This window comes from Psychroserpens burtonensis DSM 12212 (assembly GCF_000425305.1).
Classification (GTDB): domain Bacteria; phylum Bacteroidota; class Bacteroidia; order Flavobacteriales; family Flavobacteriaceae; genus Psychroserpens; species Psychroserpens burtonensis.
In genome coordinates, this window is sequence record NZ_AUDE01000009.1 from 1 (window position 1) to 57,671 (window position 57,671).

Below are 57,671 nucleotides of genomic sequence, written 5' to 3' on the forward strand. Positions count from 1 at the left end.
TCCAAGACTATGGATTATGTAAAAGTATAATCCGTCGGCTTGGAAAACATAACCAGTCCGGTTTGTTTTTGGTTTAAATTCCAGAAAAACTTGACTTTGTCAAAATTTTTCCCGTAATTCATACCAGTATTTTAAACGTGCTAACGTTCTGAAAGTGAACTTTCAACGCTTCCAAGCTAAAATACTGAGTGAAACACCTCTTAAAAAAGATCGGTATTTACACTAAACCAAAAACAAACCGTCCTTTCTATTTTTCCGTACACCTTGTAGAGATTGACCGCGTCAAATCGGCAATTGCTTCACAACGTTGTTGTGTATGATTAGTTGCGTGTTTTAAGCACTAAAGTTAGCAAATAAATCACAGATAGAAAGTCCGCGAGGACTTTCGTAAATTGGCTAAAACCAGCAATTAATTATACACGGTGTTGCCAGTAGTTTTTATTCCGATTTCGTCAGTTTTATTTCATTTGGACTTTCTGGTAATCCAATCAATTTATTATTATAAAAGTACATATCATAAAATTCTCCTGCATTCCAACCTTTTAATAAAATACTATCTCCAATTTTTTCATTCATTCCCATTTCTATTATTTTGAGAGAATCAGTCGGATTTGGGTCTAATTCATAAATCCCATAATGGTTAGGATTTTTAGCAATACTCAATCTAAAGTTTCTATTCTCAATTTTAAAAGTATATTCAGAATTCGAGTATGGATGATTCTCTATCCAAGAACTCCAGAAAAATGAGAATATCCAATAACAAACTATTGTATTAACGAAAAATAAAATCGAAAGTCTTTTTTTTATAAAGAAAGCAATAATTCCAATCAGAATGTTCACTCCGAATATTTCAAGTCTGTGAGATTCAACTCCAACAGACATAAATGGGTCAGGTTTAATATTACTAATCCAATATTTCATAAGTAAAATATCGATTAGCAAAATCAGAACTGTAATTCCGACTAATAATTTTGTTTCTGATTTCGTCATTCTCAAATTACTGGCAACAATTGGATATACGCTATTGTCTATATCCTTATTATGTGTATTCATGCAAATCTAATTGATTTGCAGGACATTAATTAAAGAAAAATTTTTATTCAATTATTTGAAGTTTTAAATAATTCTAAGTGTCATTAAATTTGTTGACCTGTTGAATGTTTTTTTAAAGTCAATAATAGTGTTGGGTTCTTTAAAAACTTAAGTGCAACATTTGATCAACAAACGAAATGAAAACTGCGTGATGGTGAGTTGAACACTTGTTGAGTTGATGTAGTTTCCACTGATCCATTTAAACCTTATCAATGGAAACTATAGATCAACAATTCAACACTGTTTTACTCTTGAAACTTTTCTTTTTTAAAAGTAAAGTATCTGCCCTTATTATTTAGCTTACTTATACTATGGTTACTGTCATTTGGACTTTGGGTTAGGTAGTACCTGTAATAAGAGCCATTTGTACTTTCCAATCCAAAATGATTCTTCAAAACATCGCTAATTTGAAAGGCTGAAGCTCGAGTATTATTTGCTATTAATTTCTCGAGCAGATCACCCGCAGTATATTTGAGAACATCTAATTCATACTTTATAAAATCATCAATTAATATCTGGGCAATTTCTTTATGTAAATATGTTCTATTACCGTTTACCAATCGAGAAAGTGCTTCAGTGAAAATTTCGTTCTTCGTAAACCACATTCTACTCTTTCTCTTAGACTGAATTTTTCTGTTGTTTAAATGATGTGTAAAGTAGGGTATCTCCTTTTTTAAATCATCAAGCAGATTAGGGTTTTCATCATTATCATTTATAGAGTCTACCTTTCTCACCCAATAGCGAATTTCATCTTTATCTACCTGAATGAAATTTGTTTCATTATTAGAACAAAGAATGAATTTCCCAAAAAAATATGATTCTGATTTATCAACTCCTTTTGATTCCGTTTTGTAAGATGAAGCTGTTGATAGATTTTTAATACGTTCACTATCTTCTTTTTTATCTAATAATACTTCATCAACAGCTACTATTAGTTTGGATGACCAATCAGAATTGAATCGACTTCTAAAGTCTTCATTAGCATTTATGGTCATATTACCTTGGAATATTAACTTAAGCCAATTTAGAAAGGTGGTTTTTCCTGTCTTTCTGTCTGCACTAACCAAACATAATATGGGTAAGATTTGTGTCGGCTTTTGCCATAATATGGTTATAAAATCTAAACCGATATCATATTGCTCACCAAAAATATGTTTCAAAAACTTTATGGTTTTAGGAAATTCACCTTGTTTTAATTCCATTTGAATTCTTTCATATTTATTATAGAAACCATCTATGGTTTGTTGGTATTTGGAATTTGATGGTATTAAACAAAAACCATCATATCGCTCAACATCGTCAAGAGCATCTTTTCCTAAATCTGTTATAATTTCACCTTTTTTCCATTTCAATAGTACATTCATTTTGTCTCCACTATGTAAGGGTTGTTGAGCCATTTTATAATAGTCAGTACCTATTCTTATATAATCATTCATGTTATTTTAAGTTTATGGTTAAAAATCCCTCCTTTACAGGTCTTGTATTATCTAATACAACCTTAATTAATACGACGGTCATTTCTGAATCATCTTTTACCATTGCCTTCAACTCATTCAATGTTCTATTCATTAAAAGCATTCTGTTTGCATGTTTTGCAGCTTTCTCCATAGATTTATTTCAAAGGTGTTAAACATTCGAGTAGCTCAGTACGCTTGTAATAGCGTCTGTTAGAAATACCATAGGCTTTAATTTTACCTTTTTTGCTCCATGCCCATAATGTGCTTGAATCTATTTTTAATAGTTCACAAGCTTCGGTTCTGGTAAGTAATTCGGTTTGGTCTTCTTTGTTATTCAGCTTTCTGAATAATTCTAATACTTGAGATTTGTTAGATTCAGCGAGTAACTCCACCAATTCGTTCAGAGTTGTACCCTGAAATAAAATTTGTTTTTTCATTTGACTTATTTTTAAATTCAAGCCAAAAGTCGATAGTGGATCGCGCTAATTATGAAGCAATGTTGCGCTTAAATAAGCGCATTTTAGTTTTATTTGTTAGATGATTTATGGAGATTATATAAATCATATTTGTTGTTAGTTCCCGACTGCCTTGAGTCTATTCGATCAATATAAATGTAAATACTACTCAGGAATTCAATGAATTCCTTGTTTCCGCAAATAATAAAGTTGTCATTTTGCATAGCGTAAAATAGAAAACTATAATTAGCAACATCATTTTTATTACTTGAATAGTATTCATTCATTTTTAAAAATAAATTATATGAATATGAATCTTCGAAAATCCTTGGGTGAGGATTTTGGTTGTCATCGGCAGTAGGTTCGATAGTAATCAAATCTAATATTTCCTGACATTTATCAGCTATGTAGTGAGTAGTAATTATTTCAAAAGAATGAATCAGTCTTAATTTTTCCACTAAGCATCTACAAAAGTTTTCTTCTTTGTAAAATAACGGAGAAAGAGGTACGGGATAATCACATGACTTACAACATTGACGAAATGACTGGAAGCCGAGGGGTAGTCCAAATTCATGTAAATCTGGATAATTGGTGACGTCATCATTAACGATATGTAGAAGCATAGCATTCCCTCGAGGTTTAGGATAGTTTATGTCGAAGCCCCAATTGTAAACTGAGTACACTGATTTTTTTACAGGTATATTAACCAAATTATTTCTGAATAAAGTAATAATACTAATGCATTTAGTTTCTATTAATTTGAGGAATTTAAAATCGAATTTAGTTGTTTCTGTAGATAAAATAAGAAACTCTAATTCACGAATATCTAAAAACTTATATGCAGCAATATCTAAAAAATAGGCAGAATGGTGACGATTTGTTTCTATGTCACTTTCAAATGAGATCTCAATAGAATTCAATTGATGTAATAAATTTCTATAAAAATTATCCTTTTCTCTGTTAGTCATAATTTAACCGTACATAAATCGTACAAAAATATAATTAAAAAACCTGTAAATATCTTAAATTAAGATACTTACAGGAATTTAGTAGTGGAGTCGGAGAGAATCGAACTCTCGTCCAAACAAGCTATTAAAAAGCCTTCTACACGTTTAGTCTTTCATCAGGTTTTCGATTATAAGCTGGCAAAAGACAGCCCACTTATAACTTATCTTCTTAATCTCGAAAGTGCATCAAAGCGTCACACGATCTAAGTTAATATTTTCGATGCCTCTAATAAGAACGCCATTAACCAAGGCTTTCTGGAGACATTTAGCACTCCTACCTAGTAGGACGAGGCTTAATCTTACTGTGATTCAGATTATGCAGCTAAAGCGTAGTTATTCTCGCCGATTAAAAAGTTGACCTAGCCTTTTACGTGTATCAATGTCATTACACGACGTGCTTACCATTCAATGAGTCTCGCTGTCAAAACCAGTCGACCCCTTTATTAGTAATTTTTATTTTGGCGTTCCCTTTCAGGTCAGGCTTTCGGTAGTCGCTCTCTGCGAGGAGCTCCAACAATACCTCAATCCTTAACGCATTTTCCTAGTGAACTGTAATAACAGCTAAAAGGTCTGCGAAATTACTAAAAATACTTGTGCAAATTGCATACCAAACCCGTTTTGTAACTCCTTTAAGAAAAATTGTCAGTCTTAATTCTTAGTTTAGTTAACATGAAAAATTATAATAACATAAGGAACAGAAGCAAAAGGGAACAGTGGTAAGGAAAATGCCCTAGGTAAAGTACATGAAAGTTGCATAACAAAAATCACTAAAACCATAAAAGTAACTGAAGAAACTCACAATGGATGAGAAGATAATAAAGCACTTTGTATCGAACAAAACGAAGGAGATTACTTATTAAAGATTTTAAAGCGCTGCAGAACCTAAAAATTAATTTCTTAAAGCAAAAATTGACTTGCTAAAACGGTAAAATCAACTTATTTTCGTTTAAAATTGTTACACATGAAATTCGTCATTATTAAAGAACGAAAAAACCCGCCAGACAGACGTGTGGTTTTTTCTCCTGAAAAATTAGCAGAGGCTAGAACACAATTTCCAGACGCAGAATTTGTTGTTGAGTCTTCAGATATTCGTGTATTTTCAGACGATGCATATCGTCAAAAAGGATTTGCAGTTTTAGATGATGTGTCAGACTGTGATGTAATGATTGGCGTTAAAGAAGTACCACTAGAGGCTCTTCTTCCGAATAAAAAATATTTTTACTTCTCACATACTATAAAAAAACAACCCTATAATCGCAAATTGCTTCAGGTCATGTTGGACAAGCATATCGAAATGTATGATCACGAAACTATTGTCAAACAAAATGGAGCAAGACTCATAGGTTTTGGGCGTTATGCTGGATTAGTTGGCGCATACAATGGGTTTCGTGTCTTGGGTTTAAGAGATAAACTGTTCAACCTTCCAAAAGTAGAGATGCTTGCAGACTTGAACGAAGTCAAAGCAGAACTAGATAAAATCACATTACCAAACATCAAAATACTACTTACCGGAACAGGGAAAGTGGCACTTGGAGCAAAAGAAATTTTAGACCATTTAAAAATTAAACAAGTCAGTGATGCTTTATACTTAACCTCGCAATTTACAGAGTCTGTTTATGTCATGGCAGACGTCATGGAATACGCAAAACGAAAAGATGGCAAAGTCGGTAGTAAACAAGAATTTTATAAGGACCCAACTTACTTCGAAAGTAACTTTATGCCATACGCTAGAGAAACTGATTATTTTATAGCTGGACATTTCTATGGGAATAATGCGCCATATTTATTTACAAGACAAGATGCTAAACAGCCTGATTTTAAAATCAATTTAGTGGCAGATGTATCTTGTGATATTGATGGTCCTGTCGCTAGTACAATAAAACCATCAACTATTGCAGATCCTTTTTATGGATATGATCCTCAAACTGAAAAAGAGGTCGCTTTTGATGCTAAGGGTGCCATAACAGTTATGGCAGTAGATAATTTACCATGTGAATTGCCAAAAGATGCAAGTGAAGGTTTTGGAGAGCTATTTTTAGAACATGTTATTCCTGCATTTTTTAATAATGATGAACGTGGTATTTTAAAACGTGCAAAAATTACAACTCCCGATGGGACGTTGACAGAACGTTTTAAATATTTACAGGAGTATGTGGATGGGAATAAGTAATTACTAGAATTAGGTTCCTAATTTTAATAATAGCTGTATCTTTTTTAATCGTTTAGTTTTTAAAGTTTGAGAACCCCTTTAGTATCCAATAAGAAGCTGCTAGAAAGCTACCGAAAGTCACTGTAAATATCCAGGCCTCTATTTGAGGATGGACTAGGACATTGAATATATCTCTAAAGATATGCAATGGCTTATTAATGATGTCCCAAGAGTTATAACGCAAGAAAACCAAGATAAATACCAAATGCAGTCCGTCCTAAGATAGACAGCAATATTGGAGTCAACAGTTTAGGCTTTAAATACTGTTGTAATAGTTTTTCTATGTCTAATAGGGACAAGAAAAATAGAATCAAACCGTTAAATAATGGTAACAAAATTTTATTTTACTCTTATGAAGCCAGCCGAAGCATATATAATCAAACAACCTGAGCCATTCAAGTCAATGTTGCTCCATTTGCAACTATTAATTGAGCATACGCTTCCTGAGTCACATTTAGAATATAAATGGAAATTGCCTTGTTACTATATAGAAAAACGTCCTATTTGTTATCTAAATCAAAGTAAAGATTATGTAGATGTAGGTTTTTGGCACTCTGCTCATTTAACAAAATACACAGAGCATATGGTTTCTGAGAATAGAAAGGTTGTCAAATCCTTGCGCTATAAATCTACAGCTGAAATTGATGATGCTCTATTTATGAATATTCTAAAGGAAGTTGAAAAGCATAAGAATAAGTTGTTCTTAACATAAGAGTTATAATTCTTTGGAAAAAATAGAATAAGCAAATCCTTTACCTTTATATGATTTCTTTTGTTTTTTGATTTGTTCAAAGTAATGAGAATCAAAAAAATCAACTGAGGTGATACTAGAATCTGCATTTATGACTTCATAACCTTCGGCCATGATATGGGATTCTGCAATGCGTAATAATTTTGAGCCAATGGTTCGTCTTTGGTAATTTTTGTGAACATACAGTCCATCTAGGTTACAGCCTTTAGTGATATGAGCAAAACCAACAATTTCATTTTTAAATTCAGCTACAATAAAATAAAGATCATTAATACGATTCTCCCAAATTTCTGTATCGTCGGCACCAGACGACCACACTTCTATTTGTTTTTCAGAGTAATCTCTACTGTTTATTGCACGAACAGTATCTCTAAAAATTGAGGTAATTTCTGTAAGGTCTTCTAATGTTGCTTCTCTAATTTCGAGGTCTTTTATCATGGGTTGTATTTGAATCCCGATAGCTATCGGGAGAAATTGAATTTGACTTCGAATTCGAAATTGAAAGCGAAGTCAGAACTAATGCTGTTATATTTTACTAAATACTAAACTACTGTAAACTATTCACCGTCTTTCTTATCGCGACCAAATTAGTCAATAAGTTTTCAAGATTATCTAAATGTAGCATATTAGCACCATCACTTTTAGCATTTGCAGGGTTAAAATGTGTTTCTATAAATAAACCATCCACGTTATTTACAATACCTGCTCTCGCAATCGTTTCTATCATATCGGGACGACCACCTGTAACTCCTGCGCTTTGATTAGGTTGCTGTAGTGAATGTGTCACATCTAATACAACTGGTGCGTACTCGCGCATGGTTGGAATACCTCTAAAGTCTACAATCATATCTTGGTAGCCAAACATTGTGCCTCGATCTGTAATCCACGCCTTGTCGCTTCCAGAATCCTTAACTTTTTGTACAGCATGTTTCATCGCTTCCGGACTCATAAATTGTCCTTTTTTCAAATTAACTACTTTCCCTGTTTTTGCAGCAGCGACTACTAAATCGGTTTGGCGCACTAAAAATGCAGGAATTTGTAGAACATCAACATATTCTGCAGCCATTTCGGCATCAGAGATTTCATGAATATCAGTAACTGTTGGGATGTCAAATGTTCGCGAGACTTTTTGAAGAATTTTAAGTGCTTTTTCGTCTCCAATCCCAGTAAAACTATCAATTCTACTTCTATTAGCTTTTTTGAAACTGCCTTTAAAAATATAAGGAATTTCAAGCGTATTGGTAATATTGAGAACTTTTTCAGCAATACGTAAAGCCATATCTTCACTCTCAATGGCACAGGGTCCACAAAGCAGAAAGAAGTTATTTGAATTGGTGTGTTTTAGTTTAGGTACGTCTGATAATTGCATGTGCTTAAAATTTCAAATTTCAGCAACAAAGTTAACAAAATATAATACCATTAACTTGCTTGAACACTAATTGTCATAGAAAAAAACTAGTCTTGCAGCTTATGTCTGGAAGCAAAGGAGTCTTTTGTCTTTTATTAGAAACTTCTCTTGAAACTATTTCTAATCATCCACAAGGCCATTACAAAATTGACAATGACAAAAACACCACCGTAAACCATAAATTGTTTTGTTTGCTGAGACAAGTTCACGATATTAAAAACATCAGATAAATAGGCGACAATCATGTAAGATGATAGGCATACAAAAGTAATTCCTAGAGTGAAATTAAGCTGCTTATTTGGTTTAATTATTTGCCACAAAAATGGAACTCCAAATAAGAGAATTGGGTAGGCAGTTATTCCTTTACTTTGGTTGACATCTGTGAACCAGTAAGCAATTACCGCTAAGAAGTAGAGGTAAGGCACAAATTTTGAATATTTACTAATTGTTTCCATTCGATTGCTATTAACTGTGATCAATTAAGTTAACGAAAGATACGACTAGAAATTATCCTGTTTAATCAGTATAACATTTTATTAACTTAAGCTTCGGAAACTTTAACACTTCAAGACTTCAACTTTAAAAGGATTATATATCAATTGATTAGCTATAAAAGGTCTTGTTCCTTAATCTTCCGAAGAATTAATAAAAAGACCATTTTTATTAATTTATTAAGATGTATTATTTATACAGAAATTAACGTACCTTTGCACGCTTAAAACAAGGCGTCTATTATGGCTAATATTAAAAACATTGCAATTATTGCACACGTTGATCACGGGAAAACTACGTTGGTTGATAAAATCATGTATCACTGTCAATTATTTAGAGATAACCAGAATACGGGTGATTTAATTCTTGATAATAACGATTTAGAACGTGAAAGAGGAATTACAATTACCTCAAAAAACGTATCTGTAATTTACAAGGATACTAAAATCAATATTATTGATACACCTGGTCACGCCGATTTTGGAGGTGAAGTAGAACGTGTATTAAATATGGCTGATGGTGTTTTATTATTGGTTGATGCTTTTGAAGGCCCTATGCCTCAAACGCGTTTTGTTTTGCAAAAAGCTATTGATTTAGGTTTAAAACCTTGCGTAGTGATCAACAAAGTTGATAAAGAAAACTGTACTCCTGATGAAGTTCATGAGAAAGTATTTGACTTGATGTTTGAGCTTGGAGCAGAGGAGTGGCAATTAGATTTTCCAACGGTGTATGGTTCTGCAAAGAACAATTGGATGAGTGATGATTGGAAAGACGAAACAGATAATATCGAACCACTTTTAGATATGGTAATCGAGCATATTCCTGCACCAAAAATTCCAGAAGGTAATACTCAAATGTTGATTACATCTTTAGATTTCTCTTCATTTACGGGTCGTATCGCTATTGGACGTTTAACTCGTGGAGAGCTTAAAACAGGACAAAACATCTCTTTAGTTAAACGCGATAAAAGTATTGTAAAATCAAAAATCAAAGAAGTTCATATCTTTGAAGGTCTTGGTCGTTTGAAAGTTGACAGTGTACAAACTGGAGATATTTGCGCGATAGTTGGATTAGAAGGTTTCGAAATTGGTGATACTGTTGCCGATTGGGAAGCACCAGAAGGTCTTAAAACTATTAATATTGACGAACCAACAATGAGTATGTTGTTTACGATTAATGATTCTCCTTTCTTCGGGAAAGATGGAAAATTCGTAACATCTCGTCATATTAAGGATCGTTTAGCTAAGGAATTAGAAAAGAACTTAGCACTTAAAGTAGAGCCTACTGATAGTGCAGATAAATTTATGGTGTTTGGTCGTGGTGTATTACACTTGTCAGTATTAATCGAAACGATGCGTCGTGAGGGTTATGAAATGCAAATTGGACAACCTCAAGTAATCATAAAAGAAATTGATGGTGTAAAATGCGAGCCTATTGAAGAAATGACCATTGATTTACCTGAAACAGTTTCTGGTAAAGCTATTGAAATGGTTACGATGCGTAAAGGTGAAATGTTGAGCATGGTTGCTAAAGGTGATCGTATGGTTTGTGAATTTATGGTGCCTTCTAGAGGTATTATTGGTTTGCGTAACCAACTATTAACAGCTACTCAAGGTGAAGCTATAATGGCTCACAGGTTTAAAGAATATCAGCCACTTAGAGGTGGAATTCCTGAACGTCAAAATGGATCTTTAGTTTCTATGGAGAAAGGTCAAGCAATCCCTTACTCAATTGATAAATTACAAGATAGAGGTAAGTTTTTCGTTGATCCAGGTGAAGATATCTACGAAGGTCAGGTTATTGGAGAAAATTCTCGTGGTGATGATATGGCTGTGAATATCACAAAAACCAAAAAGATGAGTAATGTTCGTTCTTCTGGTGCAGATGATAAAGCTAAAATCGTACCTGCAATTAAGTTCTCTTTGGAGGAAGCTTTAGAATACATACAGAAAGATGAGTATGTTGAAGTCACACCTAAATTCTTAAGACTACGTAAAATACACCTTTCGGAAAATGATCGTAAGCGTAATAAGAATAATTAAGCTTAATTTTATATAATTTAAATTAAAGGAATCCAATTTGGGTTCCTTTTTTATTTTTCTATATTTACTAAAAATTCATAAATGATACATTTTCTATATTTTGATCCAGGTTTAGGAGCAATGGTTATTCAAGCTATTGTTGCCGCTGTTGCGGGAGTGTTGCTCTTTTCTAAAAATCTTATGTATAAAATAAAGGTATTTTTAAGAGTCTCTAAGCCAGAAGATGATGTCTTTGATGACATTGATGTAAAAGAGTCTGATATAGAAAGTAAATCAAATAGTGACAAGCAATAATAGACATTCTTCATCTTTTAGAGATCCCTCTGGTTTTATATTTATAGATCAAGGTCTTGTAAAACGTTCCATTTCACCGCTCTACTTTGAGCAGTATAACGCACTTAAATCAACAGGTTTTTTCAAGAAATTGCATAATGCTGGTTTGTTGATTTCGCATGAGGAGCTATTGGCTTCAAATGATGAAGTTATTATACAGCCGGAGCAAATTTCATTTATAAACTATCCTTATGAATGGAGTTTTGGTCAATATAAAGAAGCCGCTTTATTGACCTTAAAAATTCAAAAATTCGCCTTAGAAAATGGCTTTTCATTAAAAGATGCATCTGCATTTAATGTGACTTTTCACAAAGGTAAAATGGTTTTTATAGATACCTTGTCTTTTGATTTCTATCAAGAAAATTCTCCATGGCGAGCGTACAAACAATTTATAACTCATTTCTTGGGGCCATTATTGCTAGCAAAATACAACGGTCTAGATTCTTTAAAATTAATGAACAGTTTCATTGATGGTGTTCCTATTAAAATGTTGTCGTCAATGTTGCCATTTAAGACAAAACTGAATCCTTTCCTATATTCAAACATTCATTTACTTACTAAATTTGAAGACAAGCATAATGAAGATTATAAAGGAGAATCTAAAGCAAGCCACTTATCAAAGAAGGCACAGCTCAACATTATTAAAGGCCTTTACGATTTTATAAAAAAGATGTCATTGAAATCTACTAGTGAATGGGGAAATTACTATGATAAAACTAATTATGCAAACGGTGCTTTTGACCAAAAGGCAGAGATTATTGATGGATGGATCAAACAATTAGGAGCTAAAACGGTAATTGATATTGGAGGTAATGATGGCACTTTTGTAAGGAAAATAAATCAAGAATTACAGGAAGCTTTGGTATGTGATATTGATTATAATGCCGTAAATGCTAATCATATCCTGGTAAAGAAAAATAAAGAAACGTTTATGTTGCCTTTTGTTTTTGATGTTTTAAATCCGTCAGCGAATATTGGTTTTAATAATAAAGAAAGAGATTCCTTTTTAAAGAGGATAAAAGCATATGCGCCCGATGTCACAATGGCATTGGCATTTATTCATCATATGACGTTGAGTGGTAATATTCCTTTTGAAATGTCTGCAGAATTTTTCTCATCCTTTTCGAAACATTTAGTTATTGAGTTTCCGCAGAGAACAGATTCTTGGGTACAACGCTTGTTAAATACAAAAGGAGAATTCAAAGGGCATTTTGATTTTTATAACATCAATAATTTTGAGTCGTGTTATGCTAAATACTTCATCTTAGTAGAAAAAGTAGCGATTGATAATTCTGAACGTGTGATGTACGTTTATAAAGCTCTATAATTTGAGGCAGGCTATAAGTAAGTTCATAAACAGTAGTAAAGATTATGCACTTATAGCAGGATTTATATCAGGTGTTTATGCGCTGTTTTATCTATATGATAGAAACTTCACATTGGTTAATTCTTGGCAGCAATTCCTGTTTTTTATATCATGTTTTTGTATTATACCTGCAATTATAACCCGTTTTACGCATCGTTTATTACTAAGTATCCCATCATTAAAAATATTTAGCAAATTTAGTATTTCGGTATTAAATTGTGCCTTTTTTGGAGTTTTTATAATAGCTGTCTCAAAAGGTTTTGAAGCTTATTTTTTACTTGTTTCTGGCTGGTTTAGTTGGGGGTGTAGTTGGCATTATTTTATATAGGCATATCAATAAAATAATGGTTTTTCAATTATTTTTATCAACTTTTATGCTTGCTAAGTTAGTTCCTAATGTATACAGAGCATTTACGTATTCTTATGATTGGCAAATTCAAAAAGATGATATTTTGAATGCTAAATTTGTTAAAAAACCTAATATCTACTATTTGCAACCCGATGGTTATGTTGATTTTGATTATATTAAAAAAGGGTACTATAAATATAATAATGATAACTTCAAATCATTTTTAGACTATAATAAGTTTGTAACTTACAGTAATTTTAGATCAACACTATCTTCTAATACGTCTTTGTTTTCTATGGCGCATCATTATTATAATCATAAAAATAGTTTTCAAGAATTTACAGGAGCTAGAGAAATAATTATCGATAAAAACCCTGTTCTTGATATTTTTAACTCTAATGGTTATAATACTAATCTCATATTAGATAATGCTTATTTAGTGGTTAATAGACCTCGCCTGGGTTATGATTATTGCAATATTGATTATGGTGAAGTTCCGTTTCTTTCAAGAGGAAATAGTTTTAAAACAGACAATAAATCAGATTTGTTAAATAGCATTGATATAAATAAATCGTTCAATAATTTTTACTTTGTAAGATATCCAATTCCTGGTCATATTCACTCAAACAAGTCATCATCAAATGGTGAAATTAAGGAAAGAGCGCAGTATCTTAAGGATTAAGAGTTATCCAATGTTTGGTTAAGAGATGTCGTTTCGTCAATTATTAATAAGGACACAAACGCTCTTATTATTATCTCATCAGATCATGGTGGTTATGTTGGCTATGATTATACGGGGCAACATCGAAAAAAAACAGGTGATCCTGATTTAACTCGTTCAATATTTTCTTCTGTGTTAGCCATTAAATGGCCAGAAAATCAAGTGCCAGATTATAAGGACGAGTTAATAACCGCTGTGAATTTGTTTAGAGTATTATTTTCTTATTTAAGTGAGAATGAAGATTATTTAAAGGCTTTGGCAGATAATAAAAGTTTTGATGTAGTCTCTGAAGATGCTTCCTTTGGAGTTTATGAAGTTATCAATGAAAATGAAGAGATAGTTTTTATAAAGGTTGAGAAATAGAGTGTTACTTTTTTGTAAATTGACCACATGAAATTAATACAAAGACTAAAAAAAAAAGTAAGTAGATTTAGTCCTAAAAGTAGATCGTTCCCCATAGTCGCTGCTCTTGCCGCAGGATTGTATCCTTTACTATATGTCTATTATTCAAATTTCACCTTAGTTTGCTCTTGGAGCCAGTTTGCGTTTTACGTTATTACATTCTTGTTGCTGCCTGTTTTTGTGTTTTATATCGCAAGAATAGCTAGTGATCGTCTACATTTAATAGGTAGATATAAACCATATATAATTCCGGTTTTAAATATCACATTCTTTGTGTTTTTTATGGTTTTGGTGACCTATGGTTTTAAAAAGAAAATATTAGTAGTCGTATTATTACTTGCATTTATTTTATCAATTGTTGTTTTTAAACACATTAAGAAAGTTGTTATTATGCAGTTAATTATGTCAGTTATTGCTTTTTTTATGTTAATTCCTGTTTTGTTTGTACCGTTTAAAACGTCTTCAGAATGGATGCAACAACCAGATGATATTGAACAAGCAAAATTTAAAAAGAAACCCAATATTTATATTATTCAGCCCGATGGTTATGCGAATTTTTCAGAATTAAGAAATGAGCTATATAATTATGACAATTCGGATTTTGAGGCATTTTTACTTGATCATAATTTTAAGATGTATGAGAATTTTAGAAGTAACTATTTTTCAACCTTAAGTTCTAACAGTTCAATGTTCGCAATGAAACACCATTATTATAATAATGTTAAGGGTTCTGCTCATGAGCTTTATAATTCTAGAAAAATTGTTATTGGAGATAATCCAGTCATTTCAATTTTTAAGAATAATGAGTATAAGACCTTCTTAATGTTACAGAAATCTTATTTATTAGTTAATCGTTCTAAAGTTCTTTATGATTATTGCAATATAGATTACAGTGAAGTACCTTATTTTACTAGAGGTTTTGGTGTAACTAAAGATTTGGAGATAGATTTAGAAAAAGTGATTAATGAGAATAAAGAGACAAATAATTTTTATTTTATTGAGCAAATAGCCCCAGGTCATGTAAGTACATTTAAGAACGATTCAGATGGTAAAACAAAAGAACGAAAAGATTATATCGATAAACTTGATGATGCAAATGGCTGGCTTAAAAACATCATAAACATCATAAATGAAAACGACAATGAAGCTATTGTAGTCATGGTTGCCGATCATGGTGGTTTTGTGGGTTTTGACTATACCTTGCAAACTAGGATAAAACAAGAGGATGATGAATTGGTTAAATCTGCGTTTACTGCAGCGCTTGCTATTAAATGGCCTAAGGGTGAGGTTCCAGAATTCGATAATAAATTAAAATCTAATGTTAATTTATTTAGGGTCTTATTTTCCTATTTGGAAGATAATGTGGGCTATCTTGAACACCTAGAATCAGATCATAGTTATTTAATGATTAATGAAGGTGCGCCAAATGGTGTTTATGAGGTTATGGATAGTCTAGGGAATGTCGTATTTAAAGAAATTACGGATTAGCTTTAAAAGCTAGTATTTATTACATTAGTAAATTACATCTAAAATAGAATCTTATTATTACTGTTAAAACATATCATTATAATAAAACACAGGAATGGAATAATTTTGTAGCAAACTCAAAAAATGCTACATTTTTATTTCAACGTGATTTTATGGAGTATCATCAAGACCGCTTTGATGATTACTCTTTGATGATTTATAAAAACAATAAGCTAGTTTCGATTTTTCCTGCAAATAGAATTGAAGGCACTGTTATTTCTCATCAAGGTTTGAGTTACGGAGGACTATTATTATTACAAGATGTTAAGTTTGAAACTACGGTTACAATATTTCAAGCACTTTTGCAATATCTACTAAATAATGCTATCCCAATATTAAAAATAAAGGTTTTACCTAAAATTTATAATAGTTTACCAAGTGACGAAATTGATTATCTTTTATTTAAAAGTAAAGCACACCTTTACAGAAGAGATGTTTCAATGGTTGTTGATAATGGAAATAAATTAAAATTGTCATCAAATAGATCTCGGAATTTAAAAAAAGCTAAGAACAATAATGTAGTTGTAAAAGAAGTCTTAGAATTTGATGATTTTTTTAATCAAATTCTAATTCCAAATTTAGAAAAACGCCACAATTCATTGCCAACACATTCGTTAAAAGAAATAAGTGAATTAAAATTAAATTTCCCTAATAAAATAAGACAATTTAATGCCTATCAAAATAATGAAATTATTGCAGGTGTAACTATTTTTGAGTCTTCTAAAGTAGCTCATGCGCAATATATTTCTACAATTACATCTAAAAATGAACTAGGTGGACTTGATGCTATTTTTGATTTTTTAATAAATAAATTATATAGTAATAAACATTATTTTAGTTTTGGTATTTCAAATGAAAATCAAGGACAACAAGTAAATCGAGGTTTGCTTAATTGGAAAGAAAGTTTTGGAGCAAATGCAATAACTCATGATTTTTATACTATAAATACTGAAAATTATAGATTATTGGACGATGTAATGTTATGATTAAATTCTTAGACTTAAATAAAATTAATTCAAAGTACGAAGATACCTTTTCATCTCGATTTAAAGCATTTTTAAATTCTGGATATTATATAAAGGGTTCTGAAGTCAATCAATTTGAAGAAGATTTTGCAAACTATTGTGGCACAAAACACTGCATTGGAGTTGCTAATGGTCTTGATGCGTTAACGCTAATTTTCAAAGGCTATATAGAACTGGGTAAATTGAAAGTTGGTGATGAAGTCATAATTCCCGCAAACACCTATATAGCAACCATACTATCTGTTATTAATTCTGGGCTTAAACCTGTGTTTGTAGAGCCAAACGAAGCAACTTTTAATATCTCACCTTCGGAAATTTTAAAACACCTCAAACCATCGGTTAAAGCTATACTGGTCGTTCATTTATATGGGCAGTTAGCAGACATGTCTGAAATTAGCACGTTGGCCAAAAATAATAACCTTCTGGTTATTGAAGATGCTGCCCAAGCTCATGGAGCGGTATCTATTTCTGAAGAAAAAAAAGCAGGAAACTTATCTCATGCAGCAGGTTTTAGTTTTTATCCCACTAAAAACCTTGGAGCTTTAGGTGATGCAGGAGCTGTGACGACCAACGATGATGCCCTAGCAGCATGTATTAAATTACTGCATAACTACGGAAGTTCTAAGAAATATGTCAACGAAAAAATTGGAATTAACAGCAGGCTAGATGAACTGCAAGCATCATTTTTAAATGTGAAACTAAAAGACTTAGATATACAGAATGAGATAAGACGTGACATTGCTAAACGGTTTTTAAATGGAATTGATAATCCTAAAATTACACTTCCGTTTTATGATGGTTCTAATAATCATGTGTTTCATGTTTTTGTTATTAGAGTTGAAGACAGAGTGCATTTTACGACCTATTTGGACCAAAAAGAAATAGGGTTCTTAATTCATTATCCTATTGCTCCACATCACCAAAAAGCCTTGTCTCTTTATAAATCTCTATATTTGCCAATTACAGAGGCCATTCATGATACCGTAATTAGTATCCCAATGAGTCCTGTAATGACTAATGACGAGATTGAAACAATTATTAATGCCCTAAACCTTTATTAATTGAAAAGCTTAATTAAATACATTAACACTAATGTATTATTTAAAGTAGCACATCTTAACTCTGCGACGATTATTACTAAAATTATTGCAGGTGTTTTAACATCTAAGGCCATTGCTTTTTTTATTGGTGTTGAGGGCATGGCTTTGATTGGTAATCTCAGGAATTTTTTAGGAGCTATTCAATCTATTTCAATACTTGGGTTTTATAATGGCGTAGTTAATACCATTGCTAAATTTAGAGAGGATAGTATCAATTTAAGTAAAACCTTATCTACTGCTTATTATTTATGCTTCTTCTCAACCATTATAGTTGCGTTTACATGTTACTATAATGCGCAATTCATCAACGACTTATTATTTTCATCGTATTACGACTTTGCCTATGTCATTAAAATAATGGCTTTAGCATTACCATTTTATGCATTAAATATGATGTGTTTTTCCATAATGAATGGCTTTTCTAACTATAAAATGCTACTCATTATTAATATCATAGGTCAAATCTTAGGCTTGCTAGTAACGTTGCTTTTAATTTATCAAGATCGTATAGATGGCGCTTTGATTGCTGCAGTTATAGCACCGTCCTTGATATTTTTAATTACTTTGGTAGGTATCGTAAATAGAAGAAACTTAATGACGTCTATTAAAATAGATCATATAAGTTTTGATATTTTAAAATCGTTTAGTCCATATACTGCGATGGCCTTGGTTACAGCAGTAGCTTTGCCTTTAATTTCTATTTGTATTCGTAATTATATTATTTCTGAAATTGGAATAAAGGAAGCAGGTTACTGGGAGGCAATGAATAGGATTTCTAGTTATTACTTGATGTTTATTACGTCAATAATCACGCTTTATATCGTGCCTAAGTTTAGCAAAATTAAGATTAAAGCAGACTTTAAGAAGGAGATTTTTAGTTTTTATAAATCGGTGATGCCAATTTTTGGATTAGGCTTGGTGTTAATTTATATTTTGAGGCCTTTTATAGTGCCACTTATCTTTTCCGAAGAATTTCAACCAACAGAAAATTTGTTCTTTTGGCAACTTCTAGGAGACTTTATTAAGGTGTTAACGCTGGTTATTTCTTACCAATTTTTAGCCAAAAAAATGTTTATGCATTTTATTATAGTAGAAGTGTTTTTAGTCATAACGCTCTATTTTTCTAGTGTTTATTTTATTGACGCGTATGGTGTTGAAGGAGCCGTTATAGGACATTTTTTAAGTTATGTAATGCATTATGGCATTGTGTTACTTATTTTTGGTACATCGCTGTTTGGGATAATCCCAGAAACATCTCAAGAAGATGCATCTTAGATTAGATCCAAAGTAATTTTCTAAAGTATATATTCATTGCAATGAAGTGTAGAACATAAGTGACAAAATATGCTATTGAAACTCCAACAAAACCATAATATTCAATAAAGAATATGGTTAAACAGCAAAAGACTACTGCCCAACCTATTTGAAAACCTATAAACACCTTAGTATTAGCTTTAGATATCAATAAATTACCAAGTACCCAAGAATTAATTTTAATAGCATCTCCAAGTAAGTGAAACAAGATGATTGAGTTTATTAATAAGAACTCTTTAGTAAATAGCAACACTATAAGATAATCTTTGATTAAATAAACTGCAAGTGTTATGATTACTATAATTGGAAGACTTAGCGACCAAACTTTAAAGACTTCGTTTTTTAGTTTTTCTCCATTTAAATTAGTGAAAGTTGGAATCAAATAAAATTTAAATGTTGTTGTAAGAAACATAATATAAATAGCTGAAATTCTCCACATACCTTCCCATGAGCCAGCAAACTGATCTCCTAAGTTTCTATTTATAAAAGTTCTAACAAAGAAGGTTGCACCTAGCATAAATATTGGAGCAGTAACAGCCATTAAAGAGAATTTTGTTAGATTTTTAAAATATTTTGAATTTATCCTTAATTTTAATTCCCTTATTGAAGGTTTTTTAATGTTTTTTAAAAATATGATTGAAATAAAAAATACAAGAATTTGACTTAAAGCAATTGCATGGATTGCTCCTAATAAATTAAATTTAATTACCAACACTATCATTATGATTGATGATAGTACTGTAGCAATAATATTTATAATCACATAGGTTTTTATTTTTTTTAGCCCATTTAAAGTAGACAGAATTAGGCTGTAAACCGCAGAGGTGATAAATGAAAAGGATAAAAGTATTAGAGCACTAGAAAATTTAGAATCCTCAAATAAATAGTGTGCGAGAGTTTTATTAAAAATAAGAGTTATAATGCAAACTATTACTGAAAATATTAAGTGAATTTTTAGAGCAGAGCTAATAAACGGATTCAGTTTTTCTGTGTTATTATAATCTGCAACATATTTAATTACTCCATTTTCTGTACCAATTGTACTCGCAACTTTTCCTAAACTAATAAAGTCTTTTAATTGACCTAAAAAAAACATACCACTAGTTCCAAGATAAATTGCGGTAACTTTATTAGTTATAAGTTTAGTTATGAGAGATACAGAAGTGCTTATAAAAGAATAAAAGGATGTTTTAATTAGACTCATAGATATTTCTTAAAATCGTTCCATACACTAAAATTCTTGTTTAAAATTGACTGTAGTAATATAAAGTCTTTTTTGTATAACTCTGTAATCCATTGTCTTTCTTCATTAGATAATTTTGGGTAATCAGTGTTTGTTTTACTCTTATTAATCGCAAAATTCTTTATTTTATTTTTGATTGATGTTTTTAAATGTCTTGGTATAAAAAAATGAATTGGCTTGAGTATCCTAATACTATTACTCATCAATTTTGTAATTGTGTTATAACGTTTTGGATTTTTAAGTATAACAGTTTTATTAGCCTTAGTTTTATTAATTGAATCAAACTTAGACAAATTTAAAAACTCTAAACATTCGTTAACCACACCAAGTTGATTACTTTTTAAATCTTCAAAAAATACAACTTTAATGTTTTTGCTGTCAAAATTATCATAAAATCTAGATAGCCATTTACCATAAAGGCCGTATTGAAAATAACTTTTAAACCTACCACTAGGTTGTCGTTTAGAATTATCTGGTTCAATATCAATATCATTTAAAATAGCATCTTTTAATTCAAGAGATTCCATTCCTAATCCTTTAAGATACCAATAATGAGAATATAACCTATCAACAGGGTTTCTTAATATAAAAATGAATTTCACATCCTCATCTAAATGCGCTTTAACCCTTTCAATAAATTTAGGAAAAAGCATGTAACTGGTACTTGCATCTCCTCTATATTTAGCATTAGGTTTTTCTTTTAAAATCTCACTGTATTTATTGTTATAAAAATCAATTGATGTATCAAAGTCATCTTTAACAATGTAAAAAGGTTCCTTTGCTGATGACATACAAATATCTTCATGAAAATTCAGTAATGCGTGCAAAGTGCTAGTTCCTGATTTTGCAGCACCTGGAATGAAAAGATTAGGAAAATATTTTGATTTTTGCATTAAACGAATAGTGTAATTTCAAAAATAAACAATTCTTCTTCAAAAACTTTATTGTTAACATCCTATCCAGAGGAGTTTTTATAATTTATAGGAAAAAGTGTATTTTTAATTACGGAAAAACCGTAATATGTGTATGATTTTCAGTATTTTAACATTGATAAGTGTGTTTTTATGTTTTAATTTCCTGCATTAATAGATGTTTAATCTAAAAATCAATTATTATGAGAAAATTACTTTTTTTAAGTTTATTGGCAGTTACTTCTACTGCAACATCACAAACCACATTTCCAACAAACACATTTCCAACTACAGGGAATGCTGGAGTTGGAACTTTGACACCAACAGAAGAATTAGAAGTTGTTGGTACAGTTAAAGGTGAACGTAGAATATTTACCAAGTCTTTACCTAATGGATCTATATTTAGTAGTGGTTCAGATAGGAATTTACAATGTTCTGTGCTAAATGCAGGTACATAATTTGGACCTAGTGGCTTTATTTTAAATGTATTAGATTTTACAGAATCAAATTATAATACTCAAGCCCAATCTTTTATTGGTATGGAAGATAGGAATTATAAAAGCCGTTGGAGATTTTTTGCTAACACAGTAGGATCTAGTGAACTAATTTATTATAACAAAAGTCAGTCACATTTTTTTAAGTTAAAAGAGGATGGTAGTGATAATGTATATTTAAACTTACCCAAAGCTAATTCTTACTTAACAATTGGTACAAAATCTTTTAGTGATAACGGTGATTTGTATAATTTAACAGTTAATGGTAAAATGAGAGCACACTCTGTTAAGGTGTATACCGATTGGGCCGATTATGTTTTTGAAGAAGATTATAAATTACCAACATTAGAAGAGGTTGAAGCCTTTATTAAATTGAATGGGCATTTACAAGATATACCTAGTGCTGCAGAAGTTGAAGAAAATGGTATTGAACTTGGAGAAATGAATAAATTATTACTTCAAAAAATAGAAGAGTTGATGCTTTATACCATTGAGCTTAAGAAGGAGGTTGACGTGTTAAAAACTAAAATAGATTAATTATGAGAAGCTTAATTTTAATTTTATTTTTAACGATATTTACTTTTAGTTTTTCTCAAGACTCTGCGTACTGGTTTAGTATAAAAGATTCATCTAAGATTCCAAAAGTAACCCAAGGAAGAAGCTATGTCACTTTAGATTTTGGAGACAAGACCATAAATGGTATATTCTCTAAATATAATGTTATAAGCTTTGAAAGATCTTTGCCAGCATCTAATAATGCTCTATTGCTAGAAGTTTTTGAGATTACTACTTCAGATTTAGCTTTATTTGATGAAATGGACGATAAACTCTCGCATATTTTTTTCAATTTAGAAGAGAAAAAAGAAATTCAATTTCTTTATATTCCCAATGATTTTGGAACAAATGGAGGTGAACTACAAGAACAAGAAGAACTTAATTATATTAATGCTCCTCAAGCATGGGATATGACAACAGGGAGTACTGATATCATAATTAGTATTTCAGAAAGTGTGAATATAAATCATGAAGATTTAATTGGACAATCTGATATTCATAATGGTGGAAGTAGCTCATCTTATAATGGACATGGCACCAGTGTTGCTTTGTTTGCTGGAGGAGTTACAGATAATAATACTGGTATGGCATCTGTTGGTTTTAATAGTTTTATTCGAAGTAAATCAGGTGGGACAAATGCTGTTATACAATTAGCAAAAGATGGTGTTAAAATTATTAATATGAGTTGGGGATCATGTAACCTTTCACAGAACACTATTGATATTAGGCAAATGGCAATGGATGAAGCGTATGGTTATGGAGCTGTATTAATAGCTGCTGCTGGAAATGGAGCTTTTAGTTGTCCATCATTAGGCTATGGAGCTTACCTTTATCCAGCGGCTAATGATCACGTTATTGCTGTTACGGTAGTTGGACATTTATATGAACTAAATGATCCAGATTCCACGCACAATATTCAAAAAGATAGATTTGAAGCAGTTGGTAATTCTAACCTTTCAATTACTTATAATGACAGAGTTGATATTGCTGCTCCTGGAAGAGCAGTTTTGACACAGCAGTCAGGTCAGCCTAATGGGACTTATACTTATGGAGGTGGCACATCATATGCAGCGCCAATTGTTGCTGGAACAGTAGGTTTAATGTTAGATTTAAATTATTGTTTAACGCAGGAAGAAGTGGAAACTGTTTTAAAATTAACATCAAAGAAGATTGATAATTTATCTGTTAACCAATCCTATAACGGTCAAATTGGTTCAGGAGTTCTAGATGCTTATAAAGCGGTGAAAATGTCAAAAGATATGGCAGATGAGTTTGGAATTGTTGAAGTTAATGATAGAATCTTATATCGTTGGTCTTATATACTGGAAACAGCACCTTATGAAATCCAAATGTCTAATAACGATGTTACAGGTAATGCTCAATTGGAATTCAAAGCTAGAAATAATATTGAAATTTTGAGTGGAGATTATTATCCCCAAACTGGTGGCTATATAGATTTAAGTATAGATGAAACGTTGGCATTAGATTGTTCACTACCTCCTAGTTCAAGTTCTAGAATGTCTAATGTTGATAAAGATGATAGTAAGGAAAGTGATATTGAAGTTATCCCTACATTAGTGACTACCAATGTTAAAATATCAAATTTGAATGCTAGTAGTGAAAATCTTTTATCAATTAAAATTTATGATTTCTATAGACAGGAAGTTTATACTAATGACAAGATAAATTCAAATTCAGTCAATTTAAATTTAGAACATTTGAATGAAGGCATTTATATCTTGCAAGTTTTAGATAGTAGAGGTAAACAAATTCACGTTCAGAAAATAGTCGAAAAATAAAATTATAATAGCTGCCAGCTTACTATTAAGCTGGTAGTTTTTATGTTTAATAAATTGAAGTGATTTTAGCATTTTATTTAACTTAATTATTTATTAATCAGCGTTTTTAATATTAATTTTACATTCTTAAACAACCTGTTTGGCAGTGTCTTAATATTATAAAAAACAACATCGATGTCTCGCTCGTCAATTTCAATATTTTTGAGTCCAAAATCATCCATTTTAAAATTAGTAGTTTTTTTTGAAGTCTTACTAATGTCATTTAATACATTATTACCATGAACAAATTGAATCCATAAACGCTCATTTTTATTAATAATTTGATGGTTATGAGATTTCCAATAATGATGTTCTTTGGATAGGACACTCTCAAAGTTATCCTTTTCACTTATGACACTCATAAATGGATTGTGCTCTTTTTTCACCAACCTCAATTGATAATTTTTATTAGGCATTAATATTAATTGATATCCTAGATTAATGTTAATTACAGCACTCTTCGGTTGAAATAAATTTTGAATTGTTTTGATAAAATTTTTATGCACGATATCATCGTTATCTAATCGTGTTGTAATAATAAAACGATTTTGAGAATCTGCTTTAACAAAATTGGAGATGTCCTTTTCTAAATTTTTAAACCCATCAATAAATAAAGGTTGGAAAAAAGGTAGATGTATTTCTAAATTTTTAATTTTAGAGCTGTAGTCTTTTGGAGTGTCAATATCAAAGCAAACAAGCCATTTAAAATTCTTATTGGTTTGGTTCTCTATAGATGGTAAACAATATGTTTCAAAAATATTAAAACGCTCATCCAGCCATGTATTTGATAACACATGATTGTCACTATTTGGATTATGCCAATTTTCGTTTTTTAAATTAAACCGCGTTATTAAATAGTGTTCCATTTTAAGATATATTCTGAGACCATGTTTCTACGTATTTCTGAGTGATTTTAATATAATCATGCTCTTTTTCTATGAAATTTCTTGCGTTGTTTCCTATTTCAATAATAGATTTAGGGTGTTCTATTAACCAACTTAACTTATCTACTAATTCAATTACATTTGGCAAAGCGTTTATAGCTATTGTGTTTTCTTTAATATTATAATAATCTAGCCACTGTTGTTCAGCTCCAGTGAATACCACTTTACCTTTAGACATGGCTTCTAAAGCATTATAACCTTGGTCATAAGCATAAACTTGATCTAAGAAAATATGACACGTGTCATATAATTTAATGTACTCTTTGTAAGGAATGTTTTCTGTTCTAATGATGTCAACTTTATTAGTATATTTTTTTTTAATTATTTCTAAGGCCTTATCAAAAAAAACATTCCCTTTTTTTATATAACCACTGGTATTTATACCATGAAAAATTATGATTTTATCACTAATAGATAAAGTTTTAAAATCTATTTTATGTGTGTTTATGGGATTTGGTATCATACCTCTATACGCATCAACTCCTATATGTGGTAAATGGTAATCTATATCTGAAGAAATTACACCATTAACATTTTCATATAAATATTGATGCAGTTTTTTGTGAGAAGATTTTAGCTTGTTTAAAATGTGTTTGTAATAAGGTCTATGTTTTTCATCTTCTTGTAAAGGAGTTAATATAGAATACCTATAGTTTTTGTCAAATGCATATTTTACACTAACGTAATCTATTCCGCAGGATAATAGAAAAACACTTTTATTATACTGTATTAATTTTTTAATCAGAAAAATTTCAAATTTGGGATAGGTTTTAAGAACACCTTCATTAATTAATTGTACTACATCATAGCCCTTTAACCTATGAAGAATTTTATAGAATCTAAATGCATTCTCAAAAGCAATAAGATTGATACTTGTAATTCTTAATATCAATTTTGTAATAGGATGCCAAAACGAATTATTAAATATTTTTGACCCAATAGTTATATCAACATCATAATTTTTGAATCCGTCTCTATCACCAATAAGAAGTACTTCATGATTGAGCTCAACCAAACCCTCCTTTAAAGAATTGTGCAACCGGCTATATTCTCCTATTAAAAGAATCTTCATTTATATTAGTACATTTGTTTCAAAGATAGTTTTTAATGCCAAAAACCAATAATAAAAAAGTTTGTATTGTTGCGTCCTCTCTATCTAAAGGTGGAGCAGAACGATCCAGTGCTGTTTTGTCGCAAATGCTTTATAGCTTGGGTTATGATGTGCATATTATAACAATATTACCTGGTGTTGATTATGAGTATTCTGGTAGACACTTGAATTTAGGATTATTAAAAAACGAGGATGATTCTTTCTTCGGAAGAATAAAAAGATTTCGTGTTTTTAGAGATTATATAGCCCATCAGAACTTTGATGTGATTATAGATAATAGATCTCGTAATCTAGCCTACAGGGAACTCATAATATCAAAATTGGTTTATAAAGGACCAGTGGTTTACGTTATTCATAACTTTAATACTAAAAAAGCTTTTTCAAAATACACGTGGCTCAATAAGTGGCTTTATAAAAACCAATATATGACCGCTGTCTCTCAGGCAGCTTCTGATAAGTATAGGGAAGCCTTCGATTTAAAAAATATTAGAACGCTTTATAACGGATTTAATTTTGAAAACATCCAAGCTTTAGCAAATGAAGATATTGTAAGCAATCTACCTGAAAAATTTATTGTTTTCTTCGGAAGAATTGACGATAAACATAAAAACCTAAAATTACTACTTGACAGCTATCAACAATCAGACTTAAAAAAGCATAATGTGAAATTGCTAATTTTAGGAGCTGGTCCAGATTTAGAAGTAATAAAAACGTATGCTACTCAATTAAAACTGAGTAATCATATTGATTTTAGGGGATTCATAAAAAACCCATATCCTTATGTGAAAAAGGCGAAATTCTCAGCTTTAACCAGTAGATTTGAAGGATTTCCAATGGTTATACCTGAAAGTTTATCTCTAGGAGTTCCTGTGGTTTCAGTAGATTGCAATTCAGGGCCAAAAGAAGTCATCAAAACTGGTTTTAATGGTATTTTGGTAGAAAATAATAGTACAATTAGATTGGCGGAAGCTTTTGATAAAATGATATTAGATCCTGAGTTCTATAATAATTGCGTGTCTAATTGTGAGTCAAGTGTCGAGCAGTTTTCAATAAAACATATCATGCAATCTTGGGTCAAATTAATAAAAGAAGTGGTAAAATGACAGATATAAAAAGTATTAAGTTAATCGAGATTCCTAAAATTTCTGATCCAAGAGGTAATTTAGCAGTTATAGAAAAAGACTGTATTCCATATGCTATTAAAAGAGTTTATTATTTATATGATGTCCCCAGTGATGCATTTCGAGGAGGGCATTCTCATAAAGAACAACTAGAGTTTTTAATTGCACTAAGTGGTAGTTTTGAAGTTGTACTTGATGATGGTAAAACAAAACAACGAATAACACTTAATAAACCTAATAAGGGATTACTGATACCAACGGGAATCTGGAGAGAACTTGATGATTTTTCGTCTGGTGCTGTTTGTTTGGTGTTAGCCTCGGGTGAATTTGATGAAGGTGATTATATTAGAGATTATAAAATTTTCAAATCATCTAAAAGCTGATAGGTATATTTTTTTTTTAATTAAAAACCCTTGTAAACCTTTAAATCTCTTTATCCAAAATGTTGGTAGTTTAAGTAAGAATTTTTGTTTTGAGTTCAATGATGCTAAGTCAATAGCGTTTAAAAGATTTTGATAAGATGTCAAATCACCATGTAACTTTCTTTCTACAGCCATGGAATATCTATTACAATCTAAATATGTTTTTAAACTTTTGTTTTTTAGTTCAAGATGCTGATAACGCTCAATTATTTGTATCCTTTGCTTTATGTGAGAGGATTGTGATAAATGATTATTAGAAGCAGAAAATAATCGGGTAGCAGAAATCACATTAGAAAAAGCGACTGTTTCTTTAAGAGCTATTCTAATCCATAAATCGGTATCCTGTCCTGATTTTAAGGATTCGTCAAAATAACCATATGTATTAAATATAGTTTTTGGTATTGCAGTAGCAGAGGTCCAAGCTATGCTGTCTATTAAGCTATTTTTAAAATAGTCTTCTACAATTCCTTCAAAATCATCTTCTATGTCATTATAGATTGCTTTTACTACAAGTTCACTAAAATATATTTTTTCGTAAGCCTTACAATACATTCCACAATTAGGATAACATTCAAAAAGTGCCTTTAAATCTTCTAAGTGATGCGGTTTCCAAAGGTCATCTCCATCTAAAAAAGCTATAACTTGTGATGAAGAATTTTTTATTCCAAAGTTTCTTGCATGGGATACGCCCTTATTTTCTGTTGTGTAGACTTTAATGCGTTTATCATTAAACGTTTCAACGAGACTTAAACTATCATCTGTAGAACCATCATTAATAACGATGACTTCAAAATCAGTATAGGTTTGAGCCAAAACACTAGACAGTGTATAACTGATTTCTAACGCTTTATTATAAAGAGGAATAACTACCGAAAAAAATGGATTCATGAGTTTAAATCTTGATAACAAATGTAACTTAATTTATAAAACTGTAGTACGCGAATATCTGGTTTGCTACTGAGTAAATTCTTTTTAAAACTGTTTTTAAAACTTTTGTATATCCAAGAGAACACGTAATTGAGTCTTAGCTTTTTTAAGGATTTATAGGTATTGTAAAGGGTGTTTTCTGTGTCTTGGATACTCTTGTTTATTTCTAATTTTAAAAGTGTGTCAACGGACTGTTCAATTTTATTTAAATAACTTTCATTAGCTTCTAAACCCAAATGATAGACTTCATTATCAATGTGAAAAACGGTATTTTTGTTACTTTTTAACAAGGCTCCAAAGTAATTATCGTAACCATAACCTCTTTGAGTAATTTGTGAATTAAGGGTTATAAAAAGAGCTTTTGTAATCATAAAGTTAGCGGAAATCACAATTTTAAAAGGAGCTTGGTTTCTTATTAGAGCTGGGACTTGTTCGTTAGATGTTCCATAGGTCCATCGTAACATGAAATCGTCTTTTGGTGGTTCTAGCGCGTATGCAAATCCGCCATAAATTGCATCATATGCAGAGGCTAATAAAGACGTATAATGAGCTATAAAGTGTTCAGATTTTGGCATGACATCTGCATCCAAAAACAAGAGCCTTTCATAATTGGCTTGTTCAGCAAGTGCTTGCCTTGTGGCGACTCTTCCGAAGTTATGATCTGAAATATGATAAGACGTAAATTGGAGTTGTTCTATTTCAGCATTTAAAGCACTAATTTTTTTATCAGAGTAGTCATCTAAACAGATCATCTCAAATACTATTTGACTAGACATCAATTGCTCATGAAGCACAGTCGTAAGGGCTCTGATGTCACAATTATAAATAGGAATAAGAACTGATAACATAGAGGCGTTTAAGTACTCAAAAATACACTTTTTATAATATTTTATATTATGAAATACCTTTGTATAAGTTAAAAGAGATCAAACACAATTAAAATTTAGTCTCTTCATAGCTAATTTTGTAAATAGTATGACTTGGGAAATATCTAAAAGTAATAAGCAAGGTGCGATGACAAGAAGCCTAGTGTGTCGGGTTTTAACTTTTGCGCTGCACAACTTCAAAGACCTTATTTTCGTCACACTTTAGTGTTTTACTTGGATATTTTAGAAGTAAAGCGTAATCGTGAGTTGCCATTAAGATCGTGTTACCATTATTATTGATATCACGCAACACTTCCATGACTTCTATACTGGTTTGAGGGTCTAAATTACCTGTTGGCTCATCGGCTAAAATAAGTTCAGGATCATTTAATAAAGCTCGAGCAATAGCAATACGCTGTTGTTCTCCACCAGATAACTCATGAGGAAACTTAAAGCCTTTGGTTTTCATAGCGACTTTACCTAAAACAGCTTCAATACGCTCTTTTATTTTCGTCTTATCTTTCCATCCTGTTGCTTTTAAAACGAATTCTAAATTGTTATTTATAGTTCTGTCTGGTAATAATTTAAAATCTTGAAATACAATACCCAATTTTCGTCTTAAAAACGGAATATCGTTCTCTTTCATCGTTCTCAAATTATAATCCACAACATGGCCTTCTCCTTCGGTAAGTTGTAAATCGCCATAGAGTGTTTTCATAAAACTACTTTTCCCACTTCCTGTTTTACCAATGAGATAGACAAAGTCACCTTTGTTCATTTCAAAATTAACATCAGATAACACCATGCTATCGCCTTGATAGATAGATACGTTTTTGAGTTGTAAAACAGTTTCAGACATTGTAATATGAAGGTTTTAATAGAATTGTAAATGTATTATAAAAACTAAGAACTACCAATATGCTAAATCTAAAATACACAGATAAAAACAAAAAGTGTAACGCAATCTTATATAAGACGTCTTTTTAATAACCTTGTGTATAATTATAACACGATTTTCTCGTTATAGATAAGAGAAAAATTATCTTTAGCATCAATAAAAAATAGAACTTAATGACGTTTAGAAAAATAAGTTTTTTACTTGGCTTTTTGCTGTTTGCTTTGCATTTGCAGGCGCAACAATCGGCAACCTATACTAGTGATTTGGTGTCGTATCAAAAGGCACTCACACTTTATAATAACCAACAATATCAAGCAGCACAATCGCTATTTGAAGCGATTAAAGAGGACGCTCCAAACGACACGTTAGAGTCTGATTGTGCATATTATATTGCCAATTGTGCAGTGCGATTGAATCAGCAAAATGCAGAGGATTTAATTCAAGATTTTGTTGATAATTACCCGACGAGTACAAAACGAAATACAGCTTTTTTAGATGTAGCAGATTTTTATTTTGCTAACGGAAAATACGCCTATGCAAGAAAGTGGTATGATAAGGTGGATGAAAATAGCATGGCAAGAACAGAGCGTGAGAAATTCTATTTTAATTATGGATACGCATTATATGCTACTCAAGACCAAGCAGGAGCACAGAAGTACTTTAATAAAGTGCTGACGTCAAAAACCTATGGTTCTCAAGCCAAATACTATATTGGATTTATGGCTTATGAAGGTGACGATTACGATAAAGCGAACGCATACTTTGATCAGGTAAGTAATGAAGATAAATACAAAGAGAAGCTATCGTATTATCAAGCCGATTTAAATTTTAAGTTAGGTAAGTTTGAAAAAGCAATAGAGCTTGCTAAAGCTCAATTATTGAATAGTAATCCACAAGAAAAATCACAATTGTCTAAAATTATTGGAGAGAGTTATTTTAATTTAGAAAATTATTTTGAAGCCATCCCGTATTTAAAAGATTATAAAGGAAATCGTGGGAAATGGACTAATGTTGATTACTACCAATTAGGATACGCTTACTATAAACAAAATGATTTTGACAGTGCAATTTCTGAGTTTAATAAAATCATTGGAGGTGATAATAGTGTTGCTCAAAATGCCTATTATCATTTGGGTGAGAGTTATATTAACTTAGATAAAAAGCAGGAAGCACTTAATGCGTTTAGAAATGCGTCACAAATGGATTACGATTTAAAAATCCAAGAGGATGCATGGTTAAATTATGCAAAGATTAGTTATGAGATTGGAAATCCGTACCAATCTGTACCACAAGTATTGACTAGTTATTTAGATACTTATCCAGCAACGAATTATAAAGAAGAAGTAGAAACGCTATTGATCGATTCTTATATTACCTCAAAAAATTACAAGGAAGCCATTAGACTTTTAGAAAACAAAAAGAGCTTTGAAAATAGAGTGGCTTACCAGAAAGTAGCATTTTATAGAGGTATTGAAGTTTATAATGTTGGGGATTACACCAGTGCAAAAGACTTATTTAATAACTCTATAAAAGAAGCAAAGGATCCTGTATTTACAGCTAGAGCAACCTTTTGGAAAGCAGAAACTGATTATCACCTTAATAATTTTGACGAGGCGTTGATTGGCTTTAAGCAATTTCAACAGCAAGGCGAAGCTTCCGAAGTAAAAGAAATTAATACTATAGATTACAACATTGCGTATACTTATTTTAAGCTAAAAAAGTATAGCCAAGCAACATCACATTTTCAAACGTTTGTCAATAATCACAAGGACGATAAATTACGCTTGAATGATGCGTATTTAAGACTTGGTGATGGCTATTTTGTGTCTAGTGATTATGATAATGCAATTTCTGCCTATGAGAAGGCAATTGCTATTAATGAAATTGAAAGTGATTACGCTACGTTTCAAAAAACAATGAGTTACGGTTATAGTGGTCAAGTTTTTAAGAAAGTTCAAGGATTAAAATCGTTTATTGAGGCGTATCCTAAATCATCATTGCGTGACGATGCGATGTATGAATTGGCAAATTCTTATGTACAGGCCAATGCTACTGATAAAGCGATGTCAATGTATGATCGCCTAAATTCAGAATACAAAAACAGTGTCTTCATTTCAAAATCCTTATTACGTCAAGGCTTATCTTATTACAATGCTAATGATAATGAACGTGCTTTACAAAAATTTAAAAAGGTAGCCAATGAATATCCTTCTACAGAAGAAGCTAGCCAAGCAGTCGCAAGTGCTCGTTTAATCTACATAGATCTCGGTCTTGTAGAAGACTATGCCGCTTGGGTGAAAACCTTAGATTATATTAATGTTACAGATGCTGAGTTAGATAATACGTCTTATTTGGCTGCAGAGAAACAGTATTTAGATACGAACACAGATAGCGCGATTCGTCAATTTAATAACTATTTAAACGAGTTCCCTAACGGAATTCATGCACTCAAATCTCATTTTTATATCGCTGAATTATATTCAAAAAAGGACTTAACAGACAATGCAAAACCACATTATGAATATGTTATCGACCAGCAAAAAGGGGGATTTACAGAACAAGCGATTGTTAAGTTATCTGAAATATATTTAGATAACAAAAATTGGGATCAAGCGATGCCGTTATTGAGACGACTAGAAAACGAAGCCGATTATCCACAGAATATTACCTACGCACAATCTAATTTAATGAACGCATACTATCAAAAAGAAAACTATACAGAAGCAGTTAATTATGCTGAAAAGTCGCTTCAAAATTCTAAAATTGATAATAACGTAAAAAGTGATGCTCAGATTATTATTGCACGATCTGCTATAAAAACAGGTAACGAAAACAAAGCCAAAGCTGCGTATGCTGAGGTTGAAAAAATAGCAACAGGAGCTTTGGCTGCAGAAGCTTTGTATTACAATGCTTATTTTAAAAATAAAGACGGTAAACATGAATCTTCAAATACAACGGTTCAAAAATTAGCTAGAGATTACAGTAGTTATAAATACTACAGTGCAAAAGGCTTAGTGCTTATGGCAAAGAATTATGATGCACTGGGTGATGCTTTTCAAGCCACTTATATATTAGAAAGCGTCATTAGTAATTTCTCACAGTTTGATGATGTTATTAGTGAAGCGCAAGAAGAACTCATTAGAATTAAGACCAAAGAAGCTAAAACGAATTCATCTGTACAGCCTGATCAAAATTAATAACTTAATTAAAAAGCTGCTGTCACTTCGAGCGTAGTCGAGAGGGTTGTATTTATAAAATCTAAAAAATGATTAAACAAATAAAATTTTCAGTAATTCTAATATCCATTTTTACCATATTTTCATGCGGAGACGATGATAGTAATAACCAAGAAACACAAAACATCTATGAAGGCTGTTGTTCCACAGAACCTGTTTTTGGAGCTAACGTAGATAATTTAGATCAATCTGCTGGAGAAATAGAAGTGTTTACAATTGTTACCCAAAATGAAGATGGAATTAACGATATGTTTTCAATAAGAAATATTGAATTGTATTCCAATCATATAGTTACCATTTACAATTCTGTTGATGAGCAAATTTATGAGTCGACAAATTACACAGACTTTGAAGCCATGTTTCCAGGATATCCACAAGGTGAAAATGGAAGAGCATCAATTATTTCTAATGGAACTTATAGATATAAAATTGTTATTGAGAATGAGGAAACATTCCGTAAATCAGGATCATTCTGTGTATATACGTTTCCAGATCCACAACCAAATTTTGAAGGTTGTAATTTAGGTAGTCAATTTGATCCAGTAATAGCAAATCCTCCTAATTAATTCATCAAATCAAACAAATATGAAAAGTTACTTCAAATATATATTCCTAATAATTCTAACCTTAAACGTTGCAATCACTTCAGCCCAAGAACGTGAAAACGATTCTATTGATGGAGGTACAGTAACAGTCGTAAAACCATACACACCTAAAATATCTGATGCGTTTAAAATTAGGGAAATCCCAACCTTGAACGATTCTACAACCGTTAATAAAAAAGTGATTAAGTATAATATTTTTTCAATTCCTGTAGCATCAACGTTTACACCAGCAAAAGGAAAAGCGGCAACGGTAGATAAAGAGAAATCTGTAAAGTTATACGATAATTATGCGTCTTTAGGCGTTGGGTCATACACCACAATTTTAGGTGAAGTTTATCTTAATCATGCCATTAGCAGAACAGAGCGCGTGGGTGGTTATTTTAGTCATCACTCGTCTGCAGGTGATATTGAAGGTGTTAATTTCGATAATAATTTCTCAGAAACGGGTTTGAATGCACATTACACTCAGAAGCAAAGAAACTATTCTTGGAAAGTAGAAGGAGGCTTCCAATTACAGCGTTTTAATTGGTACGGATTACCAGATCAAGATATGGATGTTTTTGATGTTGGTCATTCCTTCTACACAGCAAATATTGGTGGAAACATCCAATTTGATGATGCTATTATTAATAAAGGGAGTGTATTATACAGACGTTTTGGAGATGATCAGGATTCTGGAGAAAACCGGTTTTTATTAAAAACTGGATTTGATGTCCCTGTGGCAGATGAGGTGATTACTACAGAAGTAACCATTGATTATTTGGGAGGTTCTTTTGATAAAAGTTATTTTGGTGATGAAGACCTCAATTATAGTAATATTATTTTAGGATTGGCGCCTAGCTACCAAATGAAACAAGACGATTTAACGCTTAATTTAGGTGTAAACCTCGTATATCTTAACGATACTGAAGCCAGTGATGGTAGATTCTTTATCTATCCAAACATTACAGCAAGTTACCGTTTGGTGGACGAGTTGCTAATTGCCTACGGAAGTATTGAAGGTGGACTAAACCAAAATTCATATTATGATTTTGCTCAGGAGAATCCATTTGTATCACCAACCTTATTTATTGTGCCAACAGACCAAGCGTATAATGCGTCTGTAGGTGTAAAAGGTAAATTGTCTAATAGTATAAGTTATAATGTGAATGGACGTTATTCTGCGGATAATAACAGAGCATTATTTAGATCTAATGCTGCGATAGGTGATGGTGGAAAGAGTTATCAATTTGGAAATTCCTTCGGAATCGCTTACGACGATGTGAAAACGTTTGCCATTGGTGGAGAATTAAATGTTGATATCAACAGAAATTTCAAATTGGGTTTAAAAGCTGATTATTTTGCATATACTACAGAAAACGAAGCCGAAGCTTGGAATCTCCCAGACATTGAAGCTTCTGCATTTTTAGACATCCAAATTGACGAGCATTGGTTTGCAGGTGCCAATCTATTCTTTGTTGGCGAACGTAAAGATATATTGATTGGAGCAGGAGGGCCGTTAATTATGCCTACAGCAACTCAAGTGACATTAAAGAGTTATTTTGATGCCAATGCAAACGTAGGTTATAAGATTACAAATCAATTATCTGCTTTCGTAAAAGCTAATAATATTGCTAATCAAAATTATAACCGTTGGGTGAACTATCCTGTTCAAGGGATACAATTTTTAGCTGGAGCTACTTATCAGTTTGACTTTTAATTATTCCTGCGAAGTCAGGAATCTCATAGCCCAAATGCAATAACATAGAAGGTCATAACATCCAGCTCCTCCCTTCGAGAAGAAAGGAGGAGCTGGATTTTGTTTTACATATTTTTAAATTATCTGTCAGATTATAAATGTGCTTTTTGTTTGTGAAATAGTACGACATGATGTTGGTTTATTATTCGTAATGAGTAAGTTACATAAGCCTTTATAATTTTTAACAAAAAGCATTCCTTCTTAAACTTTAAGAATGAATGCTTTTTGTATTTTTATAATCTATAAAAAAAATCAATGAAAAAACTATCCATACTTATCGTATTATTCGCAATCTTCTCGTGTTCCGAAGAAAAGAAACAAGCTGATTCCATTGTCTTCAACGCGAACATATATACTGTTAATGACACTTTTGGAAAAGCAGAAGCGTTTGCCATAAAAGACGGAAAATTCTTAGACGTAGGAACTACTAAAGCTATAAAAGCTAAATACGCATCAGTTAATAGTATCGATGCCAACGGGAAAACCATTGTACCAGGACTCATTGATGCGCATTGTCATTTTCTTGGTTTGGGTTACAACCAGCAAGCGGTAGATCTTACAGGTACTAAAAGTTTTGAGGATGTAGTGAAGCGCATTTCCGCTTTTCAGAATAAAAATCAGGTCTCTTTTATTACTGGTAGAGGTTGGGACCAGAACGATTGGGAAGTGAAAGAGTTTCCGAAGAAAACATTATTAGATAAATTATTTCCCAACACACCTATGGCATTGACACGTGTTGATGGTCACGCCATTTTATGTAATCAAGCAGCCTTGGATTTAGGCAAGGTAACAGCAGATAGTAAGATAGTAGGAGGAGAAGTTGTTTTAGAAAACGGAGTGCTCACAGGTGTCTTAATTGATAATGCCGAAAATTTAGTGATGAACTATTGGCCAAAACCGTCTCGTGAGGATGCTGTAAAAGCATTACTCGCTGCGCAAGATATTTGTTTTGATTTGGGGTTGACAACAGTTGATGATGCTGGCTTAAGCCAAGAATCTATAGCACTTGTTGATAGCTTACAACAATCTGGCGATTTGAAAATGCGCGTGTACGCTATGGTGTCATTTACGCCAGATAATTTAGAGTACTATTTAGAGAAAGGTATTACAAAAACGGATAGATTAAACGTACGTTCATTTAAGTTTTATGCCGATGGCGCATTAGGGTCGAGAGGTGCTATGTTAAGAGAACCGTATAGTGATAAAGAGAATCACTTTGGATTATTAGTTACGGATTTACAAACGTTTAATCGGGCGGCACAGAGAATTGCAAATTCTGAATTTCAAATGAATACCCATGCTATTGGAGATAGTTCTAATCATGCAGTTTTAAGGACTTATAATAAAGTGTTGGGTGGTAAAAATGATAGACGATGGCGTGTAGAACATGCGCAAGTGGTGTCTCCTGAAGATTTTGAATTGTATGAAAATGTGATGCCATCAATCCAACCAACGCATGCAACTAGTGATATGTATTGGGCAGAAGAGCGATTGGGAGAAGAACGTATTAAAGGCGCTTATGCGTATAAACAATTGTTGAATGCTTATGGAAAAGTAGCTTTAGGAACCGATTTTCCGGTGGAGCAAGTAAGTCCGTTTTTGACTTTTTATGCAGCGGTTGCTAGACAAGATTTGGAGCAGTTTCCTGAAGGTGGATTTCAGAAAAAAAACGGATTGTCAAGAGAAGAAACCTTAAAAGGAATGACTATTTGGGCAGCCTATTCGAATTTTGAAGAGAACGAAAAGGGAAGTATAGAATCTGGTAAATTTGCAGATTTCATCATTTTGGATAAAGATATCATGACGGTTGACCAAAAGGAGATTCCTAAGATTAAGGTGGAGCAGACTTTTGTTGGAGGTGAGAAACTTAAATAAAATAGAGTCAAATGATCAAACGAATTTTAGTAATTATAATACTACTTGGGTCTTTTAATGTGAGTGCTCAGTATGATGATTGGAGTACGGGAGAAATATTCCTTAAAGATGGCACGACCTTAAAAGGTTTAGTGCGATTTCCATATATACAAAAAGATATGCCTTTTTCTGGTAAAGAGAAGTTGAGGTATAAAACGGAGCGCAATAAACCGAGTAAAAAAATTGCAGCCAAGGATATTGATAAGGTGCTTTTAAATATTACGTATTCTAAAAAAGTAAAAGGTAAACGAATTAAAAAAGAACGTGAAGCCATCTTTATTTCAATAAGTAGAAATAAAAAAAATAGCAAGTTTGGTTTTGCAGAATTGGTGATTGATGGTCAAGTCAAATTGGTAAGGCGCGCCGTGTTTAATAGTTCTGGTCAAAGAATGGAAACACTCACAGAATCTTTGTTTGTAAGAGATAATGACATGGCTATTCCTTTTAATTATACAGAACTAAAATCATTTAAAAAACGAGCCAAAGCTTATTTTGAAGATTGTCCAGAGCTGGTTTATAAAATTGAAAATGAGACTTTTAAAATAAAGGATTTAGTTAAAATCGCAGCGTTTTATAACTCTAGTTGTTTTTAAAATTATTTTCAGTGTCTTTTGTTTTACAGCTCCTGTACAACAATTCTGACCAAAAAATCAAAGTGCTCACCATCTAGTATTTTTTTACAGTGTAATCCAACAGCTTCACAAGCAAATTGCAGGCGCTCAAAATCTATATACAGCCATTTCATTGGTTCCTCTTTTTCACCTTTATAGCTTAGAAAATAATCTAATTCTCCATAATAATTGGCGTTGGTATCTATCCAAAGTCCGCCGTCGTCGTCCTCATACATGTATTGAATATCTGAAGAGTCTATCAAAATTTGACCTTTTGGTTTTAGTAATGACTTTAAATGATTAAGATATTTAGAGACTTGAGACACCTCTTGGAAAATTCCAGTACCATTCATTAATAAAAGAATAGTATCAAATGTTTCTGTTTCTTCGAGTAGGTCTTTGCGCTCAACAGTCTTTACGCCTCGTTTTTTAGCAACAGCTACAGCACCTTCAGACACATCAATAGCTTTAACACGAATGCCTTTGTCTTGAAGATACAAACTATGACTTCCTGAGCCACAACCAACGTCTAAAACGTTTCCTTTTACTAACTGTAATGCCTTTTGTTCTAGTTTGGGCATTTCCGAATAACTTCGGAAAAGATAAGGAAGCGGTAACTCATCTTCACCAGAAATATTAGTCGAGGTGATGAGGTCTTCGGTATAATTATTGTTGTTGAAATCTTGTAAGGCTTTCCCGAAAAGGTCTTTCATAAAGTAGTATTTTTGTGTTATGCAAGACTTCATAAATAATCTTCCAAAGCTCGCCAAAGATAAGCATAAGGAAAATAAAACCTTCTTTGCCAAGCTTAAAAAAAAGCCGCCAAAGCAATTGGATTATTTAATGCAGGAACTTCATGAAACAGAATTTGAGCGCACAGACTGCTTAGATTGCGCCAATTGCTGTAAAACCACAGGACCATTATTTACAACAAAAGATATTGAGCGTATTGCCAAGTTTTTTAAAATGAAGCAGCAGCAATTTATTGATACGTATTTGCACTTGGATGACGAGAATGATTATGTGTTACAATCTGTCCCTTGTACATTTTTAGGTGCAGATAATTATTGCTCCATTTATGATGTGAGACCTAAGGCTTGTAGTGAGTTTCCACATACAGATAGAAAGAAATTTCAACAAATATCAAATTTAACGCTAAAAAATGTAGCTATCTGTCCAGCTGCTTTCAATATTGTGGAAGCCATGAAACAACGCATAAAATAAAACTATTTATTATGAAAAGAATTTTTCTTATTGTCCTATTGGTACTACCATCTCTTTCTTTTTGCCAGTCAAATGATTGGTTGACCTCATTAGATGCTGCTAAGCGTTTGGCCTTAGTACAAGATAAAATGGTACTCATGATTTGGGAGGAAGCTGCCTTTGTGCCTCTCCCAGTTACTTTAAAAGACGATAATGGAAAACAAGTATTTATTGATGATTTATTTGAAAATCAGATTTTAATTAATTTGCTCCGTGATTATTTTATTCTCGTTAAAGTTAATGAACAGGAATATGAGGAGCTTTTTCAAGCTATAAAAAACAAACGATCTACAACCTACATTAATAAATTTAATGATGATTCTATAAAAATATTGGATGTCAATGGTATCATCGTTAATTCAAACAAGGAGCCCTATAGAGAATTTTTAAATCTTACAAAATTCATTATAAAATATGATATCAATACTAGTTTTATAAAAGCAGAATTGACGAGTTACCGCAACCAACAAAACTTTGAAACTACTTTGAGTTTAGCCTCAAAATATATTGAACTTGCTATATTCACTATTGAATCTGCACGACAAGACATCATTACATTGTCAAATATTTATCTAGACGAAGCTCAAAATCATCTTTTAAATGATACCATAGAAAATAAATTAGCAGTGATACGGAAAATAGAACTCCTAAAAATTAAGCAACAACTTATTTTAAATAGGCCTAGAAAAGTATTAAGGCAACTCAAACGCATTGACGATATAAAAGCAGATACTGCGAACGAAGAGCTAGTTGCATTTTTATATGTAACAGCATACAGAATTTTAAAAGATGAAGATAATGCTGCGCCATGGCGAAGTAAAGTTTCTTTAATAAATTTGAAAAAATCAAATCAAATTATTAGTAACAATAATTAATATGGAAAGTATATTAAATTATTTTGAGACCATACCATCGTTGCATAGAAGTCTAATTCTTGTTGGTGGACTCACATTATTTTGGTTACTGGAAGGCACATTGCCATTATTTAATTTTAACTACAAAAAATGGAAACATGCAGTTCCTAATTTGTTTTTCACACTCACTACCATTATTGTTAATTTTGGTTTAGCCTTTTTGTTGTTAGGAACAGCTCAGTGGGTTGAGGATACAAAATTTGGAATCATCAATTGGATTCCAAATCTCCCACTTTGGGCTTATGTTTTACTTGGTGTTTTGTTACTCGATCTTATAGGTGCTTATTTAGCGCATTATGTGGAGCATAAGGTCAAACCATTATGGGTGGTGCATTTAGTACATCATTCAGATCATAACGTAGACACTACAACAGCAAATAGACATCATCCCTTAGAGAGTATTATTCGGTTTTCTTTTACCTTATTAGGTGTTATAATTGTTGGTGTACCAATTGCTATTGTGTTTTTGTACCAATCGCTATCGCTAATTGCTACACAATTTAGTCATGCTAATATTAAGCTGCCTAAAAAGCTAGATAAAGCTATGAGTTATGTTTTTATTTCACCAGATATGCACAAGGTGCATCATCATTACAAATTACCTTATACAGATTCCAATTATGGAAATATCTTTTCTATATGGGATCGTCTATTTGGGACATTTATGACCTTAGAAAGGGAATCAATAATTTATGGTGTAGATACATTTCCAGATGAAGAGGCTAATGGTAAAATTGGAGAGCTTCTAAAACAACCGTTTCATAAGTATAGAAAGCCTTCAATCACAAACGCTCCAGAGTAAATATATCTTATATGTTACTATTGCTAACAATAGTTTTAGATAAATACATAAATCGTAGAGTCAAAGAAAGATTATAAAACGACTTATTTTGGTGTTAAGATTACAGAAAAAGTCCATACTTCGGTTTTATTTACCGTTGGTGGATTATTTTGTTAGCCATCCAAAAAAGAAGTTAGTTTTGCTCTCGGGATTATAAAAAAGCTATTTATTCAATATTGTTGACGTTAACCAACGTTTATATATGAGAATAGTATTATTTGTAATCTTTTTTAGTTTAATCACGTCACTAAACTATACTGCACAAGCCCAAGTCGATCTCGCTAAATTAGAGAAAAATGTTAATATTAGAGCTAAAGGGCTAATCCATAATCTTAATACAACTAAAGATACATTAGTACTTAAAAGCGACTCGCTTATCAATAAATTATACTCAGTAAGTATGGCACATGAGCGTGAGATTGATATGAGTATCAATAAAACGTTTGTAAAAATTCCATTAGATCAATTAAGTAAAGGAAAGCATGTGTTCGTAGCTGTGCAGTCGTCTATGCGAATTGTATTTGTAGTTAAGATTTTGAGAGAGGATAAAGATACGCTCTTGGCAATGGCAAATGATGAGGAATTGGTTGCAAAGAATGAGAAGGAGTAATACTTTAATTAGTTTTCATTCCACTCCAAAGAGTAGCAAAAGAAATGATTATTACTAGGATTTAGTAAATATTAAATTGGATATAACGATTACTGCGAAAAATAGAATAGCGTTTGGCACCAGTAAGAATAATAATTATAAAGGTTTTGTATAATTAGAATTTTCGAATTTCCACAATGTGCCATTTTTCAGATTATTCATAAATCAAATACATGCCACGTACCTTTTTAAAGGTATTCAGACCATCAGCCCAAGTCTCTCTAATCTCTTGTTCAGAAACACCAGATTCAATCTGTATTTGTAATGCTTTTGTCCCAGCTAGATTCGTAAAGAAAGTATTAAAAAATACTTTTTTATCAATTGAGTTTTGGTACGCTTTAATCAAATAACTTAAATCTAATTGGTTGAGATCTTTACGTGTACTTAAATCTTCACCATAACACAGTACACCATCGTGTTTTGGATATTTAGAACCGTCATTTGGCATTGGGATATATTTAAAATTATAAACAGTTTTATCTAAATATGGACTCCCATAAATCTGAAATTGCTTAGAGGTACCTCGCCCTGCATTTACATTCGTGCCTTCAAAAAAGCAAAGGCTAGGATAGAGATTAATTGATTTTGCGTTTGGTAAGTTAGGCGACGGCTTTATGGGTAAATTATAGGTGTTATCATGTTTGTAATTTTGCATCTCTATTACTGTAAGATCACACGTAATTTGGTTGTCTAACCAACCTTGACCATTAATCATTTTGGCATATTCTCCAATCGTCATTCCGTGAACTACAGGTATTGGGTGCATCCCAACAAAACTTTTGTGCTTTGGTTCTAAAATAGGACCGTCAATATAATTTCCATTTGGATTTGGTCTGTCTAAAATCATAACTGGGATATTTGCTTCTGCACAAGCTTCCATAACATAATGCAAACTTGAAATATAGGTGTAGAATCGAGCTCCAACATCTTGGATGTCAAAAATAACGACGTCTAAATCTGCTAATTGCTCAGGTGATGGTTTTTTGTTTTTTCCGTAAAGAGATATAATGGGTAGGTTGGTTTTTGTGTCAATACCGTCTTTTACCAGTTCACCAGCATCTGCTTCGCCTCTAAACCCATGCTCTGGAGCGAATACTTTCTTGATGTTGACGTTGCGTTGTAATAAACTATCAACTAGGTGGGTGTAACTGTCTTTGCGAGTAGTTTTTTGCGACGGGGTAATCTTGTTAAATATAACACTAGTTTGATTCGCAACAATACCCACACGTTTCCCTTTTAGCAAGGGCAAGTAATTATCTATTTGATGAGCACCGACAATGATTTTGTCATTGAATTGTGATATACTGTCATCTTGAACTTGTTTTAGGATCTCATTATTTTTAGCAGAATCATCTTTAGATTTTGAACCACAAGAAATCAACACTAAAACAAACCCTATAATTATCGGGAAAACCCTATTTTTGAACATCGATAAACGCATATAATAATTTTGAATTACGAGTTTTTTATAGCTAAACGCATTATTGGTAGTAAAGCGTATAAAAGTAGTGTTTCAGCACCAATAATAAAAATTGGTATTGCAGCAATTGCCATTGGTATTGTTGTAATGCTCATAGCTATTACCACAGGCTTAGGACTTCAAAAAAAGGTGCGAGAAAAGGTAGTTGCATTTAATGGTCATATTACGATTAATAATTATGACACTAATGAGTCCAACGAGTCTATAGTTCCTATAACTACAGATCAGGAGTTTTATCCACAATTTAATTCCGTAGAGGGAATTAAACATATTCAAGGCGTGGCAGCAAAATTTGGTATTATACGTACCGAAACCGATTTTGAAGGCATCGTCCTCAAAGGTGTAGGTAGCGACTACGATTGGTCATATCTTCAAGAGTTTTTAGTAGAAGGTAGTTTGCCAAAGTATGAAGGAAAGCTGAGCAATGAGGTGGTGATATCGAGCTATCTTGCTAATCGTTTAAATTTCAAAGTAGGTGATAACTTTCAAACGGTTTTTGGTAAGGAGAGTATTGATGAAATTCCTTTTCAGCGCGCCTTTGAGGTTATTGGTATTTTTAATTCCGGATTTCAAGATATTGACAAAAACTTTATGATTGGTGATTTGAGTCATATCCAACGTATGAATAAATGGAAGAATAACGAGGTTGGTAATTTTGAAGTGTACTTAGATGATTTTTCTCAGCTTTTAGAAAAAGAACAACAAATACGAGATCAAACACCATCATTCTTAGATACGCAAACCATTGAAGAAAAATTTTCAACCACGTTTGAGTGGATTAAAATTTTTGATAATAATACCTACGGAATAATCGCCATAATGATCATCGTCGCGGGAATAAACATGATTACGGCCTTGCTTGTTCTCATTTTGGAGCGTACTCAAATGATTGGGATTCTAAAAGCCTTAGGCAGCAGCAACTGGAGTATTAGAAAAGTGTTTTTGTATAATGCGACCTATTTAATTGGTTTAGGTTTGTTTTGGGGGAATCTCATAGGCTTAGGCTTACTATTTGCTCAGCAACAGTTTGGTCTTCTAAAGTTTCCAAATCCAGAGCAATATTATGTCTCTATAATCCCCGTACATATTGGTTTGGGTGATGTTATACTTCTCAATATTGGCACCTTTGTCGCATGTTTTTTAATGCTACTGGTTCCGTCTATTATTATCACTAAGATTTCTCCGGTTAAGGCGATTCGTTTTGAATAAAGCCCGTTCATAGGTATTAAAATGCCTTTATTAAAGGTTTCGAAGTGGGCGTTACCCTTTATCACTTTCTGTTGATAAAGCGTCAGGCTGTACGTTGTATCTTTTTTGAGAGTTCATTGCTAAAATCGCAATGGACTCTCAAAAAAGGATGTCTCTTCCATCCTTAACGCGGGCCAATTCAAGAATGAAAGCTATCCAAAATTAATATAATGGCAATTAATCACAGTACTATTATTGAACTTATCCAATTACGGTTGCTGAACTTGTTGAAGTATGGCTGCCGAGTTTGTTGACGTATAACATTTCCGTAGAAAGCATTTGTAAACCTTAAGTTTTACTTACTTTTGTAGCGTAAAATAAGGACTATGCAATACGCTGAAAATATATTAGGAACCATTGGCAATACACCTTTAGTAAAGCTAAATAAATTAACTAAAGACTTACCGTGTTTGGTGCTCTCAAAATACGAAACCTTCAACCCGGGAAACTCGGTAAAAGACCGTATGGCTGTGATGATGATTGAGGATGCAGAGGCGGACGGTCGATTAAAACCAGGCGGTACAATTATAGAAGGAACCTCTGGAAACACTGGTATGGGATTGGCTTTAGCAGCAATCGTAAAAGGTTATAAATGTATTTTTGTAATTAGTGACAAACAGTCGAACGAGAAAATGGATATTCTTCGTGCTGTTGGTGCTGAGGTTGTTGTTTGTCCAACAGATGTGGAGCCAGATGATCCTCGCAGTTACTATTCTGTATCAAAACGTTTAGGTGAAGAAACGCCTAACTCATGGTACGTGAATCAATACGATAATCCTAGTAATTGTAAAGCACACTTTAAAAGTACAGGTCCAGAAATTTGGGAACAAACGGATGGGAAAATTACACATTTTGTATCTGGAGTAGGAACAGGTGGCACTATTTCTGGTGTTGGTAGTTATTTAAAAATGAAAAATCCGAATATAAAAATTTGGGGAATTGATACCTATGGTAGTGTATTTAAAAAATACCATGAGACAGGTATTTTTGATGAAAAAGAAATCTATCCTTACGTGACCGAAGGGATTGGAGAGGATATTTTACCCTTAAATGTGAATTTTGGTGTTATAGACGGTTTTACAAAAGTGACCGATAAAGATGCAGCAGTATATACGCAGAGGCTTGCAAGAGAAGAAGGTATGTTTCTTGGAAACAGTGCAGGAGCAGCTATAAAAGGTGTGTTGCAATTAAAAGAGCATTTTACAAAAGATGACGTTGTCGTTGTTTTGTTTCATGACCACGGAAGTCGTTATGTAGGTAAAATGTTTAATAACGAGTGGATGAAGAAAATGGGTTATATGGAATAAGTTTATTCCAATTCAATTTTATCAAGGAGCAATTCAAAAGATTGCTCTTTTTTGTTGCCTATTAAAAAAGCAATTTCTTCCATTTGCTCACCAGGAAAATTGGGGTCATTAAGTCTGCGACCTCTAAATCTTGGTTCCATTGCAGTAAATGGTATTTCGATGGTCATCCAATCTGTAGTCGTTTCAAATTCGTAAATATAGGAAGCGTAATCCCTAGACGAGGTCTTGATGCGAAACTGATAATTGTTCCCGTCACCTTTTATACGAAGGATTATTTTGCTATATCCTGAAACATCTTTTGTTTTAAAACGGTAGCGTAAAGATGAAAATCCACCATTATTTTCTAAAGAGATTTTACCGCTAAATTTACCGTGACCTTCAGTGTTAATTTCTAAATTTCCGTTGGAGCGTCCACCCATAACAACGTCATCTACGATTCTCCAATTGCTGGTGTCAGAAGTTTTGTTGAAATCAAAAAGCGTCGTTGTGGTCATAAATAATAGCGTTGAAATTAGTATAAAAAGTCTCATGAGATTGCTTTCTATAAAGATACGAAGCACATTAATGACTAGAAAGCATGTTAACTAAAATTTTGGGGTTTTGCAGACGCTTGTCTAAGATCAGTTTATATATTAAGACTGTGAGAAACTATTAGTATTACCTTTTATAGGCTTCAGGATAGGTTTTTAGCTATAAGATGCAATAAAAAAGTCTCGCGTTCAATAGACATACCTTTTTTGGTGCTCATAGCCATTGTCTTTTTATTATGTTCTATAGCGTCATGAATATTAACCCAAACAGCTTTCATGCCGTTGTTTATTTCCTAAGATTCTAAATCTGAAACGCCAAGGTTTTCGTTAACATCGCAAGTATAGCAGTAAGAAATCATATGCTGAATATCATAGTCAGGTTTATACCATGGTCGGTACTCTTCGTAAACGCCAAAGGGTTGTATGTTTTTAATATCTTTTGCTCCAGTTTCTTCAATAAGTTCTCGCATCATCCCTTCTATTCTGTCTTCGTCTAGGTCTAAGCCTCCGCCAGGAAGACTGTAGTCTTCATAACGTTCAGTGTAAAGTAATAGAATACTGTGACCATTAATTACGATACTTCTCGTGGTTAGTCTTGTGAAAACAGATTTATTGTCTAGTGTTTTTACTTCAGGATGATAATGGGTCTTTAATAGTTTCATTTAGGGATATGATATTTTTCATGTAAATATAAAATAACTAGAACAGCAATTAATAATAAGAAGTGAAAATGAAAGCACTGTATAAAAAGATTCGTTTGTACTTGATAACGTTGAAATGGATACCTCGGTGATCAAGTGTTTAGCAAATGATAGGGACTCAAATGGAAATGTAATACACGTATAATTATAGCCACAACAATAGCGAGATTCTTCCTTTGATTTTATGGAGAGATGTATCTATTATGAAATGGAGAAATTGTTTTATTGTTTTATTATTTTTCTAACAAGTCTAGAGTTATTAACTTTAATATGGGCAATATAAAGTCCCTTATTGAGACTTTCTAAGGAAAGCTCTTCTACAAAATGCTGTTCTATAATTTTTCTTCCAGATACATCATATATAATTATTTCATCAACGCTTTCACTTAAATTCAATAGTGTATGACATGGATTTGGGTATAGGCTTAAAGCAAGATTCGAAGTGATATCTGGAACCGTCAAAGTTATCGTATCACTATCAATTTCGATAATCCATAATTTTGCAGGAAAAGGTATTGTTATTGGACCAATAGAAGCAACGTATTTTTCATTCGAAATATATAAACGATGCTTAGTCGTTGTAATTTCAAAAAGAGAAATAGCTTCTACTTGATTACCCAAGGGAACTATATTTGATATTTTTTCTGAGACTGTGCCAGAAAATAGATCCAAGCTATCATTAGGGATGTTATAAATCGTAAACATAAATGGTGCATTAGTGCTACTATATCCAGTAAGAAAAATAACACTTTCATTAGCGGTAGTATCCACTCCAGTTATTAGTCCGTTTGTGTTGTAGCTGCTTTCTAAGATGGCACTATGCACTTCACTACCGGTTTTTGGAATGGAGTAAACATTAACCGTGTTATCTACCCAATTTTTAGAAAATATTAGTAGCTTATCATCATAGGAAATAAGCCCCTCAGCATCCCAATTATTATTATTTAAATTTGGAGTGAAATCAGTTTGATTTGCATAAGAATATGAAATGATTTCAGGTGTAACTGTATTGTCCGCATCACTATAATCAGCTTTTGAAATTTTATATATTTTTAAATCAGTTCTACTGCCACTGTTATTTCCAATATCCCCTATGTAGATATAAGAAGCATCTTGTGTAAGATCTTCCCAATCTATATTTGTGGCATTATTTATGATAACCGTTCTTGTTATAGCACCAGTATTCGCATCTATTTCATATAGATTAGGAGCATCACCACTATCATTATGAGTAATTGTCTTATTGTTATAAAAAATAAGGCCAGAGGTTTCGTCTAAAGCGGGAGTTTGTAAATTTGTTATGTCTGTTGCTGTTTGAGAATTTATTGTTAATAAACCAAATAAGAGGAATATTATAGTTGTTGCTTTTTTCATTTAAAGGGTCTTTTACTAATGCTTAATCTATTAATAGTCTGAAAATAATTATATTATTTTCAAGTATGTTATTGTGAGTTTCAGGCGTTGTTCAATGAGTTGAAAATAGATTAAGGTGTCGACTGTCTCAATTGTCGATTTCCACATTTAAACGAAGTTCGACTATTTTTTTTAGAAAGGCGAGTTTCAATATAACTTGATTTTTTTTTAACAGAACGCCTTACTCGTAAGAAATTTTAAATTAAATAGAGTCAGCTTAAATTTAGTTTTAATTCTATTAGCTGTTTTTTATGTGCTTAATGTTTTGAAGTATATGGTTATTGACCATGATCTGACTATTTTTATAATTTAATTTGGACAGTTATTTCAAATGAGGAATATTTTTTATTTGCCTTTTTTAGCCGTGATAATCAGGACTTTTATGAAGATAGTTGTTATATATATGGAGCTTATATGTGCTGATCATTTATCATCTATAATTAGCTGTGATTCATTATCTTTAAACAAAAATTAACGTGATTAAAAGAGTACTAGAACACAACGTAAGCTGTATTATAATAGTAGTAGTTTTATTAGTGTCTTCAGTCAACGCTCAGGTATTTGAGCAAGTACAAGGGATTTCAGGATTAGGGAATTTAAAAAATAATAATGGTGTTGCGGTTGCCGATTTTGATAATGATATGGACCTCGATATTTTTGTCGTTGCATTAGCTCAAGATCTAGAGGGTGATGAGACCACTCAAAGTAAACTTTATAGAAATAATAATGATGGTTCTTTTACAGATGTTACTGCACAGGTAGGATTAACCAATCTACATCCAGTAATTACTGAAATTGATGCTTTTTTTGGACTCAAAGGTTTTAAACATGGCGTCTCTTGGGGAGATTATAATAATGATGGTTTTCCTGATTTGGTCTTGACACATTCAAATAAACTTCAATTGTTTATCAATCAAAATGGAATCTTCACAGAAGTTACAGAAGGTACGGGTTTAACTCAATTTAGTGATTGTAGACATACAGGAGCCACATGGTTTGATTACAACAACGATGGTTTTCTTGATCTCTATGTAAATGATTGGGATGCTTGTGATACCAATTCAATCTATCTCAATAATGCCAACGGGACATTCTCAAATGTCACTGTAGAAACTAATATGCAAGATACAGGTGGCAATGCGAGTTATATGGCTGTACCTTTTGATATTAATGACGATGGTTGGATGGATTTATATGTGTCTAACGATTTTAGCGACCCCAATAGTTTATTCATTAATCAAAACGGAAATTCATTCATAGAACAAGCACAACTCTTTGGTCTCGATAATATGATTGATGATATGGGAGTCACATTAGGTGACTTCAATCTTGATGGTGCTTTTGATGTCTTTGTCACAGGTATAGATGAAAATGCACTATTACAAAACGATGGTACAAACAATTTCATAAATACAACTGCCTCTAATAATATTGCACCATCCGGTTGGGCTTGGGGAACACGCTTTGCAGATTTTGATCTAGATAGCGATGAAGACCTAATCATTGTCAACGGGTTTGAATTTCAAGATAGAAGTACTGAAACAAATGTGTATTATAAAAATTTATCTGCGGAAGGCTTATCTGGTTTTGAAGACAGTTCTGAAGCATTAAACTTCAACGCACTCACAGTAAGTGTAGAAGCGGTGGATTTTGATTATGATAACGATGGTGATTTAGATATTTATGTCACTAATGCTGATCAGCAATCGATACTTTACGAAAACAAACTCCTCAATTATGACGAAGAAAGTACTTTGCAATGGTTTAAAGTTAAGCTTCAAGGGACAGTCTCAAATAGAGATGCGATTGGTACAAGATTAACTTTACGTACTAATGAGCGCACTTATGTAAGACATTATACTGGAGTCGGATTCTTATCTCAGAGTCTACAAGCGGTTCATTTTGGATTGTCTAATGCAATTGAAATTGAAGAATTAGAAATCAAATGGCCTTCTGGATTAGTTGAAATTCATCAAAACTTAGAGGAAAACACAACTATTTTAGCTATTGAAGGGGAGGCGTTTACGGTAGTAGACATTCAACCTAGTCAAAAAATTAGAGGTTGCACAGATCCTTTCTCTTGTAATTATAATCCAAGTGCAACTTTAGATGACGGGACGTGTACCTATCTAAATTCTAATTTAATTTCTGGAGCTGAAAATTCAGGATTTTTCAGAATAGAAGACTATAACTATGTCATAGCAAGCGGTTCTACAGCTAATTGGTCGGTTATAGGCGGAGAAATCGTAGAGGGTCAAAATACAGATACAGTTACCATAAAATGGGGGTTAAACGAAATAGGGATAATAAGCGTTAGAGAAAATAACGGCAATTGCTTTAGCGAAGTACAGGAGCTAAGTATAGCGTTAAGTGCTAATGAACTACCAGAGGATTTTTCCATAGCAAGATTATGGAACGAGGTTTTATTAGCGGCCATTAGAAAAGATTTTGCGAGACCAACCATTCATGCACGAAATTTGTTTCATACCAGCGTTGCCATGTATGATATTTGGGCAATTTATGACGAGGCAGCAAAACCCTATCTTATTGGAAATACAGTGAATAATTTTTCTACGGAATTATTAGAGTTTTCACCTTTAGAAAGTATTGAAGAGTCACAAAAAAAAGCAATAAGCTATGCCATGTATCGCTTGTTATCGTATCGTTTTCAAAACTCTCCAAATGCTGAAGAATCTCAGCGTCTGTTTGATTTAGTCATGGAACAATTAGGTTATGAAACTGCATTTGCGATATCCACTTTGTATCAATTTGGAAATGCAACAGCGTTAGGGAATTATGTGGCAGAGGCGATTATTAACTATGGAAATGGAGATGGCTCAAGAGAACTTGACTTCTTCAATAATGCATATTATGCTTCCGTAAATGAACCTCTAGGGCCAGCAGTAGCAACTACAACATTAATGAATGATCCTAATCGTTGGCAACCTTTGGCTTTAGATACATTTATCGACCAAAGCGGAAACTTGATAGATGGAACAGTTATAGAGTTTTTAAGTCCAGAATGGGGAAATGTATATCCGTTTGCGATGTCTGCGGAAGATCATGTAACCTATCAGCGCAATGGAGATGCTTTTAAAGTATATAATGATCCAAGTGATCCACCTTATTTGAATGTGTCATCAGATGATGAATCTAGTGATGCTTATAAACTAGGATTTTCTATGGTCTCTATTTGGGGTTCCCATCTAGATCCTAATGATAATGTACTGTGGGATATTTCTCCTGCAGCTATTGGCAATACAGATATTAATGAGTTTCCAATCAACTATAGTGATTATCCAAATTTTTATAATATCATTGAAGGAGGCGATATTGGTCCAGGTCATGCGGTCAATCCTGTGACAGGCCAAGCCTATGAATCGCAACTTGTGCCAAGAGGGGATTATACAAGAGTCTTAGCAGAGTTTTGGGCTGATGGCCCAGACTCTGAAACACCTCCAGGACATTGGTTCACGATTTTAAATTATGTGAATGAGCATCCACAATTAGAAAAGAAATTTGAGGGAGAAGGTGTCATTCTGGATGATTTAGAGTGGGATGTGAAAGCGTATTTTATTTTGGGAGGAGCAATGCACGATTCTGCAATCTCAGCATGGAGTGTAAAAGGATGGTATGATTATTTGAGGCCAATTTCAGCAATTAGAAACATGGCTGTATTAGGTCAAAGTACAGACGAAACACGAGATAATTATAATATTGCAGGAATTCCTTTATTAGAGGGTTATGTTGAGGTTGTGGGTGTAAACGATGCTTTGGTTGGAGAAGAAGGTGTGAATTTTGGTAAAGTAAAATTATATACCTGGAGAGGTCCAGATTATATCGATGACCAAGCTTCAGATATCGCTGGAGTGGGCTGGATTCTTGCTGAAAATTGGTGGCCATATCAAAGACCTACATTTGTAACACCTCCATTTGCTGGGTATGTTTCTGGTCACTCTACTTATTCTAGAGCAGCTTCAGAAGTCTTGACAAAAATTACAGGAAGCGCATTTTTCCCTGGTGGATTAGGAGAGTTTACTGCTAAACAAAATGACTTTTTGGTATTTGAGCAAGGTCCCTCTGTAGATGTAAAATTACAATGGGCAACGTATAGAGACGCTTCAGATCAAACAAGTTTATCTCGTATTTGGGGCGGAATTCATCCGCCTGCAGACGATATTCCTGGTCGATTAATTGGAGAAAAAGTAGCTGATGACGCCTTTGATTTTGCAGTGCCTTATTTTAGAGGAGATGTCATTGATAATGATAGTGCAGAGCAAATTGTGTATCCAAACCCTGTTATTAAAAATGAAGTATTTATTACAAATTCATCTCAGGAAGATATCATAACTATATTTGATGTTAGAGGACGACAAGTCAATATTCTTAAAAAACAATTTAATGAATTTGGCAGCGTGACTAAACTCGTTATCCCAGAGGGAACAGCGGCAGGACTCTATTTTTTAAATATTAATACTGATTCAAAACTATTAATCGTTAAGGGCTAATTATTGGTATGCAAGAGACACTTCAAGAGTATATTCCAGAGAAGGCTATTTCAAAAGTTATAGAATTATTAGATCATGATAAGTTAAACGTTAAAGTTAAGAAAGAACGTAAGACAAGACATGGTGATTATAAGCGTTTACCTAACGGAAATCATCAAATCACAGTAAATTCTAATTTAAATCATTATCGATTCTTAATAACGCTCATTCATGAGATTGCTCATTTTGAAGCTTTCAATAATTACGGACGGTTAATCAAACCTCACGGGTTAGAATGGAAACGTACATTTCAGCATTTAATGTTACCCTTTATTAATCCTGATGTTTTTCCAATGGAATTATTACCCTTATTAGCAAAGCATTTTAAAAATCCAAAAGCATCCAGCGATACAGACATTCAACTCGCCTATGCTTTAAAGCAATTTGACGCGCCAAACAATAAAACCTTTATATTTGAAGTACCTTTACATGAGTCCTTTAAAATATACAATGGACGTATATTTAGAAAAGGTTTAAAACGACGCACACGTTACGAATGTGTGGAGTTAAAAACAAGTAAAACATACTTGTTTAATGCTAATGTGGAAGTGGAATTATTAGAAGAGTAATTATAGTCCACTCACAATGGGAATCTCATTAGATCTAGGCTTTTGATTAATAATAGTTTCGATGTACGGAAACAAAACAATTTTGATGAATAAAAATTATTATGCCATATTGATGGCAGGAGGAGTGGGATCAAGGTTTTGGCCTGTAAGTACGCAGGATTTTCCAAAACAATTCCACGATATGTTGGGAACTGGAGATACTTTGATTCAAAAGACTTTTAATCGTCTTGCGAATTTGATTCCGAAGGAAAATATATTCATTTTAACCAATGAACGTTATAATGATTTGGTGTTTGAGCAACTTCCTGAAGTCACTAAGCGTCAAGTTATTTTAGAACCAGCCATGCGAAATACAGCACCTTGTATCTTATATGCTGCTTTAAAAATCCAAAAGGAAAATAAAGATGCAGTCATGATTGTTGCCCCAAGTGATCACTGGATTGAAGATGAAAAGGCATTTACAAATAACGTACAGCAAGCATTCGATTTTTGCTCTGAGAACGATACATTGATGACTTTAGGGATTCAACCAACATTTCCAAATACAGGTTATGGTTATATTGAATATGATAAAATTGCCGAAGCTACTATTAAAAAGGTTAATCAGTTTAGAGAAAAGCCAGATTACGAGACAGCAAAAGGATTTATAGAGCAAGGAAATTTTCTATGGAATGCCGGGATTTTCATGTGGAGTGTCAATAGTGTGTTGAAGGCTTTTGAAACGAATCAGCCCAAGTTATATAGTCTTTTTGAATCTGGTTATGCCGCATATAATACGGAGTTTGAAGATGATTTTATTAGGGATAATTATGCCAAAGCAGAAAATGTTTCTGTGGATTATGCTATCATGGAGCAATCCAAAAACGTCTATGTGATTCCAGCAACTTTTGATTGGAATGACCTTGGTACATGGGGAAGTTTGTATGATAAGTTAGATAAGGATGTTGATGGTAATGCTGTTGTGAATGCACAAACGTTAACTGAAGATGCGTCGGGTAATATGATTAGAACTAAGGCTGATAAAGTAGTTGTCATTGACGGACTTCAGGATTATATTATAGTTGATAAAGACGAAGTTTTACTTATCTTTCCGAAGACAAAAGAACAAGATATTAAAAAAGTGCTCCAAAGTGTCAAAGATAAATTTGGAGAACATTACGGTTAAAATATGAGTGACGAGAGTAAATTCGACTTCTCAGAAGAAGAGATCAAAAAAGAAGCAGCAGTTGAGCAAAGCAAAAAAGCAATTCAACAAGAGGCCAAGGGCTTATGGCAAAGTATTAAAATCTTTGTGGTCGAGCTTTTAGACTTTAGAGATGATACAGATCGTGATGCAACTATATTAGCGATCAAAAATGATATTCCTTTTAAAGGAGCGACTGCTTGGATTTTAGTGTGCTCCATTTTTGTGGCTTCGATTGGTTTAAATGCAAATTCAACAGCAGTGGTTATCGGTGCTATGTTAATTTCTCCATTAATGGGTCCAATTTTAGGTGTTGGTTTATCTCTTGCTATTAATGATATTGATACACTTAAACGATCGTTAATCAACTTAGTAATAATGATTATTTTGAGTTTATTAACAGCCTTTCTATTCTTTAGATTCTTTCCTTTAAGTGAAGATACATCAGAGCTTTTAGGACGTGTAAAGCCAGATATTAGAGATGTGCTTATCGCATTTTTTGGTGGTTTAGCATTAATCATCGCTCGGACTAAAAAAGGAACAATAGCGTCTGTTATTTTTGGAGTCGCCATTGCTACAGCGCTTATGCCACCTCTATGTACAGCTGGTTACGGCTTAGCAAAAGGAAATTGGGCGTATTTTGGTCAAGCCATGTACTTGTTTACGATAAACACCATATTTATTGCGTTAGCAACTTTTCTAGTGCTTAAAATTTTGCGTTTTCCAATGCTTAAATATGCGAATTCTGCCAAACGGAAACGAATTGCAAGATTGGCTTCTTTGGTTGCTATTGTTGTCATGATTCCTGCAGGTTTTACTTTCGTAGATGTATTAAAAGAAAGTCGTTTTGAAATAGATGCTAAAGCGTTTATAAATAATGAATTAAAAGCACTGCCTAATTCTAGCTTTATTGTAAAGAATGCAACTCCTAATTATGAGCCTCTTGGTGATTCGTTTATTGAATTAATTCCTTTTGGGAATGATGAAATATCTGAAGAAACTAGACTTTTGTTACAATCCCGTTTTAAGGATTACTTTGCACTTAAAAAATCTAAGCTGTCTATTAAACAGGTGACAAATAGATCTATTAATAATCTTGAATATATGGAGGAGTTGCGAACTCGTGACTCTGTTGATTTGTTATCACAAGGTCAAAAGATTGCTTATTTAGAAAACACAGTGACTCGGTTGTCTCGTTTAGAACGCGGTCAAATTCCATTTGAAGACTTAGTTCGAGAAGCTAAAATTAACTATGAAAATTTAAAGGCTGTATCCTATTCAAAACGAATTACATCAGATTTTTCAAAAATAGATACGCTCAATATATTTTCCTTTAAATGGGTAGATTCTTTGACCACTAAAGAACAAAAAGGAAAAGATTTGAGAAAGTTGGGAGTCTGGTTTAAGGACAAGTTAAAGTTAGATACACTTGTAGTAGAGTAGTCTATCATTAAGCTCTTTCTTCTAAGTACATTTGTCGTACTTTTTTAAATAGGTTAGAGGAGTAAACAAAATCTGTTACCACTTCGTTATCTGTTTTAAAGATGTTTTCTTTAGAGCCTTCCCATGCTTTTAGTCCATCTTTTAAGAACACGATTTTCTCACCAATTTCCATTACAGAGTTCATATCGTGAGAATTAATTACCGTGGTAATATTATACTCATCTGTGATTTCTTGAATTAAGTTATCAATGACTATTGCCGTTTTAGGATCTAAGCCAGAATTTGGTTCATCACAAAATAAATATTTAGGTTTGTTTACTATAGCCCTTGCAATGGCGACCCGTTTTTGCATTCCTCCAGAGGCTTCACTAGGCATTTTATGATGTGCGTCTTCAAGGTTTACACGTTTTAAAACAAAGTCTGCACGATCTTCCATTTCGGTTTTGGTTTGCTTAGTAAACATGCGCAGTGGAAACATAACATTTTCTAGAATAGTCATAGAATCAAAAAGGGCACTACCTTGAAAGACCATACCTATGTCTGCTCTTAAGTTTCGTTTCTGGGCATCTGTAAGTTTGGCATAAGCCAGTCCATCATATTCAATTTCGCCTTCTTCAGGAGAAAAAAGGCCTAATAGACATTTAAGAAAAACTGTTTTACCTGAGCCACTTTGTCCAATAACTAAACTTGTTTTTCCTTTTTCAAAAGTAGTAGTTATACCTTTTAAAATATGAGCATCTCCAAAAGACTTATGTATGTTTTTTACTTCAATCATGAGCTTAGTAGGAGTTGAGTTAATATATAATTGAGAAGGATGATAACGACACTAGTCCAAACAAATGAAGTTGTACTTGCTTTACCAACTTCTAGTGCGCCGCCTTTCATGTAAAACCCATAGAAAGAAGGAATCGTTGCTAAAAGAAAAGCGAATACAAATGTTTTGATAAATGCGTAAATGATATGAAAAGGTATAAAATCCATTTGAATACCTATAATATAATCTTCTAGAGTGCCAAAACCACCAAATATTACGGCAGCCATTCCGCCTACAATTCCCAAAAACATCGCAATAGAAATCACAAAAGGGTATAACATTAAA

55 protein-coding genes and 1 other RNA gene (1 of these 56 running past the window's edge) are annotated in these 57,671 nt (G+C 32.6%); 31 read left to right on the plus strand and 25 right to left on the minus strand.

The features are described from left to right. Positions 1–438: 438 nt before the first annotated feature. From H593_RS0102715 to ssrA, 6 genes are all read right to left on the minus strand, one after another. Complete coding sequence (locus H593_RS0102715; protein WP_028871008.1) at positions 439–1,053, minus strand: hypothetical protein; 615 nt, start codon at positions 1,051–1,053, stop codon at positions 439–441. 284 nt (positions 1,054–1,337) lie between these two features. Continuing rightward, positions 1,338–2,528: a primase-helicase family protein gene (locus tag H593_RS0102720; protein WP_028871009.1), complete on the minus strand. Its 1,191-nt coding sequence runs from the start codon at positions 2,526–2,528 to the stop codon at positions 1,338–1,340. 1 nt (position 2,529) lies between these two features. After that, complete coding sequence (locus H593_RS20700) at positions 2,530–2,700, minus strand: hypothetical protein (RefSeq protein ID WP_157588761.1); 171 nt, start codon at positions 2,698–2,700, stop codon at positions 2,530–2,532. A 4-nt stretch (positions 2,701–2,704) separates the two neighbouring features. Beyond that, complete coding sequence (locus H593_RS0102730; RefSeq protein ID WP_028871010.1) at positions 2,705–2,986, minus strand: helix-turn-helix domain-containing protein; 282 nt, start codon at positions 2,984–2,986, stop codon at positions 2,705–2,707. Between the two features lie 89 nt (positions 2,987–3,075). Then, entirely contained in the window at positions 3,076–3,972 is an 897-nt protein-coding gene (locus H593_RS0102735) for a hypothetical protein (protein ID WP_028871011.1), read from the minus strand. Positions 3,973–4,054: 82 nt separating this feature from the next. Continuing rightward, positions 4,055–4,450, minus strand: a transfer-messenger RNA (tmRNA) gene (ssrA, locus tag H593_RS20380). Between the two features lie 522 nt (positions 4,451–4,972). Between ssrA and H593_RS0102740 the strand changes: the two genes are divergently transcribed. Further along, positions 4,973–6,181, plus strand: a complete 1,209-nt coding sequence (locus H593_RS0102740) for an NAD(P)-dependent oxidoreductase (RefSeq protein WP_028871012.1) — start codon at positions 4,973–4,975, stop codon at positions 6,179–6,181. 52 nt (positions 6,182–6,233) lie between these two features. On the opposite strand, the gene H593_RS21560 is transcribed toward H593_RS0102740, so the two are convergent. Beyond that, positions 6,234–6,425 (minus strand): DUF1361 domain-containing protein, encoded by a 192-nt coding sequence (locus tag H593_RS21560; RefSeq protein WP_169338344.1) that lies wholly within the window; start codon positions 6,423–6,425, stop codon positions 6,234–6,236. 147 nt (positions 6,426–6,572) lie between these two features. On the opposite strand from H593_RS21560, the gene H593_RS0102745 reads away from it, so the two are divergent. Then, a complete protein-coding gene (locus H593_RS0102745) occupies positions 6,573–6,932 on the plus strand; it encodes a DUF1801 domain-containing protein (protein WP_028871013.1) in 360 nt (119 codons plus the stop codon). Positions 6,933–6,935: 3 nt separating this feature from the next. Here the strand turns inward: H593_RS0102745 and H593_RS0102750 are convergent, their stop codons facing one another. The 3 genes from H593_RS0102750 to H593_RS0102760 form a co-directional block, all read right to left on the minus strand. After that, entirely contained in the window at positions 6,936–7,409 is a 474-nt protein-coding gene (locus H593_RS0102750; RefSeq protein WP_028871014.1) for a GNAT family N-acetyltransferase, read from the minus strand. 109 nt (positions 7,410–7,518) lie between these two features. Then, on the minus strand, positions 7,519–8,340 hold the full coding sequence (kdsA, locus tag H593_RS0102755) for a 3-deoxy-8-phosphooctulonate synthase (protein ID WP_028871015.1): 822 nt from the start codon (positions 8,338–8,340) through the stop codon (positions 7,519–7,521). A gap of 134 nt (positions 8,341–8,474) precedes the next feature. Further along, positions 8,475–8,834 (minus strand): hypothetical protein, encoded by a 360-nt coding sequence (locus tag H593_RS0102760; RefSeq protein ID WP_028871016.1) that lies wholly within the window; start codon positions 8,832–8,834, stop codon positions 8,475–8,477. 279 nt (positions 8,835–9,113) lie between these two features. Between H593_RS0102760 and typA the strand changes: the two genes are divergently transcribed. The 9 genes from typA to H593_RS0102805 all read left to right on the plus strand — a co-directional run bounded on the left by typA (position 9,114) and on the right by H593_RS0102805 (position 19,011). Next, entirely contained in the window at positions 9,114–10,913 is a 1,800-nt protein-coding gene (gene typA / locus H593_RS0102765) for a translational GTPase TypA (protein WP_028871017.1), read from the plus strand. A gap of 81 nt (positions 10,914–10,994) precedes the next feature. Next, positions 10,995–11,207 carry a hypothetical protein gene (locus H593_RS0102770; RefSeq protein WP_245585000.1) on the plus strand — a complete coding sequence of 71 codons (213 nt, stop codon included), beginning with the start codon at positions 10,995–10,997 and terminating at the stop codon, positions 11,205–11,207. Then, positions 11,194–12,573: a hypothetical protein gene (locus H593_RS0102775; protein ID WP_028871019.1), complete on the plus strand. Its 1,380-nt coding sequence runs from the start codon at positions 11,194–11,196 to the stop codon at positions 12,571–12,573. The genes H593_RS0102770 and H593_RS0102775 overlap by 14 nt, the downstream gene beginning before the upstream one ends. 383 nt (positions 12,574–12,956) lie before the next feature. Beyond that, positions 12,957–13,643: a hypothetical protein gene (locus tag H593_RS0102780; RefSeq protein WP_037051378.1), complete on the plus strand. Its 687-nt coding sequence runs from the start codon at positions 12,957–12,959 to the stop codon at positions 13,641–13,643. A 171-nt stretch (positions 13,644–13,814) separates the two neighbouring features. After that, complete coding sequence (locus H593_RS0102785; RefSeq protein ID WP_028871021.1) at positions 13,815–14,045, plus strand: hypothetical protein; 231 nt, start codon at positions 13,815–13,817, stop codon at positions 14,043–14,045. Between the two features lie 27 nt (positions 14,046–14,072). Then, positions 14,073–15,572, plus strand: coding sequence for a hypothetical protein (locus H593_RS18410; protein WP_037051380.1), 1,500 nt, complete (start codon positions 14,073–14,075; stop codon positions 15,570–15,572). A 152-nt stretch (positions 15,573–15,724) separates the two neighbouring features. Further along, entirely contained in the window at positions 15,725–16,597 is an 873-nt protein-coding gene (locus H593_RS0102795; protein WP_245585001.1) for a GNAT family N-acetyltransferase, read from the plus strand. After that, positions 16,594–17,697 carry a DegT/DnrJ/EryC1/StrS family aminotransferase gene (locus H593_RS0102800; RefSeq protein ID WP_028871023.1) on the plus strand — a complete coding sequence of 368 codons (1,104 nt, stop codon included), beginning with the start codon at positions 16,594–16,596 and terminating at the stop codon, positions 17,695–17,697. Before H593_RS0102795 ends, H593_RS0102800 begins: the two co-directional genes overlap by 4 nt. Further along, a complete protein-coding gene (locus H593_RS0102805; RefSeq protein WP_028871024.1) occupies positions 17,698–19,011 on the plus strand; it encodes an O-antigen translocase in 1,314 nt (437 codons plus the stop codon). A 1-nt stretch (position 19,012) separates the two neighbouring features. Here the strand turns inward: H593_RS0102805 and H593_RS0102810 are convergent, their stop codons facing one another. Both H593_RS0102810 and H593_RS0102815 read right to left on the minus strand, forming a co-directional pair. Further along, positions 19,013–20,254: an O-antigen translocase gene (locus H593_RS0102810; RefSeq protein ID WP_028871025.1), complete on the minus strand. Its 1,242-nt coding sequence runs from the start codon at positions 20,252–20,254 to the stop codon at positions 19,013–19,015. Further along, positions 20,251–21,186 carry a sulfotransferase family protein gene (locus H593_RS0102815; RefSeq protein ID WP_028871026.1) on the minus strand — a complete coding sequence of 312 codons (936 nt, stop codon included), beginning with the start codon at positions 21,184–21,186 and terminating at the stop codon, positions 20,251–20,253. Before H593_RS0102815 ends, H593_RS0102810 begins: the two co-directional genes overlap by 4 nt. A 221-nt stretch (positions 21,187–21,407) precedes the next feature. Here H593_RS0102815 and H593_RS0102820 point away from each other — a divergent pair, with 221 nt between their 5' ends. The 3 genes from H593_RS0102820 (at position 21,408) to H593_RS0102830 (ending at position 24,052) form a co-directional block, all read left to right on the plus strand. After that, positions 21,408–21,662, plus strand: coding sequence for a hypothetical protein (locus H593_RS0102820; protein ID WP_028871027.1), 255 nt, complete (start codon positions 21,408–21,410; stop codon positions 21,660–21,662). 81 nt (positions 21,663–21,743) lie between these two features. Further along, positions 21,744–22,235, plus strand: a complete 492-nt coding sequence (locus H593_RS19845; RefSeq protein ID WP_051229604.1) for a hypothetical protein — start codon at positions 21,744–21,746, stop codon at positions 22,233–22,235. Positions 22,236–22,237: 2 nt separating this feature from the next. Next, complete coding sequence (locus tag H593_RS0102830; RefSeq protein ID WP_028871028.1) at positions 22,238–24,052, plus strand: S8 family serine peptidase; 1,815 nt, start codon at positions 22,238–22,240, stop codon at positions 24,050–24,052. Between the two features lie 86 nt (positions 24,053–24,138). Here the strand turns inward: H593_RS0102830 and H593_RS0102835 are convergent, their stop codons facing one another. Together H593_RS0102835 and H593_RS0102840 are read right to left on the minus strand one after the other, a co-directional pair. Then, positions 24,139–24,957, minus strand: a complete 819-nt coding sequence (locus tag H593_RS0102835) for a glycosyltransferase (RefSeq protein ID WP_028871029.1) — start codon at positions 24,955–24,957, stop codon at positions 24,139–24,141. Position 24,958: 1 nt separating this feature from the next. After that, positions 24,959–26,107: a glycosyltransferase gene (locus tag H593_RS0102840; protein ID WP_028871030.1), complete on the minus strand. Its 1,149-nt coding sequence runs from the start codon at positions 26,105–26,107 to the stop codon at positions 24,959–24,961. Positions 26,108–26,142: 35 nt separating this feature from the next. Here H593_RS0102840 and H593_RS0102845 point away from each other — a divergent pair, with 35 nt between their 5' ends. Beyond that, positions 26,143–27,249, plus strand: a complete 1,107-nt coding sequence (locus H593_RS0102845; protein WP_028871031.1) for a glycosyltransferase — start codon at positions 26,143–26,145, stop codon at positions 27,247–27,249. Continuing rightward, positions 27,246–27,650 (plus strand): sugar 3,4-ketoisomerase, encoded by a 405-nt coding sequence (locus H593_RS0102850; RefSeq protein WP_037051409.1) that lies wholly within the window; start codon positions 27,246–27,248, stop codon positions 27,648–27,650. Before H593_RS0102845 ends, H593_RS0102850 begins: the two co-directional genes overlap by 4 nt. Here H593_RS0102850 and H593_RS0102855 read toward each other — a convergent pair. From H593_RS0102855 to H593_RS0102865, 3 genes are all read right to left on the minus strand, one after another. Then, complete coding sequence (locus H593_RS0102855) at positions 27,636–28,577, minus strand: glycosyltransferase family 2 protein (RefSeq protein ID WP_037051384.1); 942 nt, start codon at positions 28,575–28,577, stop codon at positions 27,636–27,638. The two genes, H593_RS0102850 and H593_RS0102855, sit on opposite strands and share 15 nt — an antisense overlap. Next, positions 28,574–29,464 (minus strand): glycosyltransferase family 2 protein, encoded by an 891-nt coding sequence (locus tag H593_RS0102860; protein ID WP_028871034.1) that lies wholly within the window; start codon positions 29,462–29,464, stop codon positions 28,574–28,576. The genes H593_RS0102855 and H593_RS0102860 overlap by 4 nt, the downstream gene beginning before the upstream one ends. A 193-nt stretch (positions 29,465–29,657) precedes the next feature. After that, on the minus strand, positions 29,658–30,341 hold the full coding sequence (locus tag H593_RS0102865; RefSeq protein ID WP_028871035.1) for a cell division ATP-binding protein FtsE: 684 nt from the start codon (positions 30,339–30,341) through the stop codon (positions 29,658–29,660). Between the two features lie 212 nt (positions 30,342–30,553). Here H593_RS0102865 and H593_RS0102870 point away from each other — a divergent pair, with 212 nt between their 5' ends. The 5 genes from H593_RS0102870 to H593_RS0102890 all read left to right on the plus strand — a co-directional run bounded on the left by H593_RS0102870 (position 30,554) and on the right by H593_RS0102890 (position 38,466). Then, complete coding sequence (locus tag H593_RS0102870) at positions 30,554–33,577, plus strand: tetratricopeptide repeat protein (protein WP_028871036.1); 3,024 nt, start codon at positions 30,554–30,556, stop codon at positions 33,575–33,577. 68 nt (positions 33,578–33,645) lie between these two features. Next, positions 33,646–34,182, plus strand: coding sequence for a T9SS type B sorting domain-containing protein (locus tag H593_RS0102875; RefSeq protein ID WP_028871037.1), 537 nt, complete (start codon positions 33,646–33,648; stop codon positions 34,180–34,182). Between the two features lie 19 nt (positions 34,183–34,201). Further along, positions 34,202–35,920: a porin family protein gene (locus H593_RS0102880; RefSeq protein WP_028871038.1), complete on the plus strand. Its 1,719-nt coding sequence runs from the start codon at positions 34,202–34,204 to the stop codon at positions 35,918–35,920. A gap of 294 nt (positions 35,921–36,214) precedes the next feature. Continuing rightward, positions 36,215–37,834 (plus strand): amidohydrolase, encoded by a 1,620-nt coding sequence (locus H593_RS0102885; RefSeq protein WP_028871039.1) that lies wholly within the window; start codon positions 36,215–36,217, stop codon positions 37,832–37,834. Positions 37,835–37,845: 11 nt separating this feature from the next. Next, positions 37,846–38,466, plus strand: a complete 621-nt coding sequence (locus H593_RS0102890; RefSeq protein WP_028871040.1) for a hypothetical protein — start codon at positions 37,846–37,848, stop codon at positions 38,464–38,466. 23 nt (positions 38,467–38,489) lie between these two features. On the opposite strand, the gene H593_RS0102895 is transcribed toward H593_RS0102890, so the two are convergent. Continuing rightward, positions 38,490–39,197 carry a class I SAM-dependent methyltransferase gene (locus H593_RS0102895; protein WP_028871041.1) on the minus strand — a complete coding sequence of 236 codons (708 nt, stop codon included), beginning with the start codon at positions 39,195–39,197 and terminating at the stop codon, positions 38,490–38,492. A 19-nt stretch (positions 39,198–39,216) separates the two neighbouring features. On the opposite strand from H593_RS0102895, the gene H593_RS0102900 reads away from it, so the two are divergent. The 4 genes from H593_RS0102900 (at position 39,217) to H593_RS0102915 (ending at position 42,112) form a co-directional block, all read left to right on the plus strand. Further along, positions 39,217–39,708: a YkgJ family cysteine cluster protein gene (locus H593_RS0102900; protein ID WP_028871042.1), complete on the plus strand. Its 492-nt coding sequence runs from the start codon at positions 39,217–39,219 to the stop codon at positions 39,706–39,708. A gap of 11 nt (positions 39,709–39,719) precedes the next feature. Continuing rightward, entirely contained in the window at positions 39,720–40,622 is a 903-nt protein-coding gene (locus tag H593_RS0102905; RefSeq protein ID WP_147231968.1) for a hypothetical protein, read from the plus strand. A gap of 1 nt (position 40,623) precedes the next feature. Further along, positions 40,624–41,463: a sterol desaturase family protein gene (locus H593_RS0102910; RefSeq protein ID WP_028871044.1), complete on the plus strand. Its 840-nt coding sequence runs from the start codon at positions 40,624–40,626 to the stop codon at positions 41,461–41,463. Positions 41,464–41,704: 241 nt separating this feature from the next. Further along, positions 41,705–42,112: a hypothetical protein gene (locus H593_RS0102915; protein ID WP_028871045.1), complete on the plus strand. Its 408-nt coding sequence runs from the start codon at positions 41,705–41,707 to the stop codon at positions 42,110–42,112. Positions 42,113–42,305: 193 nt separating this feature from the next. On the opposite strand, the gene H593_RS0102920 is transcribed toward H593_RS0102915, so the two are convergent. Next, positions 42,306–43,580, minus strand: coding sequence for an exo-beta-N-acetylmuramidase NamZ family protein (locus H593_RS0102920; RefSeq protein ID WP_028871046.1), 1,275 nt, complete (start codon positions 43,578–43,580; stop codon positions 42,306–42,308). 21 nt (positions 43,581–43,601) lie between these two features. On the opposite strand from H593_RS0102920, the gene H593_RS0102925 reads away from it, so the two are divergent. Beyond that, complete coding sequence (locus H593_RS0102925) at positions 43,602–44,840, plus strand: ABC transporter permease (RefSeq protein ID WP_028871047.1); 1,239 nt, start codon at positions 43,602–43,604, stop codon at positions 44,838–44,840. Between the two features lie 365 nt (positions 44,841–45,205). After that, on the plus strand, positions 45,206–46,186 hold the full coding sequence (locus tag H593_RS0102930) for a PLP-dependent cysteine synthase family protein (protein WP_028871048.1): 981 nt from the start codon (positions 45,206–45,208) through the stop codon (positions 46,184–46,186). Positions 46,187–46,188: 2 nt separating this feature from the next. On the opposite strand, the gene H593_RS0102935 is transcribed toward H593_RS0102930, so the two are convergent. The 4 genes from H593_RS0102935 to H593_RS0102945 form a co-directional block, all read right to left on the minus strand. Then, positions 46,189–46,716 (minus strand): CIA30 family protein, encoded by a 528-nt coding sequence (locus tag H593_RS0102935; protein ID WP_245585002.1) that lies wholly within the window; start codon positions 46,714–46,716, stop codon positions 46,189–46,191. Positions 46,717–46,859: 143 nt separating this feature from the next. Next, positions 46,860–46,994 (minus strand): hypothetical protein, encoded by a 135-nt coding sequence (locus H593_RS21390; RefSeq protein WP_261793683.1) that lies wholly within the window; start codon positions 46,992–46,994, stop codon positions 46,860–46,862. Positions 46,995–47,009: 15 nt separating this feature from the next. Next, positions 47,010–47,378 (minus strand): NUDIX hydrolase, encoded by a 369-nt coding sequence (locus tag H593_RS18420; RefSeq protein ID WP_245585003.1) that lies wholly within the window; start codon positions 47,376–47,378, stop codon positions 47,010–47,012. 261 nt (positions 47,379–47,639) lie between these two features. After that, the gene (locus H593_RS0102945; RefSeq protein WP_028871050.1) at positions 47,640–48,791 is read right to left on the minus strand and encodes a T9SS type A sorting domain-containing protein; all 1,152 of its coding nucleotides are present in this window, start codon (positions 48,789–48,791) and stop codon (positions 47,640–47,642) included. 515 nt (positions 48,792–49,306) lie between these two features. On the opposite strand from H593_RS0102945, the gene H593_RS0102950 reads away from it, so the two are divergent. From H593_RS0102950 to H593_RS0102965, 4 genes are all read left to right on the plus strand, one after another. Next, the gene (locus H593_RS0102950; RefSeq protein WP_051229606.1) at positions 49,307–53,338 is read left to right on the plus strand and encodes an FG-GAP-like repeat-containing protein; all 4,032 of its coding nucleotides are present in this window, start codon (positions 49,307–49,309) and stop codon (positions 53,336–53,338) included. Between the two features lie 8 nt (positions 53,339–53,346). After that, the gene (locus tag H593_RS0102955) at positions 53,347–53,946 is read left to right on the plus strand and encodes a SprT-like domain-containing protein (protein WP_028871052.1); all 600 of its coding nucleotides are present in this window, start codon (positions 53,347–53,349) and stop codon (positions 53,944–53,946) included. Positions 53,947–54,031: 85 nt separating this feature from the next. Next, complete coding sequence (locus H593_RS0102960; RefSeq protein ID WP_028871053.1) at positions 54,032–55,111, plus strand: mannose-1-phosphate guanylyltransferase; 1,080 nt, start codon at positions 54,032–54,034, stop codon at positions 55,109–55,111. A gap of 3 nt (positions 55,112–55,114) precedes the next feature. Beyond that, positions 55,115–56,572, plus strand: a complete 1,458-nt coding sequence (locus H593_RS0102965) for a DUF389 domain-containing protein (RefSeq protein WP_028871054.1) — start codon at positions 55,115–55,117, stop codon at positions 56,570–56,572. 7 nt (positions 56,573–56,579) lie between these two features. Here the strand turns inward: H593_RS0102965 and H593_RS0102970 are convergent, their stop codons facing one another. Then, a complete protein-coding gene (locus H593_RS0102970; protein WP_028871055.1) occupies positions 56,580–57,347 on the minus strand; it encodes an ABC transporter ATP-binding protein in 768 nt (255 codons plus the stop codon). Continuing rightward, positions 57,344–57,671, minus strand: partial view of an MlaE family ABC transporter permease gene (locus tag H593_RS0102975; RefSeq protein ID WP_028871056.1) — the end only. It continues 413 nt past the right edge of the window; the window shows 328 of its 741 coding nt (coding positions 414–741); its start codon lies off the right edge, out of view; the stop codon is at positions 57,344–57,346. Before H593_RS0102975 ends, H593_RS0102970 begins: the two co-directional genes overlap by 4 nt.

Coding starts and splice junctions, on each gene's coding strand:
- H593_RS0102715 (WP_028871008.1), bottom strand. CDS start 1,053: ATGAATACACATAATAAGGATATAGACAATAGCGTATATCCAATTGTT.
- H593_RS0102720 (WP_028871009.1), bottom strand. CDS start 2,528: ATGAATGATTATATAAGAATAGGTACTGACTATTATAAAATGGCTCAA.
- H593_RS20700 (WP_157588761.1), bottom strand. CDS start 2,700: ATGGAGAAAGCTGCAAAACATGCAAACAGAATGCTTTTAATGAATAGA.
- H593_RS0102730 (WP_028871010.1), bottom strand. CDS start 2,986: ATGAAAAAACAAATTTTATTTCAGGGTACAACTCTGAACGAATTGGTG.
- H593_RS0102735 (WP_028871011.1), bottom strand. CDS start 3,972: ATGACTAACAGAGAAAAGGATAATTTTTATAGAAATTTATTACATCAA.
- H593_RS0102740 (WP_028871012.1), top strand. CDS start 4,973: ATGAAATTCGTCATTATTAAAGAACGAAAAAACCCGCCAGACAGACGT.
- H593_RS0102745 (WP_028871013.1), top strand. CDS start 6,573: ATGAAGCCAGCCGAAGCATATATAATCAAACAACCTGAGCCATTCAAG.
- H593_RS0102750 (WP_028871014.1), bottom strand. CDS start 7,409: ATGATAAAAGACCTCGAAATTAGAGAAGCAACATTAGAAGACCTTACA.
- kdsA (WP_028871015.1), bottom strand. CDS start 8,340: ATGCAATTATCAGACGTACCTAAACTAAAACACACCAATTCAAATAAC.
- H593_RS0102760 (WP_028871016.1), bottom strand. CDS start 8,834: ATGGAAACAATTAGTAAATATTCAAAATTTGTGCCTTACCTCTACTTC.
- typA (WP_028871017.1), top strand. CDS start 9,114: ATGGCTAATATTAAAAACATTGCAATTATTGCACACGTTGATCACGGG.
- H593_RS0102770 (WP_245585000.1), top strand. CDS start 10,995: ATGATACATTTTCTATATTTTGATCCAGGTTTAGGAGCAATGGTTATT.
- H593_RS0102780 (WP_037051378.1), top strand. CDS start 12,957: ATGGTTTTTCAATTATTTTTATCAACTTTTATGCTTGCTAAGTTAGTT.
- H593_RS18410 (WP_037051380.1), top strand. CDS start 14,073: ATGAAATTAATACAAAGACTAAAAAAAAAAGTAAGTAGATTTAGTCCT.
- H593_RS0102795 (WP_245585001.1), top strand. CDS start 15,725: ATGGAGTATCATCAAGACCGCTTTGATGATTACTCTTTGATGATTTAT.
- H593_RS0102800 (WP_028871023.1), top strand. CDS start 16,594: ATGATTAAATTCTTAGACTTAAATAAAATTAATTCAAAGTACGAAGAT.
- H593_RS0102810 (WP_028871025.1), bottom strand. CDS start 20,254: ATGAGTCTAATTAAAACATCCTTTTATTCTTTTATAAGCACTTCTGTA.
- H593_RS0102815 (WP_028871026.1), bottom strand. CDS start 21,186: ATGCAAAAATCAAAATATTTTCCTAATCTTTTCATTCCAGGTGCTGCA.
- H593_RS0102820 (WP_028871027.1), top strand. CDS start 21,408: ATGAGAAAATTACTTTTTTTAAGTTTATTGGCAGTTACTTCTACTGCA.
- H593_RS19845 (WP_051229604.1), top strand. CDS start 21,744: ATGGAAGATAGGAATTATAAAAGCCGTTGGAGATTTTTTGCTAACACA.
- H593_RS0102830 (WP_028871028.1), top strand. CDS start 22,238: ATGAGAAGCTTAATTTTAATTTTATTTTTAACGATATTTACTTTTAGT.
- H593_RS0102835 (WP_028871029.1), bottom strand. CDS start 24,957: ATGGAACACTATTTAATAACGCGGTTTAATTTAAAAAACGAAAATTGG.
- H593_RS0102840 (WP_028871030.1), bottom strand. CDS start 26,107: ATGAAGATTCTTTTAATAGGAGAATATAGCCGGTTGCACAATTCTTTA.
- H593_RS0102845 (WP_028871031.1), top strand. CDS start 26,143: ATGCCAAAAACCAATAATAAAAAAGTTTGTATTGTTGCGTCCTCTCTA.
- H593_RS0102850 (WP_037051409.1), top strand. CDS start 27,246: ATGACAGATATAAAAAGTATTAAGTTAATCGAGATTCCTAAAATTTCT.
- H593_RS0102855 (WP_037051384.1), bottom strand. CDS start 28,577: ATGAATCCATTTTTTTCGGTAGTTATTCCTCTTTATAATAAAGCGTTA.
- H593_RS0102860 (WP_028871034.1), bottom strand. CDS start 29,464: ATGTTATCAGTTCTTATTCCTATTTATAATTGTGACATCAGAGCCCTT.
- H593_RS0102865 (WP_028871035.1), bottom strand. CDS start 30,341: ATGTCTGAAACTGTTTTACAACTCAAAAACGTATCTATCTATCAAGGC.
- H593_RS0102870 (WP_028871036.1), top strand. CDS start 30,554: ATGACGTTTAGAAAAATAAGTTTTTTACTTGGCTTTTTGCTGTTTGCT.
- H593_RS0102875 (WP_028871037.1), top strand. CDS start 33,646: ATGATTAAACAAATAAAATTTTCAGTAATTCTAATATCCATTTTTACC.
- H593_RS0102880 (WP_028871038.1), top strand. CDS start 34,202: ATGAAAAGTTACTTCAAATATATATTCCTAATAATTCTAACCTTAAAC.
- H593_RS0102885 (WP_028871039.1), top strand. CDS start 36,215: ATGAAAAAACTATCCATACTTATCGTATTATTCGCAATCTTCTCGTGT.
- H593_RS0102890 (WP_028871040.1), top strand. CDS start 37,846: ATGATCAAACGAATTTTAGTAATTATAATACTACTTGGGTCTTTTAAT.
- H593_RS0102895 (WP_028871041.1), bottom strand. CDS start 39,197: ATGAAAGACCTTTTCGGGAAAGCCTTACAAGATTTCAACAACAATAAT.
- H593_RS0102900 (WP_028871042.1), top strand. CDS start 39,217: ATGCAAGACTTCATAAATAATCTTCCAAAGCTCGCCAAAGATAAGCAT.
- H593_RS0102905 (WP_147231968.1), top strand. CDS start 39,720: ATGAAAAGAATTTTTCTTATTGTCCTATTGGTACTACCATCTCTTTCT.
- H593_RS0102910 (WP_028871044.1), top strand. CDS start 40,624: ATGGAAAGTATATTAAATTATTTTGAGACCATACCATCGTTGCATAGA.
- H593_RS0102915 (WP_028871045.1), top strand. CDS start 41,705: ATGAGAATAGTATTATTTGTAATCTTTTTTAGTTTAATCACGTCACTA.
- H593_RS0102920 (WP_028871046.1), bottom strand. CDS start 43,580: ATGTTCAAAAATAGGGTTTTCCCGATAATTATAGGGTTTGTTTTAGTG.
- H593_RS0102930 (WP_028871048.1), top strand. CDS start 45,206: ATGCAATACGCTGAAAATATATTAGGAACCATTGGCAATACACCTTTA.
- H593_RS0102935 (WP_245585002.1), bottom strand. CDS start 46,716: ATGAGACTTTTTATACTAATTTCAACGCTATTATTTATGACCACAACG.
- H593_RS21390 (WP_261793683.1), bottom strand. CDS start 46,994: ATGAAAGCTGTTTGGGTTAATATTCATGACGCTATAGAACATAATAAA.
- H593_RS18420 (WP_245585003.1), bottom strand. CDS start 47,378: ATGAAACTATTAAAGACCCATTATCATCCTGAAGTAAAAACACTAGAC.
- H593_RS0102945 (WP_028871050.1), bottom strand. CDS start 48,791: ATGAAAAAAGCAACAACTATAATATTCCTCTTATTTGGTTTATTAACA.
- H593_RS0102955 (WP_028871052.1), top strand. CDS start 53,347: ATGCAAGAGACACTTCAAGAGTATATTCCAGAGAAGGCTATTTCAAAA.
- H593_RS0102960 (WP_028871053.1), top strand. CDS start 54,032: ATGAATAAAAATTATTATGCCATATTGATGGCAGGAGGAGTGGGATCA.
- H593_RS0102965 (WP_028871054.1), top strand. CDS start 55,115: ATGAGTGACGAGAGTAAATTCGACTTCTCAGAAGAAGAGATCAAAAAA.
- H593_RS0102970 (WP_028871055.1), bottom strand. CDS start 57,347: ATGATTGAAGTAAAAAACATACATAAGTCTTTTGGAGATGCTCATATT.